General features: G+C 38.7%; 50 protein-coding genes (1 of these 50 cut by a window edge). 24 read left to right on the top strand and 26 right to left on the bottom strand.

Annotated elements, in window-relative coordinates; translation table 11 throughout:
• Positions 1 to 57: 57 nt before the first annotated feature.
• The 4 genes from katG to SK086_RS09690 all read right to left on the bottom strand — a co-directional run bounded on the left by katG (position 58) and on the right by SK086_RS09690 (position 6,474).
• Entirely contained in the window at positions 58 to 2,250 is a 2,193-nt protein-coding gene (gene katG, locus SK086_RS09705; RefSeq protein ID WP_324691271.1) for a catalase/peroxidase HPI, read from the bottom strand.
• A 149-nt stretch (positions 2,251 to 2,399) separates the two neighbouring features.
• Positions 2,400 to 2,771, bottom strand: a complete 372-nt coding sequence (locus SK086_RS09700) for a response regulator (RefSeq protein ID WP_324691270.1) — start codon at positions 2,769 to 2,771, stop codon at positions 2,400 to 2,402.
• A gap of 1 nt (position 2,772) precedes the next feature.
• Positions 2,773 to 5,274 carry an ATP-binding protein gene (locus SK086_RS09695; protein WP_324691269.1) on the bottom strand — a complete coding sequence of 834 codons (2,502 nt, stop codon included), beginning with the start codon at positions 5,272 to 5,274 and terminating at the stop codon, positions 2,773 to 2,775.
• A gap of 12 nt (positions 5,275 to 5,286) precedes the next feature.
• A complete protein-coding gene (locus SK086_RS09690; RefSeq protein WP_324691268.1) occupies positions 5,287 to 6,474 on the bottom strand; it encodes an FIST signal transduction protein in 1,188 nt (395 codons plus the stop codon).
• Between the two features lie 338 nt (positions 6,475 to 6,812).
• Between SK086_RS09690 and SK086_RS09685 the strand changes: the two genes are divergently transcribed.
• Both SK086_RS09685 and SK086_RS09680 read left to right on the top strand, forming a co-directional pair.
• On the top strand, positions 6,813 to 9,377 hold the full coding sequence (locus SK086_RS09685) for a PAS domain S-box protein (protein ID WP_324691267.1): 2,565 nt from the start codon (positions 6,813 to 6,815) through the stop codon (positions 9,375 to 9,377).
• Complete coding sequence (locus SK086_RS09680) at positions 9,367 to 9,762, top strand: response regulator (RefSeq protein ID WP_324691265.1); 396 nt, start codon at positions 9,367 to 9,369, stop codon at positions 9,760 to 9,762. The genes SK086_RS09685 and SK086_RS09680 overlap by 11 nt, the downstream gene beginning before the upstream one ends.
• Positions 9,763 to 9,836: 74 nt before the next feature.
• Here the strand turns inward: SK086_RS09680 and SK086_RS09675 are convergent, their stop codons facing one another.
• Positions 9,837 to 11,813, bottom strand: a complete 1,977-nt coding sequence (locus SK086_RS09675; RefSeq protein WP_324691263.1) for an alpha-ketoacid dehydrogenase subunit alpha/beta — start codon at positions 11,811 to 11,813, stop codon at positions 9,837 to 9,839.
• 186 nt (positions 11,814 to 11,999) lie between these two features.
• Between SK086_RS09675 and SK086_RS09670 the strand changes: the two genes are divergently transcribed.
• The 8 genes from SK086_RS09670 (at position 12,000) to SK086_RS09635 (ending at position 18,171) form a co-directional block, all read left to right on the top strand.
• Complete coding sequence (locus SK086_RS09670) at positions 12,000 to 12,950, top strand: isopenicillin N synthase family dioxygenase (protein ID WP_324691261.1); 951 nt, start codon at positions 12,000 to 12,002, stop codon at positions 12,948 to 12,950.
• Between the two features lie 148 nt (positions 12,951 to 13,098).
• A complete protein-coding gene (locus SK086_RS09665; protein ID WP_324691260.1) occupies positions 13,099 to 13,431 on the top strand; it encodes a translation initiation factor in 333 nt (110 codons plus the stop codon).
• 50 nt (positions 13,432 to 13,481) lie between these two features.
• Positions 13,482 to 14,348 carry a nucleoside phosphorylase gene (locus SK086_RS09660; RefSeq protein WP_324691259.1) on the top strand — a complete coding sequence of 289 codons (867 nt, stop codon included), beginning with the start codon at positions 13,482 to 13,484 and terminating at the stop codon, positions 14,346 to 14,348.
• Between the two features lie 128 nt (positions 14,349 to 14,476).
• Positions 14,477 to 15,019: a GNAT family N-acetyltransferase gene (locus SK086_RS09655; RefSeq protein WP_324691257.1), complete on the top strand. Its 543-nt coding sequence runs from the start codon at positions 14,477 to 14,479 to the stop codon at positions 15,017 to 15,019.
• A 107-nt stretch (positions 15,020 to 15,126) separates the two neighbouring features.
• Positions 15,127 to 15,978: a substrate-binding domain-containing protein gene (locus tag SK086_RS09650; RefSeq protein WP_324691256.1), complete on the top strand. Its 852-nt coding sequence runs from the start codon at positions 15,127 to 15,129 to the stop codon at positions 15,976 to 15,978.
• A 16-nt stretch (positions 15,979 to 15,994) separates the two neighbouring features.
• Positions 15,995 to 16,927 carry a transglutaminase gene (locus SK086_RS09645; protein ID WP_290875762.1) on the top strand — a complete coding sequence of 311 codons (933 nt, stop codon included), beginning with the start codon at positions 15,995 to 15,997 and terminating at the stop codon, positions 16,925 to 16,927.
• A gap of 67 nt (positions 16,928 to 16,994) precedes the next feature.
• Positions 16,995 to 17,564 (top strand): hypothetical protein, encoded by a 570-nt coding sequence (locus tag SK086_RS09640; RefSeq protein ID WP_290875763.1) that lies wholly within the window; start codon positions 16,995 to 16,997, stop codon positions 17,562 to 17,564.
• A 10-nt stretch (positions 17,565 to 17,574) separates the two neighbouring features.
• The gene (locus SK086_RS09635) at positions 17,575 to 18,171 is read left to right on the top strand and encodes a hypothetical protein (protein WP_324691252.1); all 597 of its coding nucleotides are present in this window, start codon (positions 17,575 to 17,577) and stop codon (positions 18,169 to 18,171) included.
• Here SK086_RS09635 and ung read toward each other — a convergent pair whose 3' ends face one another.
• The gene (ung, locus tag SK086_RS09630; RefSeq protein ID WP_324691251.1) at positions 18,172 to 18,837 is read right to left on the bottom strand and encodes a uracil-DNA glycosylase; all 666 of its coding nucleotides are present in this window, start codon (positions 18,835 to 18,837) and stop codon (positions 18,172 to 18,174) included.
• Between the two features lie 83 nt (positions 18,838 to 18,920).
• Between ung and SK086_RS09625 the strand changes: the two genes are divergently transcribed.
• The 3 genes from SK086_RS09625 (at position 18,921) to SK086_RS09615 (ending at position 21,713) form a co-directional block, all read left to right on the top strand.
• Complete coding sequence (locus tag SK086_RS09625; protein ID WP_324691250.1) at positions 18,921 to 21,089, top strand: endonuclease MutS2; 2,169 nt, start codon at positions 18,921 to 18,923, stop codon at positions 21,087 to 21,089.
• Positions 21,090 to 21,091: 2 nt separating this feature from the next.
• Positions 21,092 to 21,514 carry a thiol-disulfide oxidoreductase DCC family protein gene (locus tag SK086_RS09620; protein ID WP_324691249.1) on the top strand — a complete coding sequence of 141 codons (423 nt, stop codon included), beginning with the start codon at positions 21,092 to 21,094 and terminating at the stop codon, positions 21,512 to 21,514.
• A gap of 61 nt (positions 21,515 to 21,575) precedes the next feature.
• Complete coding sequence (locus tag SK086_RS09615; RefSeq protein WP_290875773.1) at positions 21,576 to 21,713, top strand: hypothetical protein; 138 nt, start codon at positions 21,576 to 21,578, stop codon at positions 21,711 to 21,713.
• 37 nt (positions 21,714 to 21,750) lie between these two features.
• On the opposite strand, the gene SK086_RS09610 is transcribed toward SK086_RS09615, so the two are convergent.
• Genes SK086_RS09610 through aroC form a run of 3 tightly spaced genes read right to left on the bottom strand, consistent with a single transcriptional unit; the run spans position 21,751 to position 25,629 of the window.
• Positions 21,751 to 23,250: a T9SS type A sorting domain-containing protein gene (locus SK086_RS09610; RefSeq protein WP_324691247.1), complete on the bottom strand. Its 1,500-nt coding sequence runs from the start codon at positions 23,248 to 23,250 to the stop codon at positions 21,751 to 21,753.
• A 57-nt stretch (positions 23,251 to 23,307) separates the two neighbouring features.
• Positions 23,308 to 24,564 (bottom strand): dicarboxylate/amino acid:cation symporter, encoded by a 1,257-nt coding sequence (locus tag SK086_RS09605; RefSeq protein WP_324691245.1) that lies wholly within the window; start codon positions 24,562 to 24,564, stop codon positions 23,308 to 23,310.
• Positions 24,565 to 25,629, bottom strand: coding sequence for a chorismate synthase (gene aroC / locus SK086_RS09600; RefSeq protein WP_324691243.1), 1,065 nt, complete (start codon positions 25,627 to 25,629; stop codon positions 24,565 to 24,567).
• Positions 25,630 to 25,760: 131 nt separating this feature from the next.
• On the opposite strand from aroC, the gene SK086_RS09595 reads away from it, so the two are divergent.
• Complete coding sequence (locus SK086_RS09595) at positions 25,761 to 26,597, top strand: UDP-2,3-diacylglucosamine diphosphatase (RefSeq protein WP_290875781.1); 837 nt, start codon at positions 25,761 to 25,763, stop codon at positions 26,595 to 26,597.
• A 91-nt stretch (positions 26,598 to 26,688) separates the two neighbouring features.
• A complete protein-coding gene (locus tag SK086_RS09590) occupies positions 26,689 to 27,192 on the top strand; it encodes a hypothetical protein (RefSeq protein ID WP_290875783.1) in 504 nt (167 codons plus the stop codon).
• Positions 27,193 to 27,241: 49 nt separating this feature from the next.
• Here SK086_RS09590 and SK086_RS09585 read toward each other — a convergent pair whose 3' ends face one another.
• From SK086_RS09585 to SK086_RS09535, 11 genes are all read right to left on the bottom strand, one after another.
• Positions 27,242 to 27,667: a protease complex subunit PrcB family protein gene (locus tag SK086_RS09585; protein ID WP_324691241.1), complete on the bottom strand. Its 426-nt coding sequence runs from the start codon at positions 27,665 to 27,667 to the stop codon at positions 27,242 to 27,244.
• Positions 27,655 to 28,797 carry an N-acetyl-alpha-D-glucosaminyl L-malate synthase BshA gene (gene bshA / locus SK086_RS09580; protein ID WP_290875787.1) on the bottom strand — a complete coding sequence of 381 codons (1,143 nt, stop codon included), beginning with the start codon at positions 28,795 to 28,797 and terminating at the stop codon, positions 27,655 to 27,657. The genes SK086_RS09585 and bshA overlap by 13 nt, the downstream gene beginning before the upstream one ends.
• Before the next feature lie 67 nt (positions 28,798 to 28,864).
• Positions 28,865 to 31,867 carry a glycoside hydrolase family 3 N-terminal domain-containing protein gene (locus tag SK086_RS09575; RefSeq protein WP_324691239.1) on the bottom strand — a complete coding sequence of 1,001 codons (3,003 nt, stop codon included), beginning with the start codon at positions 31,865 to 31,867 and terminating at the stop codon, positions 28,865 to 28,867.
• Positions 31,868 to 31,879: 12 nt separating this feature from the next.
• On the bottom strand, positions 31,880 to 32,362 hold the full coding sequence (locus SK086_RS09570) for an ABC transporter ATPase (protein ID WP_290875942.1): 483 nt from the start codon (positions 32,360 to 32,362) through the stop codon (positions 31,880 to 31,882).
• Positions 32,363 to 32,364: 2 nt separating this feature from the next.
• On the bottom strand, positions 32,365 to 33,132 hold the full coding sequence (locus SK086_RS09565) for a phosphatase PAP2 family protein (protein WP_324691236.1): 768 nt from the start codon (positions 33,130 to 33,132) through the stop codon (positions 32,365 to 32,367).
• 3 nt (positions 33,133 to 33,135) lie between these two features.
• Positions 33,136 to 33,927, bottom strand: a complete 792-nt coding sequence (locus tag SK086_RS09560; protein ID WP_290875946.1) for a (Fe-S)-binding protein — start codon at positions 33,925 to 33,927, stop codon at positions 33,136 to 33,138.
• A gap of 72 nt (positions 33,928 to 33,999) precedes the next feature.
• On the bottom strand, positions 34,000 to 34,446 hold the full coding sequence (locus SK086_RS09555; protein ID WP_290875948.1) for an LNS2 domain-containing protein: 447 nt from the start codon (positions 34,444 to 34,446) through the stop codon (positions 34,000 to 34,002).
• Positions 34,447 to 34,524: 78 nt separating this feature from the next.
• Complete coding sequence (locus SK086_RS09550; RefSeq protein ID WP_324691234.1) at positions 34,525 to 35,832, bottom strand: (Fe-S)-binding protein; 1,308 nt, start codon at positions 35,830 to 35,832, stop codon at positions 34,525 to 34,527.
• A gap of 11 nt (positions 35,833 to 35,843) precedes the next feature.
• Entirely contained in the window at positions 35,844 to 36,797 is a 954-nt protein-coding gene (locus SK086_RS09545) for an MlaD family protein (protein WP_290875952.1), read from the bottom strand.
• A 49-nt stretch (positions 36,798 to 36,846) separates the two neighbouring features.
• Entirely contained in the window at positions 36,847 to 38,013 is a 1,167-nt protein-coding gene (locus SK086_RS09540) for an N-acetylmuramoyl-L-alanine amidase family protein (RefSeq protein ID WP_407652324.1), read from the bottom strand.
• 30 nt (positions 38,014 to 38,043) lie between these two features.
• Positions 38,044 to 39,198: an N-acetylmuramoyl-L-alanine amidase gene (locus SK086_RS09535; RefSeq protein ID WP_324691231.1), complete on the bottom strand. Its 1,155-nt coding sequence runs from the start codon at positions 39,196 to 39,198 to the stop codon at positions 38,044 to 38,046.
• Positions 39,199 to 39,332: 134 nt separating this feature from the next.
• Between SK086_RS09535 and SK086_RS09530 the strand changes: the two genes are divergently transcribed.
• Both SK086_RS09530 and SK086_RS09525 read left to right on the top strand, forming a co-directional pair.
• Positions 39,333 to 41,996, top strand: a complete 2,664-nt coding sequence (locus SK086_RS09530; protein WP_324691229.1) for a putative LPS assembly protein LptD — start codon at positions 39,333 to 39,335, stop codon at positions 41,994 to 41,996.
• Positions 41,997 to 42,035: 39 nt separating this feature from the next.
• Positions 42,036 to 42,416 (top strand): RidA family protein, encoded by a 381-nt coding sequence (locus SK086_RS09525; RefSeq protein WP_324691227.1) that lies wholly within the window; start codon positions 42,036 to 42,038, stop codon positions 42,414 to 42,416.
• A 57-nt stretch (positions 42,417 to 42,473) separates the two neighbouring features.
• Here SK086_RS09525 and SK086_RS09520 read toward each other — a convergent pair whose 3' ends face one another.
• The 5 genes from SK086_RS09520 to SK086_RS09500 form a co-directional block, all read right to left on the bottom strand.
• Positions 42,474 to 42,848, bottom strand: coding sequence for a methylglyoxal synthase (locus SK086_RS09520; protein ID WP_290875958.1), 375 nt, complete (start codon positions 42,846 to 42,848; stop codon positions 42,474 to 42,476).
• Positions 42,849 to 42,902: 54 nt separating this feature from the next.
• On the bottom strand, positions 42,903 to 43,754 hold the full coding sequence (locus SK086_RS09515) for a BadF/BadG/BcrA/BcrD ATPase family protein (RefSeq protein WP_290875960.1): 852 nt from the start codon (positions 43,752 to 43,754) through the stop codon (positions 42,903 to 42,905).
• Between the two features lie 143 nt (positions 43,755 to 43,897).
• A complete protein-coding gene (gap, locus tag SK086_RS09510) occupies positions 43,898 to 44,905 on the bottom strand; it encodes a type I glyceraldehyde-3-phosphate dehydrogenase (protein WP_324691225.1) in 1,008 nt (335 codons plus the stop codon).
• A 57-nt stretch (positions 44,906 to 44,962) separates the two neighbouring features.
• Complete coding sequence (pfkA, locus tag SK086_RS09505) at positions 44,963 to 45,949, bottom strand: 6-phosphofructokinase (RefSeq protein ID WP_290872904.1); 987 nt, start codon at positions 45,947 to 45,949, stop codon at positions 44,963 to 44,965.
• Between the two features lie 140 nt (positions 45,950 to 46,089).
• The gene (locus SK086_RS09500) at positions 46,090 to 50,625 is read right to left on the bottom strand and encodes a translocation/assembly module TamB domain-containing protein (protein ID WP_324691223.1); all 4,536 of its coding nucleotides are present in this window, start codon (positions 50,623 to 50,625) and stop codon (positions 46,090 to 46,092) included.
• A gap of 99 nt (positions 50,626 to 50,724) precedes the next feature.
• Here SK086_RS09500 and tsaD point away from each other — a divergent pair, with 99 nt between their 5' ends.
• From tsaD to SK086_RS09465, 7 genes are all read left to right on the top strand, one after another.
• Positions 50,725 to 51,747: a tRNA (adenosine(37)-N6)-threonylcarbamoyltransferase complex transferase subunit TsaD gene (gene tsaD / locus SK086_RS09495; RefSeq protein ID WP_324691222.1), complete on the top strand. Its 1,023-nt coding sequence runs from the start codon at positions 50,725 to 50,727 to the stop codon at positions 51,745 to 51,747.
• Between the two features lie 3 nt (positions 51,748 to 51,750).
• On the top strand, positions 51,751 to 52,458 hold the full coding sequence (locus SK086_RS09490) for a 16S rRNA (uracil(1498)-N(3))-methyltransferase (RefSeq protein ID WP_324691221.1): 708 nt from the start codon (positions 51,751 to 51,753) through the stop codon (positions 52,456 to 52,458).
• A gap of 20 nt (positions 52,459 to 52,478) precedes the next feature.
• On the top strand, positions 52,479 to 53,117 hold the full coding sequence (locus tag SK086_RS09485; protein ID WP_324691219.1) for a DUF4159 domain-containing protein: 639 nt from the start codon (positions 52,479 to 52,481) through the stop codon (positions 53,115 to 53,117).
• 153 nt (positions 53,118 to 53,270) lie between these two features.
• Positions 53,271 to 54,224 (top strand): zinc metalloprotease, encoded by a 954-nt coding sequence (locus tag SK086_RS09480; RefSeq protein ID WP_290872919.1) that lies wholly within the window; start codon positions 53,271 to 53,273, stop codon positions 54,222 to 54,224.
• A gap of 84 nt (positions 54,225 to 54,308) precedes the next feature.
• Positions 54,309 to 55,400 (top strand): AI-2E family transporter, encoded by a 1,092-nt coding sequence (locus SK086_RS09475; RefSeq protein WP_324691218.1) that lies wholly within the window; start codon positions 54,309 to 54,311, stop codon positions 55,398 to 55,400.
• Position 55,401: 1 nt separating this feature from the next.
• Positions 55,402 to 56,574, top strand: a complete 1,173-nt coding sequence (locus SK086_RS09470) for a class I SAM-dependent methyltransferase (RefSeq protein WP_324691216.1) — start codon at positions 55,402 to 55,404, stop codon at positions 56,572 to 56,574.
• A 7-nt stretch (positions 56,575 to 56,581) separates the two neighbouring features.
• Positions 56,582 to 57,151: a hypothetical protein gene (locus SK086_RS09465; protein WP_324691215.1), complete on the top strand. Its 570-nt coding sequence runs from the start codon at positions 56,582 to 56,584 to the stop codon at positions 57,149 to 57,151.
• Here SK086_RS09465 and SK086_RS09460 read toward each other — a convergent pair.
• Positions 57,148 to 57,671 carry the 3' portion of a M15 family metallopeptidase gene (locus SK086_RS09460; protein ID WP_324691213.1) on the bottom strand. Its footprint extends 136 nt past the window's final position, so the window shows 524 of its 660 coding nt (coding positions 137-660); the start codon falls outside the window, past its right edge; it ends in the stop codon at positions 57,148 to 57,150. The genes SK086_RS09465 and SK086_RS09460 overlap by 4 nt on opposite strands.

Below are 57,671 nucleotides of genomic sequence, written 5' to 3'. Positions count from 1 at the left end.
TAACAAAAAAAAGGAGGTCAAATGACCTCCTTTTTCATTACATAACTTTAATCCGTATTATGCTAAATCATAACGGTCGGAATTCATGACTTTAGTCCAAGCCGCTACGAAATCTTTCACAAATTTTTCTTTGTTATCGTCCTGGGCATATACTTCGGCATACGAGCGCAAGATAGAGTTAGAACCAAAAACCAAGTCAACGCGTGTCGCAGTCCAACGGGTTTCACCGGTTTTTCTGTTTACAATGTTATACGAGTTTTTACCGGTTGGTTTCCATGAATAGTTCATATCAGTTAAGTTCACGAAGAAGTCGTTGCTCAACACCCCAACCTTATCGGTAAACACACCGTGTTTAGAACCTCCGTAATTGGTACCTAACACACGCATTCCACCAATTAAGGCTGTCATTTCGTGTGCCGTTAAACGCATCAATTGGGCTTTGTCTAACAACATTTCTTCCGGCTGTACTTTGTAATCGCTTTTCACCCAGTTGCGGAAACCATCGTGTAACGGTTCTAATACGTCAAACGATTCGGCATCGGTCATTTCGGCAGTAGCGTCTCCTCTACCCGGGGCAAAAGGTACTTTGATGTTTACGCCGGCAGCATGAGCCGCTTTTTCTACCGCAGCTGTTCCACCCAACACTATCAAATCGGCTAAGCTTACTTTTTTGCTCAATCCGGCTTGTAATTCGGTTAACTTATCCAATACTTTTTGCAAACGCTCCGGTTCGTTGCCTTGCCAATCTTTTTGAGGCGCTAAACGAATACGAGCACCATTGGCACCACCACGGAAATCAGAACCACGGAAAGTACGAGCACTATCCCAAGCCGTGTTGATTAACTCGGTTGCCGTTAAACCACAATTTAACAATTTGGCTTTTAAGTCTTCGATTTCTGCCTCAGTTAAAGTATAATCTACGGTAGGAACCGGATCTTGCCAAATCAACTCTTCTTGAGGCGCATCAGGGCCTAAGTAACGGCTTCTTGGTCCTAAATCGCGGTGTGTTAGTTTGAACCAAGCTCTGGCAAATACATCTTCGAAATAAGCAGGATCGTTGCGGAATTTCTCTGAAATTTTGCGGTATTCCGGATCCATTTTCAACGCCATATCGGCATCGGTCATGATTGGATTTTTTCTCACACTCGGGTTATGAGCATCAACCGGCTTGTCTTCTTCTTTCATGTTAATCGGTTCCCACTGCCAAGCACCGGCCGGACTCTTTTTCAATTCCCATTCGTGGTTGAATAAGATGTCGAAATACGTGTGGTTCCATTTGTCAGGGTGTGAAGTCCAAGCGCCTTCTAAACCACTGGTTATGGTATCAGGGCCATTGCCATTGCCTTTAGGGTTTAACCAACCAAAACCTTGGGTTTCTACATCGGCTGCTTCCGGTTCAGGTCCTAAAGCGTTAGCATCACCGTTACCGTGGGCTTTTCCTACGGTGTGACCACCGGCAGTTAACGCTACCGTTTCTTCGTCGTTCATGGCCATACGGTCAAAAGTCACTCGCATGTCTTGAGCCGTTTTTAAAGGATCAGGATTTCCGTCAACACCTTGCGGATTCACATAGATTAATCCCATCATTACGGCTGCCAACGGATTTTCTAAATCTCTTTCGCCTGAGTAACGGCTTTTTTCGCCACCGGATACCGCTAACCAAGTATTTTCGGAACCCCAGTAAATGTCTTTTTCAGGGTGCCAAATGTCTTCACGACCACCGGCAAATCCGAAGGTTTTGAAGCCCATAGATTCGTACGCCATATTTCCGGCTAAAATCATCAAATCGGCCCAAGAGATTTTGTTTCCGTATTTCTTCTTGATAGGCCATAACAAACGGCGAGCTTTGTCTAAGTTTCCGTTATCAGGCCAACTGTTTAGCGGCGCAAAACGCAAATTTCCGGTTCCGCTACCACCACGACCGTCGGCTATACGGTAACTTCCGGCACTGTGCCAAGCCATACGAATCATCAATCCGCCATAGTGACCCCAATCGGCCGGCCACCAATCTTGGCTTTCGGTCATCAGTTTTTTCAAATCGGTTTTTAACGCTTCAAAATCCAATTTTTTGAATTCTTCCGCATAATTAAAATCTTCTCCTAATGGATTCGTTTTGGTGTCGTGCTGGTGTAAGATGTCTAAGTTGAGGGCATTAGGCCACCAAAAACTGTTGTTGGGAACATCGGTTCCTTGTTTTACTTGAGCGCCGGAAAAAGGACACTTTCCGCCGCTGATACTGTTGTTTTCCATATTATCAATTGGTTTTAGTTGAAACTCTTTCGGCTAAGTTACAAAGAAACTACCTATGAAAATATTTATATCAATAGAAAAAAACTATTAAAATATACCATAATGGTTATTACAACAACAGTAAGAACAAATCGGATAAAAGTAAGTCTTTAAGCAATCAATTTTTGCAGATTGGAAATATCAAGAGGTTTTTCTAAATATCCTTTTAATATAGGATATTGAGTGGCTTGCTCTTTATCTTTATTATTTAACGATGATGTTAAAATAAAAATATTGAATTGATCACAATTAATGCCTTTGTGTTTTAGAAGGGCATCTAAAAACTCAAAACCATTCATTTCGGGCATGTTAATATCCAATAAGATGATATTCTTTTCTGTGTCGTTGCTATTTTTAAGATAGTCCAAAGCCTTTTTCCCTGAGATAAAATCGGTTACTTCGGCTTCTAAATCATTTTTTATAATTACTTTTTTGTGTACCAAATTAATAATGGGATCATCATCAATAAGTATGTATTTCATGTTACAGGGCATTTATGGGTAGTTTAATTTCAACTTGGGTTCCTATTCCTTTTTTAGATTTTAATGTTATTTTTCCGTTTAGCTTTTCGGTGATTTCTTTGCAGATGTAAAGTCCCAAACCAGATCCCACACTATTGCTGCAACCGCGATAGAACATGTCGAAAACCTTGGGCAGGCTTTCTTTGTCTATCCCTTGACCATTATCGGAAACACTAATGGTTAACATTCTATTCTTTTGGGATAATTTGAATTTTACAAATGACCCTTCCTTATGGCTTTTATATTTTACAGAGTTGCCAATTAAATTTTTGAGCAAAACACTGATTCTGAATTTATCAGTTATTATGTGATCTTCGGTGTTGCTTTCGTAGATTAAATCGATATTAGAATTGCCCGAATACTTGATATCGTCAAATATTTCATACACCATTTCCTTGAGGTTTACCTCTTCTAATTTAACCTCTAGTCTGGAATTTCGGGAATACTCTAAAATATCTTGTATAGAAGAATCCATGCGACTGGCGCTACTGTCCATTAATTTGATGTATTCCTGTAAATCCGGATTTACATCATCATAATCGATTAACGAAATCAATCCTTTGATAGAAAGTAAGGGCGAGCGCAAATCATGTGAAACCCGATAGACAAAATTGTCGAGTTCGGAATTTACCTTTTGCAGCTCAATATTGTTTTTGAGCAAGTCTTTTTGAATTTTATTCAGCTCACTGATATCAACACCCGATAAAATGATGTACTCTAATTTATCTTCATTAAAAAAAGGCAAAACGGTATTCAACAATTCTACTTCCGTACCGTTTTTAATCACCATATCTTCATACTTAACTGCCGCTTTTTCTTTGATGGCATTTTGTATGTGGAAAATAAGTTTGTTGACTGCTGACTGGTTGTTAATGTCATCCAGATAAACATCGTAAACCGACTTAAAGAGATTATCCTGCCAAAACGGATTACATTCCAACATGGCTTCATTAAAATAAATCAACTCACAAGCCTTGTTAAATACGGCAATTTTGTTGGGTAAGTGATTTAGGATACTTTCATAAAATTGTTTTAGCGAAGCTACTTTTTCATCGGCTATTTTTTTATCGGTGATATCGATAGAACTTCCCACCAAGCGAATCACTTCACCTTTGGCGTCTTTTTCCCCAATGGTAAGCGTTCTGAGATAGCGAACCGATTGATCGTTTTGACGAATGATTCTGTAATCTTGAACAATACTGTCGACTTCTGAATTCAACACTTTATTGCGATTGTCAATTACTTGCTTTTTGTCGTCGGGATGGATAGAATTCAACCAAAAAGAGTAAAATCCTTCCTTAATCATAGCTCTTTCAGCACCGTATTGATTGATCAGTATGTTATTCCAAGTAGAATCGTTAATTGATTTGTTCCATTCCCAAATACCGATTTGCGATTTGTCGGAAATCAATTCAAATCTGGAATTCATTCGCAAAATTTCGGCTTTAAACTCGACTTCGTTGGTAATATCTTTGATTACAAAAATGTTGTTGATGTGCCTTTTAAGTTCATCATATACCGGAATAATCTCGATTTGACTGTAATACAACTTGCCGTCCTTGGTGGTATTGAGTAAGGTAAGCTCAATATTGTGCTTGTTTTTGAGGGCTTTGGTGATTTTTTTCTTTTCAGAATAATCCACTATAAAGTTGTCGAATAATTCTCTGGTTTGCTTGCCGTAAACGTCTTCAAATAAATAGCCTGATATTTTTACAAACGATTCATTAACCCATTCAATCACTCCTTTTTCGTTGGTAATAATTACGCCATTTTTGGTTTTAGTCGCAATGAGCGATAGCTTTTTGAGTTCAATTTCGGAACTGGAAATTTTGGCTATTTGGTCTTGTATCTTTTTATGCTGATAGAAATTAGTCAGTATCGAAAGAAACTGTTGGGTGAATAAGCTGAAAATGGTTTCGTGTTTGTCGTGCAATTTTTCATAAAAAGGTGCTTTTTTTTCAGAAACCAGACCGATAAGACAAACCGATATATTTAAAGTGCTGTCGATGGCCGAATGAAATACCGCATCGGAATAGGTTGATAAATAATCCAATAATGCCAAACGTCTGGATGAAATGACCAACGATTTTGATTTCCCGACTATTTCAGCCAGGTTTAACAAATCATTCGTTACTCTTTGCTGTTCCGAATCATTTTTAAAATGCAAACTTTCACTAAAAAACAAGGTGTTTCCCGTAGCATTTTCTACAATCAAAACAGCCGAGGCTTCCACTTCCAAAACATCAATAATACCCTCGACAGACATCGTTAGGAAGTCTTCAAGTTTACTGCTTTTGAGGGCGTGATTACTGAATTTGTTTAAACGTTTGTATAAAACTAACTCGTGGTCTAATTTATCTTGAGCATTAATGAGTTGCTGTTCGATATAGGAGAAGCGAGTAACGCGTAATTGCAATTCTTTGTATTCCCTTAGCAATGAATCAAAATTATTTTTGGTCTTCATTGGGAGCTTTTTTTAATTTCTGTAAATTACATACAATGCTGTGGTATAGTTGTGATAAGTGTTTTTCCCACCTAATCTGGCAAACTCTCCAAAACCATACATACCCAACCAAGGCGGGCAATTGCCTTCATTATAAAACGGTGTTTGCATCTTGTACACCAATTCTTCTTTCAAAATACGATCGGTTAAAAAGCGTCCTCTGGCCAAACAATCGGCATGGAATACCGCAATCGGTTTTTGGTGATTGTTTCTGCTGTAAATATTTTGCACAATACGCTCCATTTCGCTAAAAATAACCTCTTCATCTCTTACAGTTAACCACAAAGCAGTTCCTTCCGGACAAGTGGTAGCGTAATACATATTATCGCCTTCGTGTTTGGTAACGACTCTTAAAATATGATCGTTTCCGTATTCTTTGGCCAATTCTGGGGACAATTTTTCGGCTAAAGCGCCAATCGGAATGGTATTCCCGCAATCCGATTTATCGTTTAAACCCAAACGATTCAAATATTCTGTCCACGCCGGTTTTCCGTTGAGTTCTTTGATAATATGACCTTCAGACTTGGTTACCACCAAAGGTTCACCAATGGCTATAAAACCGTGAGTAGCTTGAGTGTCAACTGTTAAAGTTGGGTCGCAAAATCCTATAGCGTAAGCGCCGTGCTCATAAACAGTGTCGTTAACCGCCTGATAACTCACATAGCCTTTCATGTTATCGGATGAAGTGGCTCCGAATATTGTAACTTCAGGACCGAATACTGCTTCAAAAGCTTTGATACACAAATCGTTGTCAATATCAATCCCGGAGCCCAAAAAATAAATCATATTGATGCCTTGTTTTTGAGCAACTAAAGAATGAGCCAACTCCAATGCTTTTTCATAAGAATTGTGTCCGTACAAATCGTTAGTAGATGCCAACGCATAATCCGAGCCTTTGATCGCCATCATAGCAATATCTTTCATCGATTCGCTCACGCCTTCTCTCCCAACTACGCCGCAACAGGAAGCCGCTACTACATTGGCATGCGGTACCAAACGTTTTGATTCTTGTAAAATATCTTGAAAATCGTGACCAATGGAAGCATGAAATATCAGCAAATCAACCGCATCGTAATTGCCGTCACAGGCAACTTCTAAACATTCGGCAACGCCTCTTTTGGTATTGACAATTCTTGTTGAAGCAGAGGAAAATTGTAGCATAATGAACCGTTTTAAAATGTAAGACTTAGATTTAAGCTATGGGTAAAACCATCCGAGTTCATACAATTTAAAAACAATTACAATTACCATTTTAAACGATTAGACAAAAAGCAACGTTAAGCCATTTAACGGTTGCGAATCATCGACGAACGAAATATGCCTCTTGCAACCCGTTGCAATTAAACAGTTGTTAAAAACAGCCAGGCATCGAAACAAACCTTTTATCTATACATAATTACTCTTTAAAGAAATAAAACAACCGCTTAACCTAAAAATACGCAATGCAAAATTTACGATTTTAAATTTGGTTAAAATTACTAGTCAACTTTTTAGCAAACATGTCAGAAAAAAGCATCATTACTCTTTTACAAGCGGTAAACGCACCGATTATTGCTTACAAAAAAAAGGAGCTGTTTTTTATGAATGACAGTGCTACCAATGTCTTACAATCTATTCCTGTAAAACATCTCAATACTTTCATGTCCGATTTGGAGCTGAATGAACAGCTATTTCCTTTTGTGACCAAAAAATATTGGAATGATAAAAAAGGGAATATTGTTGAATTCGAATTGAACATTTCTCGTTATGAGGCGGAGGAAACCTATTTGTTGGTCGCGTTCAAGCAAAACTTAACCTCAGAGACGCATCCTATTCCGGCGGAGAAATCCGATTTAATTAGAAAGAAATTAGGACTTTTTGAAGTTTTCATCAATCAAATCAAAGAAGGTGTCTTTGTTTTTGATGCAGATGGAAAACTGGTCTACAAAAACGGAGCCGCTGAAAAATTGGTCAAAATTTCTGATGCCGACCTAAAAAAAACGGCTATTTGGGAGATTTTTAAATATTTCCAAAACAGCATTGTTTGGAAAGAAACTTTGCAAAAAGCAGACAAGAAAAAAGACTTTCGCTTCACCGAAAAAATCAAGGGAAAATACTTGCTGATAGAATTTCAAAAAAGAAATTTTGAAGGCGATAACTACTACTTGATGATTTGCAATGACATCACCGAAAAATTCAAGGATAAAATTGCTATTGAAGAAAGAGACTCTCAGATTGACTTCTTTCAAACAAATTTTCCGGTAGCGATGTTTCAGTTTCATGTCCTGAAAAATAAAGTCCACTATTTTAACTATGTGAGCGATTCCTTTCAAGAACTTTTCGGATTCAAAATTTTACCTCATTACAAGTTATGGTTGACCCGATTAAACATTCATCCTGAAGATGTTTCCTCTTTTCTTGAAGCCACGCAACAGTCTATTTTATACAACGAAAAATTTAAGTTTACCGGTCGAATGCTACTAAAAAACAATAGTGTTAAATGGTTTGAAGCCAATGCTGTACCGGTTTTCAAAAACAACAAAATTGTGTTTAACGGAATTATTTGGGACATTTCTCAACAAAAAATAGCCGATTTCGAAATCAAAAAACGCAGAGAATTTAACGACTCCGTATTGTTCAACATCCCGGCGGATATAGCCGTTTTTGATAAAAACCACAACTATCTTTTCATCAATCCTAACGGCATTGCTGATCCGGAACTTCGCAACTGGATGATAGGAAAAAACGATTTTGACTATTGCGCCTTTAAAGGAGTTGACAATACTTTGGCCATTAGAAGAGAAGAATTTTTCCAAGAAGCTAAAAGAACCGGAAAGCAAGTAGAATGGGTTGATGAAGTATCAAAGAACAACAGAACCTATTACATCCTGAGACGCTTTTATCCTTTTTATGTGGAAGACGAATTTGCCTACATGATAGGTTACGGCATTGACATCTCCGATATCAAAAATTTACAAAACATACTTTCTAAAACCGAGAAACAAAATAACCTCATTATGCAATCTTCCATGGAAGGTATTGTTATCATTGATGAGGATTGTACCATATCTTTCTGGAACACCAAAGCCCAAAAAATATTCGGTTGGACCTTGCAAGAAGTAATCGGAAAAAACCTTCCGGAACTCATCCTGTCAGAAGAAAACAGCTGTTTCGAAATTAATGATTTCTTTAAAAAAATTGAAAGCTCGGGTCAATCCAATACCACTCTGGATTTGCTCGCTATCGATCGCAACAAAAAAATATTTCCGATTGAACTGACCATGATTTCTGTTGACGACTTAGATTATAAATCCAAGTATTTTGTTTTCATCCGCGACATCAGCAGCCGAAAAGAAAAAGAATTGCAAATCCAACAACAGAATGAAATCTTGAAAAGACAAAATACCGAGTTAGAGCAATTTAACTACATTGCTTCACATGATTTACAAGAGCCGCTGTTAACTATTATCGGGTACTCGGATTTATTATTGGAAGAATTCAGCAACGATTTGAACGAAGAAGGAAAACTGTTCTTAGACTTTATTCACAATTCGGCCAACAGAATGCGCTTTTTAATTTCAGGCTTATTAGAGTACAATCGGATCAACAAAAACAGTGATACACAATGGCTTGATTTAAATAACACACTGTCTGATGTGATTGATGACTTGTCAGTTAACATCAAAGAATCCAATGCTTTAGTGCATTATGACTCATTGCCTGTAATAGAATGTTACCCTATTTTCATACGATTGTTGTTCCAAAACCTAATTAGTAACGCACTGAAATTCAGAAAAGAAAATACCGGGGCTGAAGTTCATATTCAGGCAAAAGAACACAAAGATTCTTGGCAATTTAGTGTGAAAGATAACGGAATAGGAATAGAAGAAAAATATTTTAACCAAATCTTTCAAATCTTCCGTAGACTTCATACTTCTGAAGAATACAGCGGTTTCGGAATCGGACTCGCGCATTGCAAAAAAATTGTGGACATTCACAATGGAAAAATTTGGATTGAATCAAAGGTGAATGAAGGCACAACATTCTTTTTTACCATCTCAAAAAAACTAATAAATGACAACTAATACAATCATACTTATTGATGACGATTTATCGGTAAACTATTTTCACCGCAGATTGATTACCATCTTAAATTTGACTGATGACATTCATACTTTCTTTAACGGAAAGCAAGCTTTAGAAGGAATAATGACCTTAAATAACGCTTCTGAACCGGGGAAAAAAGCGGTCATTTTTCTCGATTTAAACATGCCATTGGTAAGTGGTTGGGAGTTCTTAGAAGAATTTGAAAAAATGAAACACAAACTCCATTTAGATTGTAATATACATGTCATTTCTGCATCCTTAAACCCCGTAGACAAAGAGAGAGCAGAACAAAATCCGAATGTTGTGAGTTACATCAGCAAACCTTTGTCAAAAGAAACCTTACTACATTGCTTTAATATTTAGCTTGGTTGGTTGCTCACAAACATAAAAAAAGGCACAATTGCTTGTGCCTATTTAAAATACTGCATAATATTGTTTTAATACGCTAAAAGCTCTTGCAAAACAGACTCAAAACGCACTTTAGGTAAGTATTGATCTTCCAGTGCCTTCACAAAAGGAATAGCCGTTTCCAAACTTCCTACTCTTCTAACCGGCGCATCTAAATATTCAAAACAAGTTTCAGTTATCATCGCGGATAAATCGCTTGCCAAACCGCCAAATAAGGTGTCTTCCTGAAGAATAATAACTTTTCCTGTCTTTTTAACCGAGCTAAAAATAGCTTCCGTATCTAAAGGTTGTAAGGTTCTCAAATCAAGCAAATCAGCACTGATGTCTTGGTGCTTGCTTAAAGTTTCCAAAGCCCAATGTACTCCCGCTCCGAAAGAAATAACAGTCACTTGAGTTCCTTCTTTCAATAAGGCTGCTTTACCGAACGGAATGGTATAATAGTTGGCCGGAACATCTTGATAAACGGAACGATACAATTGTTTGTGCTCAAAATACATTACGGGATTCGGGTCGTTGATGGCTGTATTCAACAATCCTTTCGCATCATACGGAAACGCCGGATATACTACTTTCAAGCCCGGTGTTTTGGTAAACCAAGCCTCGTTGGTTTGCGAGTGAAACGGACCGGCTTGTGTACCACCGCCACAAGGCATACGAACTACCACATCCGATTTTTCGCCCCAACGGTAATGCTGTTTGGCCAAAAGATTCACAATAGGATTGAATCCCGTCGAAACGAAATCGGCAAACTGCATTTCCACCACGGCTTTATGACCGTTGATGGATAAACCATTGGCTGCAGAAACCACAGCGCTTTCACAAATTGGCGTATTGCGCACGCGGTCTTTACCAAATTGTGCTACAAAACCATCCGTAATTTTAAAAGCACCGCCATATTCGGCGATATCTTGCCCCATAATCACTAAGTTCTCATGGCGTTCCATAGATTGGCGTAAAGCCGAAGAAATGGCATCAATAACACGAATATTTTCTTTTTCCGCACCAGGCTCAAAGGCTTCAAAATCATAAGGCTCGTAAACGTCGTTAAGCTCTTCTTCCAGATTGGCTTCACATTCCGGTTCGGCCACTGTAATAGCCCAATGTTCATCAATTTCAGTTTTGATATTCGCTTTGAATTCGGCATCCATTTCTTCCGAAAGCACACCAACTGTCATCAAATAATCACGGTAATTGGCAATCGGGTCTTTAATCGCCCACATGTCCATCAATTCCTGCGGCACGTATTTAGTACCGCTGGCTTCCTCGTGACCGCGCATTCTGAAGGTTTTAAACTCCAGCAATACCGGACGCGGATTGGCAACCATAGACGCTTTTAATTCGGCTATTTTAGTGTAAACTTCTAAGATATTGTTTCCGTCAATAATGTGGCTTTCCATACCATAACCTATACCTTTATCAGCCAAGTTTTCACAGCGGTATTGCTCATTTGTTGGAGTCGATAATCCATACCCGTTATTTTCAATCACAAACAAGACCGGCAATTCCCAAACTGCGGCTATATTCAAAGCCTCATGAAAATCGCCCTCAGAAGTAGCGCCTTCTCCGGTAAATACTGCGGTTACTTTACCGTTTTGCTTTAATTTGTTCGCTAAAGCTATACCATCAGCCACACCCATTTGCGGACCAAGATGCGATATCATACCAATGATTTTGAATTCCTGAGTACCAAAGTGAAAACTGCGGTCTCGGCCTTTAGTAAAGCCACTTTTCTTGCCTTGCCATTGCGAGAACAATCGGTGCAACGGAATGTCTCTTCCGGTAAACACACCCAAATTGCGGTGCATCGGCAGTATGTATTCGTCTTGGTCCAAAGCAGCCGTGATTCCTACGGAAATCGCTTCCTGACCTATGCCGGAAAACCATTTGGAGACTTTTCCCTGACGCAAGAGAATCAACATTTTTTCTTCTATCAAACGAGGTTTGAGCAATCTTTTATACAAGTCCAACAATTGGAGATTGGACAACTCTTTTCTATCGAAATTCATTTCAGTTGACTGTAAATTTTGTGCCCCAAAAGTAAGGATTTAATCTTCATTTTCCGAGTCAAAACCCTATTAAATTCAATCGATATTGTTAATAACTTTGCCTTTTTATAAACAAAATTTAGTTACATTTGTAGTTATGATTGGGATTTTCTCAGTCTGAGTTATTAACAAAAATTTTTTAGTAGTATGCAACAAATTCCAAGTGTTGACTTACGTGATTTCCTGTCGGACGATCCGGCACGTAAACAAAAATTTGTAAATGAAATCGGAAAAGCATATGAAGACATCGGCTTCGTAGCACTAAAAGGTCATTTTTTAGATGACAAATTGGTAGAAGACTTGTATGCAGAAGTGCGCAATTTCTTCAACCTGCCATTGGAAACCAAAGCCAAATACGAAATTCCCGGAATTGGCGGACAAAGAGGTTATGTTTCTTTCGGAAAAGAACATGCTAAAGGTCGCTCTGCCGGTGACTTAAAAGAGTTTTGGCACTTCGGACAGTATGTGAGTGAAGGCTCAAAATACGCCAACGAATATCCTGATAACGTAGAAGTAGCAGAGTTGCCACACTTTAACGAAGTGGGTAAAGAAGCCTACAGGATGTTAGAAAAAACCGGTGTTTATGTTTTAAGAGCTTTGGCTTTATACATTGGTTTAGATGAATTTTACTTCGACAATTTCATCAAAGACGGTAACAGTATCTTAAGACCAATCCATTATCCGCCTATTACTGATGAACCTAAAGACGGTGCTGTTCGTGCAGCCGCTCATGGTGACATCAACTTGATTACCTTACTAATGGGTGCACAAGGTAAAGGATTGCAAGTACAAAATCACAATGGAGACTGGATTGACGCTATGGCACAACCGGACGAATTGATGATTAATGTAGGCGATATGTTGTCGCGTCATACCAACAACAAATTAAAATCGACCATTCACCAAGTAGTAAACCCGCCAAGAGAATTGTGGGGAACATCACGCTACTCTATTCCGTTCTTTATGCATCCGGTAAGCGATATGCCTTTGAACTGTTTGGAAAAATGTATCGATGCCGATCACCCGAAAGCCTTCGACGATATCACCGCAGGAGCATACCTGGACGAGCGCTTGGTAGAATTAGGACTCAAAAAGTAAAGGTTAATTCAATACATTTCATTAAAGACATTGAGTTTCCCAACTTGATGTCTTTTTTGATTTTTTACTAAGCAACTGATTAACTTAGTATCGCAAAAAAAGAACTCAGCGTCTCAGGCACTCAGTAACTCAGTAACTTTAAAGAAAAATGGACTTACAAGAGCAACTTAAAAAATTATTCCCCGATCACGAACCTTCCAATGAACCGGAGGAAACAGTAATCGAGAATCATGAGCTTTTCATTCAAAAAGAGCCCATGATTTGCAAATACGAAAAACGCAAAGGCAAAGCCACAACCATCATCGAAGGCTACGAAGGCAGTGACGAGGATTTTAAAATCTTAGCCAAAGAAATCAAAACCAAACTCAGTGTTGGCGGTACGTTTAAAGACGGTGCCATCATCATACAAGGCGATTACCGCGATAAAATTATGAAAATCCTGCAAGACAAAGGATTCAAAACCAAACGCGTAGGCGGATAAACCGGTTTCAAGTTTAAAACTCGAAACCCAAAACTCGAAACTAAAAAAATATGATACAATCTTCAGAATTAATATTAAATCCCGATGGTAGCGTTTACCATCTCAACTTAAAACCGGAATACATTGCTCACGACATCATCTTCGTTGGCGATCAAAACCGCGTAGAAAAAATTACGCAATTTTTTGACAGCATCGAATTTTCGACCCAAAAACGCGAATTCAAAACCCAAACCGGTTATTACAAAGGCAAAAAAATGACGGTGATGTCAACCGGAATCGGTCCGGACAACATCGATATCGTAATGAACGAGCTTGATGCCTTGGTCAACATCGACTTAGCAACGCGTAAACCCAAAGAAAATCTGACTTCACTCAACATCGTCCGCATCGGAACTTCGGGTTCATTACAAGCCGACATTCCATGTGACAGTTTTGTGATGAGTCAGTTCGGATTGGGCTTAGACAATATGCTTCGTTCCTATTTAATCGACGATATTTCGGAAAAAGCCATGGAAGACGCCTTTATCAGTCAGACCAACTGGGACTTGAGAAAAGGTCGTCCTTACGTAATTGCTTGTTCTGAAACGCTTGAAAAAAGAATGGAAAGCGACCAAATATTTAAAGGATTTACCGGAACTGCCGGCGGTTTTTACGGACCACAAGGTCGTGTCTTGCGTTTGGAAATTCAAGATCCGGAACTCAATGCTAAAATGGATAGCTTCGAGTTTGAAGGCATCAAAATGACCAACCTCGAAATGGAAACCGGAGCCATCTATGGTTTGGGCAAACTGTTGGGCCACGAGTGTTTGTCGCTCAACGCCATCATTGCCAACCGCGCCACCGGAAACTTCAGCGAAGATCCGTACAAAGCTGTAGACGCATTAATTGCCTACGCCTTAAATAAATTAGCCGAATAATTTTAGGAGCTTATACCCGCTTTCCGCAGTATCTTTTTTCCCGTCAGTTCCGGTGTCCTAATTCAGGATGTATCGAGACCGGTAAAAAAGGATACTTGCTGCAATCGGGGCTAGGCCATCATCTTACTATGAACTTAATTTTAGAAACCGACCGCTTACTCCTGCGTCCGCTCGAACTCTCCGATGCGGAAGCCATGTTTGCTATGGATAAAAATCCTGAAGTCCACAAATACCTTTGGCAAACACCGGTACAAAAAGTAGAAGAAGTCATCAAAGTGATTAACTACGTTAACGAACAATACAAAAGAAACAACATCGGTCGATTTGCTACTATTCTAAAACAAACCGGAGAATTTATTGGCTGGACCGGAATTAAATTCGTAGACGACCACACAGAAAACGGCAACACCAACTTCTACGATTACGGCTATCGCTTGGCAGAACCATTTTGGGGCAAAGGTTATGCTACCGAAGCTTCTTATGCCTGGTTGGATTACGGTTTCAGAGAAATGCACATCGACAAGATGAACGCTTACACCCATGCCCAAAACGGAGCGTCTAATCATGTATTGCAAAAAGTAGGCATGAAATTCATGGAAGACTATCCTGATAATGACGGCGTAATTTGGAAATGGTGGCAAATGGAGAATCCTGCTATCGCAAATCGATAGAAAAGCCCTTTAGGCTACAGACACGCTTCGCTTTACAGTTTAGAAGCTAACAATTAAAATAAAATTCTATCTAATAATCTAAGAAGTCTAAAAATCTAACCCTCTAAATGAAAACAGTCAGAATAGCCGGCGTACCGGAACATTTCAATTTACCTTGGCATTTATGCATAGACAATGGCGAGTTTGAGGAAGTCGGCATCGATTTGCAATGGACTGATGTGCCCGAAGGTACCGGAAAAATGTGCCAAATGTTGCGCGATAATGAAACCGACATCGCCGTAATTTTAACCGAAGGCATTGTTAAAGACATCGTAGGTGGTAATCCGAGTTCGATTGTTCAGACTTATGTGGAAAGTCCGCTTATCTGGGGAATTCACGTTGCAGCGGAATCCCAATACCAAACTTTATCCGATTTAGAAAACACCAAAGTGGCTATTTCACGCTACGGCTCAGGGTCACACTTAATGGCTTATGTCAACGCACAAAACCAACACTGGAACACCGAAACGTTGCAATTTGAAGTAGTCAATACCATAGACTGCGCTGTGGAAGCTTTAACCCATGGGAAAGCCGATTACTTTATGTGGGAACGTTTCATGACACAGCCATTGGTTGACAAAGGTGTATTTCGACGCGTAGCCGATTGTCCTACGCCATGGCCTTGCTTTGTTATAGCGGTACGCAATGAATTCTTGGAAAGCAATCGCCAAACCATTGCTTTATTGCTGGAAATCATCAACAACACTACTATAGAATTCAAGGAAATCCCGAGTATTGATCGTACTTTAGCGACTAAATACAACCAAAAGTTAGAAGACATTCAAACTTGGTTATCACTTACCAAATGGGCTCAAAAACCCTTAGAAGAAAAAGTGTTAAACAAAATTCAAAATCAATTATTTGACCTCAAAATTATCGAGAAAAAAGGTACTTTTGCTGAAATAGTAAAAGCCGTTTAGCTTTTGCTATGGCAACATGATAAAACCGGGAAATCTTACGTATCAGCAACTTAAAGAAAAGTTCAGGATAAAAAGTCCTTGGGACATGATTATCATTTTTGTCTTGAACATCCTGATTACCATTCCGATTTTTATCATTGCCCACCAAAACTTAGTGGTTTTAGACTGGGCGAACCACTTCGACCGCGTTTTGCTTTTCATTGTCATTTTAGCAGTTATCCAACTCTTATTGAGAGCTTTAAGAAGAGTAACTTTAATCTCGGTGATTCTTTATTTCATCTTGTTACTTTTCGGCACTTTATCAGGGAAATATGGTTTCCAAAGTGTTTTTGAAGATTACCGTTCTATGGTTTATACCATGAGTGAAGATCCCTATCCGCAAGACATCATCATTTCTAAGTTATTGCCATTCCCGAACAAATCGAAAATTTTGGATGCCATAGAATATCAAAATCCGAGAATACGCAATTTTGCCATCATGGCTACCAGCAAACACTTCAGAGACGTAAAAGGCTACTATGATATTCACACCATCATACAATCGTTTGCCGTTTTCAAGGAAATCAATTCGCGTTGGAATTACGTAAGCGATCCCAAAGGACGAGATTATATTGCCAAAGCCACCGAGTCGTTACAATACCTTTCCGGCGACTGCGATGACCATTCGGTTTTCATGGCGGCATGTATCAAATCGATTGGCGGCACTACCCGATTGATCCATACCAAAGGGCATATCTACCCCGAACTTTATATCGGAACCCAAAAAGATTTAGAGCAGATTAATTATGCCATCAAAAAGGTATTGTTCCCCGCAGAAAGTAAAAATCAAACCTTAAATTATCACATAGATGAAAGAGGTGATGTTTGGTTGAACCTTGATTATACCGCCAAATACCCGGGCGGACCGTTTATGAATGAGGAAATTTTAGGGGCTTTAACTTTGGAATAAATCTTTTATAATTTATCTTTAAGCAACAGCATTATTTAGTATATTCGTTTCTGTTAAACTAACCCATATGAAAAAAGTTTTACTGTTGTTACTGTTGCTTTCTACGGTAACTCAAGCGCAAGAAAATGTAGCTATAGACAATAAAAAAAACGAATTCAGAGTAGATGTATTGTCTGCGCTGGTTTGGCAAAAAGCCAGTTTTAGTTATGAGCGCTTTTTTGGCGGAGCCTTTTCAACCGGTTTCAACTTGAATTTCTCGGATAGTGGCAAATTGAACGATGATTTTGAACGTGGCTACCGCAATAATGTTCCGAAATTTGAGTTCAATCCGTATGTGAGATACCAATTATCGAAAGGCAAAACCAGCTTTTATTTTGCAGAAGTATTTGCTTCCTACAATGGCGGCGATTATAAAGAAATCGTTCGTTTAACGGATGAAAATATCAATGGCTATTACTCCACCAAAAAATCGACTTATACCGATTTTGGTTTGGGCGGCGGTTTAGGGTACAAAATGTATATCAAAGAAGCTTTTGCTATCGAATTCTTGGCCGGTTTCGGTTCCAATTTAACCAATCGTGATAAAAGTCCAGATGTAATTTCCAGAGTAGGCTTTAACTTAGGCTATCGATTTTAAAAAATAAGTCATGAAAAAAATACACTATATAGCTTTACTTTTTGTTGGATTGTTATTTTCCAACTGCGACACTAATGATGATGATTTCTACAAAACCATCTATGTAGAAGGCGGGAACAACATAGTAAGGATTGAAACCCAATCCTCATATAATGTTGGCGATTACTTATATGTGAAAGCTGATTTGGCGCGTTATATTCCGGAACCGGGACAAACACAAACCGCTCTTTTGGACATTTATAAAACCACCGGAAATGCTTCACAATTTGTTTTTTCGTATGTGATTGAGCGAAAAATAAACGCTACCGATTGGCAAGTAGTTACCGTAAGTGACAGCCAATTGGATGTTGTTGCCGGTGCAGCTCAAAACGGCGCATATGTTTACGCTATCTGCAATTACAATAGTACCGATGAATACTATCGCTATAATGTTGGCTTTCCGCTGTTGACTGCCGGAAATTATCGTCTTACATTCGGCTACAACAGTTCTTCCACTAACAGTGTAGAGATGGTTTCCTTGAGTGCTCCGAAAGATTTAATCGTAAATATCAATGCGGCTGTTTCAAATTTAGATAACAACGGATATTATTATTTCACCGTTAACTAATCACCAACGAATAGGCTCTTTTCCGAGACTTTCTAAATATTGATTGGTTTTACTGAAATGCTGATTGCCGAACCATAAACCGCGGTTAGCACTTAGTGGTGAAGGATGTCCGGTTTCTAAAACATGGTGATTGTTTCTGTTGATTTTAGCGCCTTTCTTTTTAGCAAATCCGCCCCAAAGTAAAAAAACAACGTTTTCTTTAGCGTCTGATATTTTCTGAATAACCGCATCGGTAAAGGTTTCCCAGCCTTGATTTTGGTGGCTTCCGGCTTCGCTTTCACGAACGGTTAAGGTAGCATTTAGCAACAAAACCCCTTGGTCAGCCCATCGTTCTAAATTACCGCTGATGGGAAACGGAATTTTCAAATCGGATTCAATTTCTTTGAAAATATTTTGAAGCGAAGGCGGAAAGGCAATGCCATCGTTTACCGAAAAACACAAACCATTAGCTTGACCCAAACCGTGATACGGATCTTGCCCGATGATGACTACTTTCACCTTGTCAAACGGACAACCTTCAAAAGCAGCAAAGATTTGACTGCCTTTGGGAAAGCATCTTTTGGTGGCATATTCTTCTTTGACGAAGGTTACTAATCGATCAAAATAAGGTTGGTTAAATTCGCCGGAAAGTTGTTCTTGCCAAGTCGGCTCCATTTTGATTAACATCTCATAAAATTTTACCAAAAATAGCATTTTCTGTTGCAATATGGCTTTTAACCTTTGTAACTTTGAAGCATAGACCTGACAGCATGATAGCGATCACTGAGAAAACATTACAAGATTTAGAATTCAACACGGTACTGCAAACCATATCCGACCGATGCAACACTGAAATCGGCAAACAAAAAGCGCTCGACATTGTTCCCTTCAAAGACAAAGCCACTTTGATGAATGAGCTTTGTCAAACCTCGGAATACCTGTCGTCGTTCACCAATAACAACGCCATTCCCAACCACGGTTTTGAAAACCTTACCCAAGATTTAAAGTTTTTGGCTATTGAGGACAGCTTTTTGGAAGTAAGCAGTTTTCGTAAAATCGCTACGCTGTCTGAAACTGTGAATGTATTGTTATTGTTTCTGAAGAAATTTCACGATTACTATCCGAAATTAAACGAGAAAGCAGTCCAAATTGAATACACCAAATACATCACACAAAAAATTGATGAAGTAGTTGACAAATACGGGGAAATCAAAGACAATGCTTCGCCCGATTTGATTAACATTCGCCGTGATATGAATGTAGTTCGTGGGAAAGTCAACCAAAGTTTCGGCCAAGCACTCAGCCAATACAACAGCTTAGGATATTTGGATGAGATTAAAGAAAGTATCGTTGAAAACCGACGGGTCTTGGCAGTTTTGGCCATGTATAGAAGAAAAGTGAAAGGATCTATTTTAGGCAGTTCCAAAACCGGAAGCATCGCTTACATTGAACCCGAAGCTACGCTGCGCTATTCGAGAGAATTGAACAATTTAGAATACGAAGAAAGAGAGGAAATCACTCGGATTTTAAAGAAACTTTCCAATGAAATCCGCCCTTATGTTGACTTATTAAAACAATACCAAGATTTTCTGAGCGACATCGACGTAGTGGCTGCAAAAGCAAAATATGCGCGTAAAATCAATGCGATATTGCCCAATATTACAGAGGAAAAGCGTTTGTTTTTCCGCGAAGCCTATCATCCGATATTGTTTTTAAACAATTTGGAAAAAAAGGAAAAAACGTTTCCGCAGACCATTGAATTGAAAAACGACAGTAGGATAATAGTGATTTCGGGACCGAATGCCGGTGGTAAAACTATTTCGTTAAAAACAGTCGGCTTACTGCAATTGATGTTACAATGCGGGATTCTGATTCCGGTACACGAACGAAGTGAAACCTTTTTATTTGACAGAATTCTAACGGACATAGGCGACAATCAATCGATTGAAAACCATTTGAGCACTTACAGTTACCGATTGAAAAACATGAATTACTTTTTGAAAAAGTGCAACGCTAAAACTCTGTTCTTGATAGATGAATTCGGAACCGGTTCTGACCCTGAATTGGGTGGCGCTTTGGCAGAAACCTTTTTGGAAGAATTCTACCATCGGGAAGCCTTCGGAATCATTACCACGCATTATTCCAACTTGAAGATATTGGCCAACGAATTGCCTTTTGCTTCCAACGCCAATATGCTCTTTGACGAAAAATCTTTGGAACCTTTGTACAAGTTGATTTTAGGACAAGCCGGAAGTTCTTTCACCTTTGAAGTAGCGCAAAAGAACGGTATCCCGTATGGTTTAATTAATCGAGCCAAGAAGAAAATTGAAGGCGGAAAAGTACGTTTTGACAAAACCATTGCCACGCTGCAAAAAGAGCGTTCCAAACTCGAGAAAACATCGCTAACCTTGAAAGAGGAGGAAATCAAAGCCCGAGAAGAAAGCAAGAAAATGGAAACCATTAATGCTAAGATTCAGGAAAAATTGGAGCGCTATCAAGAACTGTATGATGCCAACCAGCGTCTGATTTATATGGGGCAGAAAGTCGATGATTTATCGGAAAAATACTTTAACAACAAAGACAAAAAAGTGTTGATTGGAGAATTTTTGAAGTTGGTTGAAATCGAAAATTCCAAACGCAAAAAAGCCACAGCCAAAGAGAAAAAGGAAAAGGAGATTATCCAAAAAAAGGTGGTGGAAGAAGTTAAAGTTAAAGTGGAAGAAATTCGGGTCGCCAAAAAAGAAAAGAAGATTAAAGCGCAAAAACTCGAAGCCGAAAAGCCAAAAGTAATTTTAAAAATTGGCGACAGGGTTCGAATGGTTGACGGAAAATCGATTGGTACTATTGATAAAATTGAGAAAAATAAAGCCGTAGTGAATTACGGCATCTTTACTTCTAAAGTCAGTTTAGAAGAATTAGAATTTGTTCAAGCCCATTAAGGATGGAAATTTACGAATTACCCAAAGACAAGAAAATCATACTCTTTGACGGGGTTTGTAATCTTTGCAATGCCTCTGTGCAGTTTGTCATTAAACGTGATACCAAAGATGTATTTCGTTTTGTAGCGGTGCAATCTGATTTGGGTAATAAGATTTTGAATCATATCGGCATCAATCGTGAGCATACCGACAGTATGGTGCTTTATGAACCCGGCAAAGCCTATTTTTACAAAGCAGAAGCAGCATTGAAGATAATAAATGAATTTGGAGGTTTGTACTATCTGCTTAACATCTTGCAAATATTCCCAAAGTTTATTTCGAACTCGGTTTACGATTACATCGCCAAAAATCGTTACCATTGGTATGGCAAACAAGAAAGTTGTATGATGCCAACACCTCAATTAGCCGCCAAATTTCTCGCATGATAATTATCATACCGTATTAGAATTTATCAAAGTAATTTTGATAAACTCTAATTGATAAATCATGACATCACAAAACATTTCCTTGTATTCTTGGGACAACGGTGCCTTTATTATGGTTGGCGTATTTGCCCTGGTCATCATTGGACTGGTTGGCGCCATATTCCTGATGATGAATAGTAAGAACAAAAAAAACGACTAAGTTTCCTTAGTCGTTTTTTTATGATTAAAATGAATAATTATTGTTTGATGAATTTCTTAGTCACTTTTCCTCCGTTAGATTCAATGTTAACGAAGTAAACACCTGAATTTAAATCAGCAACATTTACTTGGTTAATAACACCTCCCTCAAGATTTTTTACTGTTCTTCCGTTTACATCAACTACTGATAATTTAGTAATCTCAGCTGAACTAGAAGATGAAATATTTAAAACATCACTAGTTGGGTTAGGATAAACACTGAATGAGTCTACTAAGAAATCATTAGTTGATAAGTTAGTACTCATCTGGATAGTATCTAAGAACAAGAATGTCTGAGTAGTACCCGGAGTTGAATTATTGAAAACACTGAAGTAATAAATCCCAGCAGCTGGTGCTGTGTAAGTAGCTGTGTGCGTAGTGTAAGCTGCATCGCTGCTATTTGTAAATGTTTGAACTAAAGTAGTTTGACCGGCAGCGCTTTGAGACGCTCCTACAGTCAAATCAAAATTCATTGGTGAAGCTGGAGTAGTTGTAGATTGAGTGTATAATCTTGTTTTGAAAGATACAGTAACTACTTCTCCGGCTTGCAAGCTAACACCTCTAAAATAAGCTCTTGAGTTTGAAACAGCAGTAGTGCTATTAAAAGTATAAACTGCAGTTCCTGCACCTCCATCAGCATAGTTTGGTGGTGTCGTAGTTCCATCAGTAGTGATTAAAGTGAAATTAATGAAACCATCTGTGTAATTTTCTGCAGGGTTTTCAAAATCATTTGAATAAGGTAGCGTTACAGGAAGATATCCGTAGTATGGACCTGACCATGTACTTTGTGTAGCGCCGCAGTTGGCTCTACAATAATATCTAAAGTTAGATGAAGCCGGTAAAGAAGCTAGGTTAACGGTTGAATAAGTTAAAGCACCTGAAGGGGCATCTACTAAAGTTCCGGCACCGGCAGCAGTAGCAAAGTTTGTACTCCAGTCTACTTGATAATTAGCAGGGATAGTTGTAGTTTGATCCCAATATAAATCAGCAGATGTTGTTGAAACATACTCCGGTAAATAAAAAACAGTTGGTCTTGTACAAGTAACAGGAGTAAAAGTAAAAGTAAAATCTAGCGGTAAAGCAGACCATCTACTATCCCATTGAATTAAATAAACAGTACCAGAAGTAACAGGAATGTTTAATAGTTCCGATTTGTAATTAGTATCACTAATATCATCATTCCCAGCAACACAAGTTAAAGTACCAGTACACAAACCCGTTGCAATACTAACTCTCGTATCGTTACTTTTGGCAACTCCATCATTAGCTGCTAAGTTGGAAGAAATTGATATTTCACCATTACTAGGTGCTGTAAATGAATACCAATAGCCTTTTATACCAGTGGCAGAGTTAAAACATGCAACCTTGTATGTACCATTTATGGTACCGGTTGTATACGTACCACTTGTGGTAAGTGCAGTAGCAGTTGCACATGTTGCTTGAGCACTTGCATTCAAAGCACCAGCAACTGTAAAAATTAAAAGTAAAAGTTTTTTCATATAAGTAGTTTTTTAATGGTAACAAATTTAGCAAAGTATTTGAAATATAAAGTACTTTTAACTTTCTTTTTCCCATTTACCTACAACAGAAGTCGCAATAGCATTCCCTAAAACATTGGTGGCACTTCGGAACATATCGCAAAAGTGGTCAATCGGGAGAATTAAAGCGATACCGACTTCCGGAATTTTAAACATTCCACAAGTAGCTGCAACGACAACCAAACTGGCTCTCGGAACACCGGCAATTCCTTTACTGGTAAGCATTAATACCAATAACATCGTCATTTGTGTTCCCGTATCTAAAGGCACACCGTAAGCCTGAGCGATGAAGATGCTGGCAAAAGTCATGTACATCATACTGCCATCCAAATTGAACGAATAACCTAAAGGTAACATGAACGAAACTATTTTGTCTTTGACGCCAAAACGTTCTAATTCCTCTGTTAATTTTGGAAAAACAGCTTCACTGCTTGTAGTACCAAATGCAATTACTAGCGGACTTAATATCCTTTTTAACAAAGTGGTCATATGTCCTTTTAAAAACAAATAGCCTACCAAAAGCAATACAATCCAAAGTGTTCCTATTCCGACTAAAAAGGAGCCAAAAAAGTAAACGTAAGTGGTTATCAATTGCCAAAAATCAATCATCGCCAATACACTGGCAATGGCACCAAAAACTCCGAATGGAGCAAACTTCATTACGTAATTCACCATTTTCAAAATGATATGCGATGTTTTGTCCAAGGCATTAATCACTGGCTTAGCATGTGATCCGATGGATGCAGCGGCCAATCCGAAAAAAATAGAAAAAATAACGATTTGCAATATTTCATTCGTAGCCATAGCCTCGACTACACTTTTCGGAATGATGTGTTCTACAAAGTTTTGCGCAGAAAAGCCTTCTGTTTTTTGAACAATTTCGGTAGCCTTATCAGCATCTAAATCAGGTAATTGTATTTTTTTTCCTGGTTCTAAAATATTGACCCAAAACATTCCTATCAACAAAGAAATAAAGGAAGCCGTAAAAAACCAACCCAAAGCTCTTCCTCCTATTCGCCCAACCGATTTAATATCGCCTAATTTGGCAATACCCACTACCAAAGTGGTAAAAACCAATGGTGCTATAATCATTTGAACCAATCGAATAAAAATGGTAGCCAACAACTTGATATTTTTGCTGAAAGATTCGCGGAAAGTTTCGTCGAAATTCTTAAAAACAAAAACACCCAAAACCGCACCAAGAACTACTGCAATTAAGATTTGAAAAGTAAGATTGGAAAGTAATGATTTTTTCGACGTTTCAGTTGTGTCCATTTATTTTTGATAAGTTTTGTTTAGTAAATAAAAATCGGTCAACACCAGTGCTGCCATTGCTTCCACAATCGGAACTGCTCTTGGCACCACACAAGGATCGTGGCGTCCTTTCCCTTGTAGTTCAACTATAGTATTTTGATTGGTTAAAACTGCTTGTTTTTGCATCAAAGTAGCTACCGGTTTGAAGGCAACTCTGAAATAAATATCCATTCCATTGGAAATGCCACCTTGAATACCTCCGGAAAGGTTGGTTTTGGTCGTTCCGTCTTCGTTAAATAAATCGTTGTGCTCACTGCCTTTCATGCGAGCACCACAAAATCCACTACCATATTCAAATCCTTTTACGGCATTGATGGAAAGCATGGCTTTGCCTAACTCAGCGTGTAATTTATCAAAAACCGGCTCTCCCAATCCAATAGGCACGTTTTGAATTACACAAGTTATAGTGCCGCCAACGGTGTCGCCAGATTTTCTAATTTCTTTAATATGTTCCTCCATTTTGGCTGCAGTAGCCTTATCCGGACAACGAACCGGATTACTTTCTGTTAAAGAGAAATCCAAATCTTGGTAAGGTTTATCGATAAAAATGTCACCCACAGAAGAAACAAAAGCGTTTATTTTTACTGTAGGCAGCACTTGTTTAGCGATAGCACCGGCTACTACTCTACTAGCTGTTTCTCTGGCCGAACTTCTTCCGCCGCCACGGTAATCGCGAATGCCGTATTTTTTTTCATACACATAATCGGCATGACTCGGACGATAATTGTCTTTGATGTGACTGTAATCATCGGATTTTTGATTGGTATTCGGAATGATAAATCCGATAGGCGTTCCGGTGGTTTTACCCTCAAAAATTCCAGATAAAAACTGTACTTCATCCGCTTCCTTACGTTGGGTTACTATGGCGGATTGCCCGGGCTTTCTTCGTTGCATTTCGGCTTGAATAGCTCCAAAATCGAGCGCTAGTCCGGGTGGACAACCTTCAATAATACCGCCTAAAGCTTCTCCGTGAGATTCTCCGAAAGTAGTGATTTTAAAAAGGGTTCCGTAACTGTTCCCGGCCATATCAAATCGATTTTAAACAAATATAGGGCAAAGTTTAAAAGTGCAAAAGTTTATTATTCAAAAGTTAATCCTATGGTAAAGTTAGGCTAACACCTTAATCCTTAATTTGTGAAACCTTAATAAGAAACATTTTGAAAAAAAGAAAACCGGACGTAGTGGTAATTTCCGATGTTCACCTTGGTACTTTTGGCGCTCATGCTCATGAACTTAGCTATTACTTATCTTCAATTAAACCTAAAATTTTGGTGTTAAATGGCGACATCATTGACATTTGGCAGTTCAGGAAGTCGTATTTTCCTAAATCACATTTAAAAGTTATTCAAAAGATTCTTAATCTAGCTTCCAAAGGCACTAAAGTCTACTATATCACGGGCAATCACGATGAATTCCTACGCAAATTCAGTGATACTTCGATTGGTAACTTTAAAGTTTTAGACAAACTTGTATTAGAACTCGACCATAAAAAAGCTTGGATATTCCACGGAGATGTTTTCGATGCTTCTGTACAACACTCCAAATGGGTAGCCAAATTGGGCGGTATTGGCTATGACTATTTAATTCTACTAAACCGATTTATCAATTGGTGTTTGAAAAAAATGGGGAAAGAACCTTATTCATTCTCAAAAAAGATAAAAGCAGGAGTCAAAAAAGCGGTGAAACACATCTCCGATTTTGAGACAACAGCTACCGATTTAGCCATCGAAAAAAATTACGACTACGTGATTTGCGGTCACATACACGAACCTAAAATTATCGAAAAAGAAAACAAAAACGGCTCAACAACGTATCTCAATTCGGGTGATTGGGTAGAAAATTTGACAGCGTTGGAATACCAAAATAAGCGCTGGAAATTATACCGATACGAAGACCACACTGAACTTGAAACAGAGGAAGAAGATTTGTTTGAAATGGAGAGCTATATAGAGCAACAACTTATCGCTTCTATAATTTCTTCAAAGACATCTTAACGATTTTAACAAAAATATAAGAGTGTGTTTGGCAATAAGGCGAGTATTTCTTCGTTTTATAAGTATATTTGTATTAACAAAAAAACACATTATGAAGAAAATCATTTTATCTGCTTTTATGCTAATGGGATTAGCATTCAGCGCACAAGCTCAGGACATTTCAAAAAATGCTTTAGGTTTACGTTTAGGCGACAACGATGGTTTTGGAGGTGAAATTTCATACCAAAGAGGTTTATCAAAAGAAAATCGTTTAGAATTAGACCTTGGTTGGAGAAACAGTGAAAACATCGATGCTTTTAAATTGGTTGGTTTGTACCAATGGGTTTGGAACATTGACGGCGGTTTCAATTGGTATGCCGGAGTTGGTGGTGGTGTAGGAAGTTGGAGTTACGACGGACCCGGAAGTGCAGATCCTGATGGAGGAACATTTTTGTTAGCTGCAGGTGACGTAGGAATTGAGTACAATTTTGACATTCCGTTGCAATTGGCATTAGATTTCAGACCGGAATTGTACTTTGGAGACAACCGTAAAGACTTTGACAATTACGACAGCTTCGGACCAGATATTGCTTTGAGCATTCGTTACCGTTGGTAATTCAATTAAAATACAACAAAAATCCCGATTCAAATAGAATCGGGATTTTTTATTTAATTGTTATGGGTTTCTTAGAATTGATTTTGATAATCGTATAAGGATAGCTAATAGCTTCATCATTGATATCGGCTTCGGTTGCCTTTTGTGTATCTTTGACATAAACCACAATTTCAGTTGGTGTCTCTTCTACTTTCAGCACTTTTACCCTATTGTAACTTTCTTTGGTTGGGCCCGAATTTAAAATGATGAAACTACTTTTTTGGGTGTCCTGCGACTTGATTTTCTTCCTTAAAGTTTCATCACCCAAAAGCATCATGATCTCTTTAGGTTCGGTGAGAATTTCATAGAACTTAATATTGGCACCGCCATCGTTATTAGTAACTAAAACTTCATATAGCGGCAAAGGCTCGTTTGTTTTTGTGGATGAACACGAATACAATGCCAGTACAACCAGCAAGAGAATTATTTTTCGCATTGGGTTTCTTTTATGGCTTCAAGATACAAATTTTCGTAAAGCGGTAATATATTTTTGATGTCAAATTGCTTGGCCACATTCAGTGCATTGGTTCTGAATTCAGCCAGAATAGCATCTTCTTTCAAAATTGTAACGGCATTTTCAGCCATACTGTCTATATCCCCTACAGCACTCAAGTACCCTGAAACACCATCAAAATTCACTTCGGGCAAACCACCGGAATTACTGGAAATAACCGGAACACTCCAAGCCATAGCTTCCAAGGCAGCCAATCCGAAACTCTCGGTTTCCGACGGTAATAAAAACAAATCAGAATAGGACAAAATCTGATCAATCTCGTTACTGTTCCCAAAGAAGATGACTTTATCTTGTATGCCTAAGTCTTCACAAAGTTGTTCCGCCTTGGCTTTTTCGGGACCATCACCAACCATCATCAATTTGGCCGGAATTTGTTGCTGAATCTTGTAGAAAATCTTCACCACATCAGGAATGCGCTTTACCCTTCTGAAATTACTGATATGGGTAACTATTCGCTCTTCTTTTTTAGCCATAACCGAACGTTGACAGGAAATCAAACTTTCGTTTCGAATTTTGTCGAGTTCTATAAAATTAGGAATAACGTGTATGTCTTTTTCAATAGGAAACAAATTGTAGGTATCGTCTTTTAAACTTTGTGATACCGAAGTAACTACATCTGATTTATTGATACTGAAACTCACCGCCGGTTTGTAAAACGGATGATTACCAACCAAAGTAATGTCGGTGCCATGCAGTGTAGTAACCATTGGAATGTTGATCCCTTCGTCTTTCAACATTTGCTTAGCCATATAACCGGCATAGGCATGCGGGATGGCATAATGCACGTGTAATACTTCTATTTTGTACAATTTTACCATATCCACTAACTTGCTGGACAAAGCCAATTCGTAGGGTTGGTAATGAAACAAAGGATATTCAGGTACGTTAACTTCGTGGTAATGCACATTCGGATTCAACAAGGCCAAACGCACCGGTTGTCGGTAGGTAATAAAATGTATTTCGTGACCGCGATGAGCTAATTCGAGTCCGAGTTCGGTGGCTACAACACCACTACCTCCGAAAGTAGGATAACAAACTATGGCTATTTTCATAAACTGTTTTTGCTAGTACGAATGTAGGGAAAATAGCGATGTGAAATGGTAAAAAAGCGTTAAAGAATTAACGCACTATGATAGCATCTTGAATGATTTTCTGAATATCTTCACGGATATTTTCCTTAGAAAGTTTGTTGGGTAAATTCGAATCCGGGTAAGTTCTGTTGGACAAGAAAACATACACTAATTCCGTTTCAGGATCTGCCCAAGCAATAGTTCCGGTAAATCCGGTATGACCAAAACTTGATTTGGAAACACAGCCACAAGTTGGTCCGCCACCACTGAGTTGCGGTTTATCAAAACCTAAGCCTCTGCGATTGCCTTCGGCACAAAAATGACAAGTATTGAATACCTCAAAAGTTTCCGGAGAAAAGTATGAAACACCGCCGTATTGGCCTTTTTGCAAAAACAACTGCATCATTTTAGCCACATCCAAGGCATTGGAAAAAACACCGGCATGACCGGCAACGCCACCTTCCATAGCCGCTTCCATATCGTGTACATAACCTTGAATGGTAGTTTGTCGGAAATAAGTATCTTCTTCCGTTGGGGCAATCACACTTTTATCAAACTTAGTCAGCGGATTATACAAAGTGTTATTCATCCCTAAAGATTGGTAGAAATTCTCGTAAGTGAGTTGGTCTAACGATTTTCCGGTTTTCTTTTCCAAATATTGTTTCAGAATGATGAAGGTAAAATCGCTGTACTTGTATTCTTTTTTATCGAGTAACGGACTGTCGATAATTTGTTTCATGATGCTGTCGTGGTAATCATCTCTCAGGTACAAACTGTCGCATACTCTTTTACTGAATCCGGGAAGGGCGGTTTTACGATAATAGCGCTCCAACGGTTTTTTATCGGCACCAACCGTAGCTTTATAAAACGGAATCCACGCTTGCAATTGTCCGTAATGGGACAACAACGTTTTAAAAGTTATACCCGCTTTATTCGACCCTTGAAAACTCGGCAACATTTCACCTAAAGTAGTTTCAAGATTCACTTTTTTACGATCGTACAACTGCATTACATTGGGTAAAGTCGCCACCATTTTGGTTAAAGAGGCCACGTCGTATAAATCGGTGTTCTTGACCTTTATCTTTCCGTCATAGGTTTGATGTCCAAACGATTTTTGGTAAATGACTTTACCTTTGCGTGCCACTAGAATCTGCATACCGGGCGCCATTTTTCCGTCGATGGCCTTATTAGCTAATTTTTCGATTTGATTGAGTTTTTCCGAACTCATTCCCATATTTTCAGGCGTAGAAAATCCTAAACGATTTAAGTTCTGTGTGGTTAATCCGTGTCCGGCTTTATATTCGTCATTAATCGAAACCGATAACTTTCCTTTGGACTCAATCGCCCCAAAAATCAATTCGGCCGAAACTTCCTGAGCTACTTCAGTATTTTGATAAGAAACGATAACGCCTTCAATAGCTTCAAAGTTCGAGATTTTAGAAAGCGAATACGGTTTAGTGAAACAATCCAAAATCACTTTCTTTTGTTCCGAAATTTTGGCAATCAACTGCAATTCGGCCTCTGTAAATTCATAGGTTTTCCACCAAGTCTTATCCGATTTATGATAACCAATGATAACAGTTTCGAAATTGGCTAATTTGACCAAAAGAGAATCGGTATTTACATCCGACACTTCGGTAACATCGGTGTATTTCTTTAATGTATTGACAAAAGCACTGTTCTGGTCTTCTCCTATTTTAACGTAAGCTATCTTTTGATTTAGATTGCGAATCGGTAAAACAGCCTCATTTTTAACTACCGTTACGGCGTTTTCATAAAGTTCGTACTGCAAAGAAAGATTGGATTTCGGATTCAACTCATTGTACAAATTGATTTCCTCAACAGGTTTGTAATGGTTTAAACCAGCTTTGAATTTGTACCGCAAAATTTTCTTTACCGATTCGGCCAATCGATTTTCAGAAATTGAGCCTTCTTGAAAAGCTGCTCTGATTTTATCAACCGCCAAAGGCACATTTTCGGCAAAAAGCAAGATGTCGTTTCCGGCCATAAAAGCTTCCAAGTCAATATCACCAGGCTTTTTAAAATTACTGGCACCTTTCATATTCAAGGCATCGGTAAAAATCAAGCCTTCAAATCCCATTTCGTTTTTTAACAAATTTGTCACTACGGGCTGCGAAATGGAAGTCGGATAACCTTCACGAGGCTCTAAACTCGGCACATTCAAATGCGCGACCATTACCGAAACCAAACCTTCATCGAACATGCGCTTGTACGGATACAATTCGACTTTTTCAATGTGATCAGCAGTAGCATTAACAACGGGCAATGCATAATGTGAATCGGTTGACGTATCGCCGTGACCCGGAAAATGTTTTCCGGTAGCAAATATGCCTTGCCCTTGAGTACCGTTCATTAAGGCGATGGCGTGTTCGGCTACGCTGACTTTATTTTCTCCAAAAGAACGAAAACCGATAATCGGATTTTTGGGATTGGTATTGATATCTAAAACAGGAGCAAAATTAAAGTGTACGCCCATTCTTTTGCTCTCTTTAGCCATGGCAACGCCCACTTTTTCTACCAACTTCAAATCCTTAATCGCACCTAAAGTCATGTTGAACGGATAGCGAAAAGTAGAATCTAACCGCATACTCATTCCCCATTCGGCATCAATCCCTACAAACAATGGTACCTTGGCTAACGATTGGTATTGGTTGGTTAAACGGGCTTGTCGTTTCGGTCCGCCTTGAAAGAAAATCACACCCCCTATTTTATAGTCGCGTACCAACTTTTTGATTGCATTGGTATGTATAGAATCTTTGTTGGAATAAGCGGCCACCATAAACAACTGTCCGACTTTATCTTCAAAAGTCATTTGGTTGTAAATACTGTCAACCCATTGGTTTTCGGCTAAGGTTTCCGGGAAATAGTTCTTGCGTTCCGATTTTATGTGCGGAATGTATACTTCTTCCTCTTCAGCAATGCCGGCTTTGCTCAGGGTTACAACCGACTTTTTGTCTTTGGTAGTCGAACAATTCGTCACCAAAAACAACAAAGCGCTGAATACTGCTATTCTGAACAAAAACTGCTTCATGAAAAAAGGGAATTAAAAGAAACGACTATGCCAACTTTCGGCAGCGGGAACTTCCCAGCTTTCGTTGAATTCTTCGATGGTATTGACCAAATTATTAAACACAATGGTATTGGCGGTAACCGCTTTTTCTTTGGCCATTCGCTTGAAGTCGATTAAAGATTTGTGTGCGATATGCTCTCCGTTTTTGAAGGTCACATTCATTTTATCCAACAAATCAACTTGGTATTTTTGTTCCAAACTTTGGATAAACGAAACCGAAGCATCGATGGAACAACCGGTAGCTTGTTGCACTTGCTGGTTCACCGCAATAATGATGAAACGGTTGTACTTTAACAAATAAGAAGCTTCTAAACCGGTGCCGTGTGCCGACCAATTTTCGAGGAATGCTTTTAAATCGCTCTCAATTTCAGCCATTTCGTCATCGGAAAATTTGCGATTGGATTGGTAAATCCAAATGCGTGATTCTTCGGGTAAACTTTCAAAAGGTATATACATAATTAAAATCTTGATATCAAACCAACTTGGACTTGCTTTCCGTCGTACATTGGTAAAAAGGTGGTTGCTTTATTTGGCTTTTTACCGTTAAAAAGCTTTGAAACATAGGGATAAAGCCAATATCCGGCTTTGGCGGATAATATCCCTACTCCGGCTCCGGCAACTACATCGGACAACCAATGCCTGTTGTTGTACATTCGGAATACTCCGGTTCCGGTGGCCACAGTATAACCTGCAATGGAATACCAAATTGATTGGTGTTTGTATTCTTGGTTCATCAGTTCGGCACCCATAAACGCGGTGGCAGTATGTCCGGAAGGAAAGGAATTAAAACTGGTTCCGTCGGGTCTTTCTACTGAAGCAGTCATCTTAAATGAGTTTACCGTTAAAGCCATTAAAAGTGTTGCCGTAGAAGAAACAATAAGTCGTTTTTTGAGTGAACTTTTGCTTTCCACACCCATAGCACTTAGAGCATAAACGGAGACTAATGGCGCGTATTGAGTAAAATCGTCTATGGAAACTTTCTCATCGATATGTTCCGCAACTTCAGTACGAACACCCGAATTGAATCCTTTGATTTGACCGCTTTCCAAACCGATAATTCCATAACTGACAAAAACAGCCGGTATGACAACACTTTTGAATTGTAATTTTAAATTGGTTGTGTCTTTTTCAATGACATGTACGATACTATCGTTTGCTTGCTGAGCATTCAAACAACCAACAATGCCAAAACTGACCCAAAGTAAAAAAACAAATTTCAATTTCATGAATTATAAATCTTGTGCATTCGCGATAAGCTCGGCCACGTCCATTACTTTTACGTTGCCTTCTTGTTCTTTGGCTTTTACACCATCGGTCATCATGGTATTGCAAAACGGACAACCCGCTGCAATGATTTCTGCTTTGGTCTCTAAAGCATCTTCCGTTCTTTCCACATTGATGTCTTTGTTCCCATTTTCAGGTTCTTTAAACATTTGGGCGCCACCGGCTCCGCAACACAAACCATTGGCACGAGAGCGTTTCATTTCGACTAACTCAGCATCTAATTTCTGAATCAAATCTCTTGGTGCTTCATACACATTATTGGCGCGTCCCAAATAACACGGATCGTGGAAAGTGATTTTTTTACCTTTAAATTGGCCGCCTTCGATAGTTAATCGACCCGAATCTAAAAGTTGTTTTAAAAATTCGGTATGGTGAACCACTTCATAGGTGCCGCCCAATTCCGGATATTCATTTTTTAAAGTATTAAAACAATGCGGACAAGCGGTAACGATTTTTTTGGCTTCATAAGCATTGAGTACCTCGATATTCATCATGGCTTGCATTTGAAACAAAAATTCGTTTCCGGCGCGTTTGGCCGGATCACCGGTACAGCTTTCTTCAGTTCCTAAAACGGCAAACTCAACGTTCGCGCGATTTAAAATACGCACGAAAGCCTTAGTGATTTTTTTGGCTCTGTCGTCAAAACTTCCGGCACAACCTACCCAAAACAATACTTCGGGTTGCTTGCCTTGAGCCATCATTTCTGCCATAGTCGGCACGTTTAATACTTCTGACATAATCAATATTAGATTTAAGATATCAGATATTAAATATTTTAAAATTTAATGTCTGATATTTGATATTTGATATTACTCGTGGTGCTCGTCGTCGAACACTTGAATGGTTACTTCTTTGTCTACCAAATCGGTGAACTTGCCTCGGTAACGCGTCGCTTTTACCAAATGATTGTCTATCCAATGGTAATTGCCTCCACGCGGTTTTCCGAACAAGATGCCGTGGTATTTGAAACCGTGTTGCTTTAACCAACGCTCGGTATAGTCTCTGTGCGCTTCGGTTCTTGAGGTAAAGAAGAAAATAATATGTCCTTCATCGTACCATTTGTTCAAGGTAACCAAAGCGTCGGGATATACTTCGGCAGTTAGCATTCTTTCCGGTTCTTCGTTTGGAATGTCATCACAGATAGTTCCGTCGATGTCGATTAGATAATTCTTGATACCTTCCGGTAAAATCGGACTTAAATGTTGGCCATTCTCTGTGATGCTTTGTAATTTTTTCTCGATGTCTTCCGCTTTCATTGTGTACTTTTTATAGTTTTTCAAATTCATTCGACAAATTCCCAAGCCTCACAATTATGAGAATTCGTCCTTTTATAGTTAATTTTCGTCTTTCCAGTTCAAGCGATCCATTTGGTTGTATTGCCATGGCGCGCCGTTGTTTTCGATATTGGTCATCATGGCATTCAATGATTGAGGCGCAGCACTTTGCTCCATTACCAAATACCTTCTCATGTCCATAATAATAGATAACGGACTGATATTTACCGGACATTCTTCCACACAAGCGTTGCAGGAAGTACAAGCCCAAAGTTCTTCTGTAGTGATGTAATCGTTTAATAACGACTTACCGTCCGGTACAAATACGCCTTTGTTGGCATCCATATTTTTCCCGACTTCTTCCAAACGATCACGGGTGTCCATCATGATTTTTCGCGGCGATAACTTTTTCCCGGTTTGGTTGGCCGGACAAGAGGAAGTACAGCGTCCGCACTCGGTACAAGTGTAAGCGTTAAGCAATTGCACCCAATTTAAATCTTGTACGTCCGAAGCTCCGAATTTACTTGGCACTGCATTTTCATCCACCGGCTGCGCTGCAAAAGGGTCGGCATTCGGATCCATCATCAACTTGACTTCTTTAGTCACACTCTCTAAATTATCGAATTTACCTTTGGCATTCAAATCAGCAAAATACGTATTCGGGAAAGCCAATAAAATGTGTAAATGTTTGGAATAGTACAAATAGTTCAGGAAAATCAAAATCCCGACTATATGCAACCACCATGCGATTCTTTCAATAATGGTCACGGCTTCTAACGAAAATGTATCCGGCGAAGGCGCTAAAAATTGCGAAATGATATTTCCGGAATTCATATCCTGAAAATGCAAATCGAAGGCGTTCATGATTAAGAATAACGACATCAAAACTACTTCGAAATACAAGATGGTATTGGCATCTTTTTTGGGAGCACCATTTAAATCAGTACTTCTGAATCGGCCTATACTAAGTACATTTCTTCTGATCCAAAAAGCAGTTACAGCTACTAAAACCAAAACTGCTAAAACTTCAAAAGAACCAATCAAAAAGCCGTAAAACGAACCCATTTTTGAAAAAACTCTATGCGTTCCAAACAAACCGTCGATGATGATTTCCAGCACTTCTAAATTGATGATGATAAAACCAACATAAACAATTAAGTGCAAAAAGGCAGCTATCGGTCTTTTTACCATTTTAGATTGGCCTAAAGCAATCATGGTCATATTTTTCCAACGAGCTGAACTGTTGTCAGTACGATTCACGTCGCGACCCAAATTGATATTGCGTTTGAGTTTCTTTACGTTTTGGGAAAAAAAACCAATTCCGGCTATTAGAATTATGGCGAAAAGTATGTTGTCGATGTAAAGCATAAAATAGTGTTTTACTTGGTAATTGTATCGTTAACCGGCGCTTTGTAAGGTTTGTTTTTCTTACCGAAAAGCGAAACATTGATATAGCGGGTTGGGTTCAATCGTAAATCTTGCAAGAGCAATTCCAACTCTTTGGAACTTTTAGCGAAGTTATTATACAGCGCTTCATCTTTGGCTAATTTGCCCAAAGTGCCTTTTCCGGATTGCATATCGGCCATTAGCTTGTCTACGCTGGCCAATGTTTTTTCGAGATTTTTAACGGTTTGAGCGATATTGGCTTTGGCTAAAGAATCGGACATTTTACTCAAATTGGCCGATGTCTTCTCGAAATTAGTCATCGTACTATTGATTTTACCTTTGTTTTCTGCCAGCATTCCGTTTACTGTCGCCGAGGCTTCTTTAAACTCGGCTAAAGTAGCATTCAGATTTTCCAAACTACCTCTAAGGTTTTGCTTGGTTTTTTCGTCTAACACTTGATTGATATTAACCAACATTGTATTGGCATTTTCCAAAACCTTATCCAATTTTTCTTTGATAGGTTTGATTTGGTTGGATACTTCTTCGGTTAGTCCTAATTTGTTAGCCGACTTTAAGAAATCGCCTGAAACGGCAATATCTTGAGTTTCCGTATTGGGTAAGATGGCGATTTGTTTGCCGCCGATAGGTCCCGGAGCATACAATTCGGCCACACTGTTTTTGGGTATTTTATAATCGCCATTGATTTGAAGTTCAACTAATGAAGTCCAGTCATCTTGTAATACAATAGAGTTTACTTTTCCAACTGTCAATCCGTTGATAGTTACCGGAGCAGCAGCAACCAAACCGTCAACATTAGTATAGGTAACGTAGTATTTATTGTAACTGGACAATAAATCTCTACCCTTCAAGAAACTGTATCCCCAAATAAACAATAAAATAGAGGCAATAACTAAAATGGCTGTTTTGATTTCTCTGGTAATTTTCAAAGCTGATTTTTTTGGCAAAGTTAAAATAAAATACTAAAACTCCTTGTTATTATTGTTTTAAAGCTTCTTGCACAGACACTTTTTTACCGTTTTTAAATGCAATCACAAAAGCCGATGTAAACCCTTTGGCTTTGGCTTCTGCTAACAACTTTTTGGCTTCCTCATAGCTCGAAGTTTCGCCATACATATACTTGTATAAAGTGCCTTCATTGGCAACCGAAATATTATTCAACCCTTTGAAATTACTCGGAACAGGCTCTAATTTAGTGCCACTCGCAGACAATTGCACTTTAAAAGTAGCCACACCGTTATTGACTACTAAAGGTTTAGGCTCAACTTTGGGTTCCGCCTTTTTTACCTCTGGTGTTTTAGTATTTTTGGTTACAGCCGGCGAATCAACTGTTTTGATATTTTCTACTTTTTGGGAAGGTCTTACCGAAATATCACCTTCTCCAGTACCGTAAAACTCTTTTTTGTATTTTAGAATGGCATTGGCTATGGCTTCGGCGATGGCTTGTTGACCTTCCTCTGAATCCAATCGATTACCTTCTTCAGGATTAGAGATGAATCCCATTTCAATTAAAACTCTCGGCATGTATGCTTTATGTAAAACCATGAATGGTGCTTGTTTTACGCCGCGACTTTTAGAACCGCCTTTCATGAAAAATTCCTGAACATTGCCGGCCAAAGCAATGCTGCCTTCCATAAACTCTTCTTGTTGCACCACCAAACCGATAAAGGTTTCCGGAGATTTCGGATCAAAACCTTGGTATTTTTGTTTGTAATCCTTCTCCATAGTGATTACCTCATTTTCCTTTTTGGCAGCTTCCAAGTTGGAGGCGTTTTTGGACATACCCATCACATAGGTCTCCGAACCACAAGCGGCAGTATTCTTGTTCGCATTACAATGGATGGACACAAAAATATTGGCATCTGCCCTGTTGGCGATGTTGGCGCGTTCAATCAAATCGATAAACACATCTGTTTTACGGGTATAAACGACTTCTACCGCTGAGTTTTTTTCCAGAATTTTACCTACTTTAAGCACCACAGCCAAAGCGATGTTTTTTTCTATATGTCCGTGATATACGGCACCAAAGTCATGCGCACCGTGACCGGCATCGAGTGCTACTTTAAATTTTTCGCCGGATTGGGCCAGCGTTACATTGGCCATGAATAATAAAATCGTCCCTACAACTGCGCTGAGTCCTTTCATTGGTTTTATCAATTTCAAATAGTATTAGAATTATTTTACGGCTACCGTTTTACCATCTTTAATTACCACAACAAAAGCATCAGAGAAACCGCTTTTTTTTGCTTCTTGACACAACTTTTTGGCTTCGTTCAAATCGGAGGCGCTGCCGTAAAAATACTTGTATAAATTGTTGTCGAAGGTAAATGATATTGCTTTCAAACCTTTAAAATCAGGCGAAGTCACGTCTCTCTTTTTGGAAGAAGCAAAAAGCTGTATTTTGTATTTACCATTTTCGGAAGTCGGCACAACAACCGTATCCGACTGTTTAACTTCCGCTACTTCTTGGGTAATTGCTTTGGTTATTTCTTTGACATCTTCTTTGGCCGGTTTTGGTGGTTTTACAATTGGTTTATCCTCTTCAACTGAAGCATTTTCGCTAAAAAATTCTTTTTTGTAAGCCATAATAGCTTTGGCGATTTGCTCTGCCATTTGATCTTGGCCTTCCTCTGAATTCAAATATTCTCCTTCTTCTTTATTAGATAAAAAACCCAACTCAATTAACACGCCAGGCATGTAAGCCGCATCTAAAACCCAAAGAGGTTGCTGTTTTACACCACGGGTTTTGCGGCTTAAATTATTTGTAAAATTGTCCTGAATGATGGACGCTAAAGTGATACTACTATTGAGATTATCTTCCTGTTTGATTTTCAATCCGGCTAAACTTTCGGGTTTGTGCGGATCGAAACCTTCGTATGTTTTTTTGTAATTGTCCTCAAGCAAAATTACCGAGTTCTCTTTTTTGGCTACTTCCAAGTTCATGTTGCTTCGAGACAATCCCATCACGAAAGTTTCAGTTCCGGCCGGCGTTTGGTTGGTAACCGAGTTACAATGTATAGACACAAACAAATCGGCATTAATTTTATTAGCAACTTTCGGACGGTTTACCAATTCGATAAAAACATCGGTTTGACGGGTGTACACTACCTCAAAATCCTTTTGTTTTTCGAGTAAGTCGCCAACTTTAAGCGTGGTTTTCAGCGCAATTTCCTTTTCTACAAAACCGTGATAAGAATTCCCCGGATCTTTTCCGCCATGACCGGCATCTAAGACCACTGTAAATTTGGTGTTTTTTTTCTGAGCCATCGCTGTGATAACACAAAACGACAGCAGCAATAAAAATATATTTCTGTGGGTAAACAAAAGCATTAAATCTAAAAGTTAATTTTAATTAAAACCGAAAGGTTATAAAATCATTATTTCCTTATTTTTGACCGAAAATATTGTTTAAGTTTGTCCCGTCAAAAATCAAGCCATACTTCTACAAAAATAGCATTAAACCTTTGCAAAGAAAGTTAATTTATATCGTTTTTTTAACAATTTTCCTAACAGTAGGAAAGCACAAAACTTATTCGCAAGATGCTCCTCCAAAAAGTGGAAGCTTTCCGGCTAAAAACCAAACAGATAGCACCAAAGTAGCCTTACCTGAACTGATTAAGGCAATTGATTCCACCAAAAAAGACAGCTTGAAACCCAAAAAAGCTTTATTGGAAGATAAAATCAAAAGGAAAGCGGTAGATTACGAAAAAATCAATCAAAAAAAGAAGCAAATCACGCTATACAATCAAGCTGAAGTATATTATCAAGATATCGAATTGAAATCGGGTATCATTGTAATCGACTATGAAAAAGAGGAAGTATATGCCGGAAGAATAAAAGATTCGACAGGAAAATACACGCAGTTACCGGTTTTTAAACAAGGCAGTAATGTGGTTGAACCGGATTCGATTCGATTTAATTTCAAAACCAAAAAAGCTTTGGTATGGAATTCCAGAACAGACCAAGGCGAATTCAAAGTAAAAGCAGCCATCACCAAAAAAGAAAACGATTCGGTTTACTTTATGAAAGGTGCGCGCTTTACTACTTCTAAAGACATCGAAAATCCGGAATACTATTTTCAAACCAACAAAGTAAAATTAGTGCCCGGTAAAAAAGTGGTGGTTGGTTTTACCAATATGGTCATTGCAGATGTACCAACGCCATTGGCTTTGCCTTTTGCTTTCTTTCCGATGACAGAAAAAGCGCGCTCCGGGATTATTATGCCAACTTACAACGACAGTAACACCAGAGGTTTTTCATTGCAAAACGGAGGTTATTATTTTGCGTTAAGCGATTATTACGATTTAGCGGTTTTGGGCGATTACTACACCAACGGAAGTTATGGTTTTCGCTTTGAGTCTTCATACGGAAAGCGATACAAGTTTAACGGCAATGTGAATGTTCGATTTGAAAACCTCATCAACAGTGAAAGAGGTTATCCTGATTATGCCCGAAGCAACATCTACAACATCCAATGGTCGCATTCTAAAGACAGTAAATCAAATCCGAATTCCCGATTTTCGGCTTCAGTTAACTTAGGAAGTAGTACCTATTTCCGTCAATCGTTGAACCAAATTAACGTAGGTTCAACTTTGAACAATACTTTAAGCTCATCTATTTCGTATTCTAAAACCTTCAATTCTGTCCCGCAAGTGAATTTGTCGTTAACGGCTACACACTCGCAAAATACCAACACAGAGCAAATCAACATGACCTTGCCGACGCTGCAAATGAGTGTCGATCGTTTGTTCCCTTTTGCCCCCAAAGAAGGTATAAAAAAAGGCTTTTTCAAAAACATCAACTTCCAATACAACCTGAGAGGTGAAAACCGAATCAACACGACGGATTCCTTGTTTTTCAAACCCGAAATGTTTAAAAATGCTTTGTTAGGTTTCCAACACAGCATTCCGCTTAGCACCAACTTTAAAGTTTTCAAACATTTCAGTGCTTCCACTTCGGTAAACTACAACGAAGTTTGGTATTTCAAAACCATTCAAAAGGAATTTGATGCGACACAAAACACAATAGTAAATAACGAAGTCCGCGGCTTTGACGCCTTTAGAACGTATTCCTTTTCAGCCGGTATAGGAACAACCATTTACGGTACTTTTAATTTTGGCGATAAGAAAAAAATCCAGGCCATTCGCCACGTGATGAGACCAAACATCTCCTACAGTTACACACCAAGTTTTTCAAAATATTACGACACTTATGATCCGGACGGTAGCGGTACTATGCTGAAACAATACACCCGTTTTGAAGGTGGAATTTTCGGTGCTCCGGGTCAGAATATGTCTAATAACATCGGTTTTACTTTGAGTAATACATTTGAAGCGAAGGTAACCGATAAAGATTCGACCAAAACTGAGCCGAAAAAAATTATGTTGTTGAACAACTTGAACTTTTCCACCAGTTATGACATCACCGCCGATTCATTGCGTTGGGCACCAATGCGCGTTAGTGGTGGAACACAGATTTTGAAACAAAAAATGAACATCAACTTTGCGGCTACTTTGGATCCGTATGCTATCAACAATTCCGGGCAACGCATCAATACTTGGAATATTGACAACGGTGGCAGTTTGTTCCGAATGACCAGTGCCAACCTAACCATAAACTATGCATTTGCAAGTTCCGATGGTGAAGGCGAAAAGAAAAATAAACAAGGCGAAAGAAACGGTGGTCGAGGCGATGATTTATTTGGCACCAACACCGATTTGAGTGACCGAAGGGACAGCCAATTTGACGACAGCGGTGACAATGAAAATGTAGTGTCAGAGTTCTTCAAATACAAACTGCCTTGGGACATGAACTTGGCTTATGCCCTAACCTATTCTAACAACCGCAGGGAACAAAAAATCACCGGAAATTCGTTAATGGTTTCCATGAACACCGATTTAACACCAAAATGGAAAATCGGAGTATCAACCGGTTATGATTTTGTGCAAAAAGGCGTGACTTTTACCCAATTCCGTTTTGAGCGCGACTTGTTAAGTTGGCGCATGGATTTCAATTGGGTACCTTTTGGCGACAATGCGTATTGGGGATTCTTTATCGGAATAAAATCGGGTGTGTTGAGCGATATCAAGTGGGACAAACGTTCGTTACCGGATAGAACCTTAAGGTAAGATTTACGAAGTTTGAAGTACGAAGTTTAAATATATATTATGAAAAAAATAATTTTTACCGATAAAGCACCGGCGCCGATTGGTCCGTATAATCAAGCCGTTTTAATAGACAATACTTTGTATACTTCAGGGCAGATTGCTTTAGACCCAAATACAATGGAATTGGTTTTAGACGATATTGAAACCGAAACCAAACAAGTAATGGAAAACATGAAAGCCGTTTTAGCTGCCGCCGATATGACTTTTGCCGATGTAGTTAAAACAACCATTTTCATTATGAATATGGGCGACTTTGCCCGCATTAACGCAGTTTACGGCAGTTATTTTGACGAAGCTACTGCGCCGGCCAGAGAAACGGTTCAAGTGGCTTGTTTGCCTAAAAATGTGAATGTAGAAATTTCGATGATCGCTGTTAAATAGCTTTCAAAATTCAACTAAATAAAAAAAATCCTTTGTTTAGCACAAAGGATTTTTTTATTACTTAACCTCATCCAATCCCAACAATAATAGCTGAGCGGTGGCTTCGTTAGTAGCCAAAGGAATGTTATGCACATCACAAATCCGGATGAGCATGTTGATGTCGGGTTCGTGCGGATGGCTTGAATTCGGATCTTTGAAGAATAAGACCATTTTGGTTTTGCCTTCGGCTACACGCGCGGCTATTTGCGCATCACCACCTAAAGGTCCGGACAGCATTTTTTTGACTTTAATCCCAACGGCTTCTACTTTACCACCAGTAGTTCCGGTAGCAATAAGTTTGATATTCTCTTTCTCCAGTATGTGCTTGTTTTTATTGATAAACTGCACCATATCAGCCTTTTTGCCGTCGTGTGCTATAATGGCTATTTCCATAGTATAATTTTTAGTAAAAATAAAAAATCCCGACGAATCGGGACTTTAAAATGATTATTTATTCAGAATGTGGTAAGCAATCAAACCGTCAATCGGGCGGCGTAACACATTGCCTAATTGGATACCGTAACTGTTGAGTACTTGCTCCAATTCGTCTTTCAAATAAAATGCAATCGAGCCTACAAAATGCACCGGTACTTTGGTACAATTATCAAACTGCATGATGTAGTTTTCCACAAAATCAGTCATTTCTGCTTTGATGAACTTCTGACAGAACTCGGTGTCTTTGTGTTTGATTAAAAACTTGGCGAAAGTTGCTAAATACGCGTTTGGATTCGGTTCTTTGTACAAATTGGCTTTGATGTAATCCGGATCGACATTGTATTCTTCTTCAAATTCCTTAGCCAAATCGGCCGGCATTTTTCCGAAGTAATACCCGCGAATCAAATGACGTCCGAAACGATTTCCGGAGCAATCATCCATGGCAATATAGCCTAACGATTGTACTTTTTGGTGCAATACTTTACCGTCAAAGTAACTGCAGTTAGAACCCGTTCCTAAAATACAAACAATCGCTTCTTCGTCTTTAGGCGTTGTGGCATAGACTGCCGCATATGTATCTTCGTGTACAGAAACCACCGCATTGGAAAAATAGTTTTCGAATACTTTGGTCAAAAAGTTTTTCATTCTGTCGGTACCGCAACCGGCACCGTAAAAGAACAAATGTGTGGCTTTGTCTTTGTTGTGTTCGATATCGAATTTATCGTCTAAGCGATGGATGATTTCTTCTTCGTTCAGCACTTCCGGATTTAATCCTAAAGATTGGGTTGTAAAAAGCACTTTACCGTTATCGTCTATGGCAATCCAATCGGCTTTGGTAGATCCGCTGTCAACTAGTAATTTCATAATGAATTAAGCATTACGAATTAGGAGTTACGAATTGATATGAGTCTCAAATCATAAAACTTAATTCTCTTTATTATTTCGGTTTGGTTGTTTGTTAGGTATAAAAAATCCCGTCCACAAAACTGCAGACGGGATTTCAGTTATTATAAGTTGGCAATATGTACCGATAAATCGATTAACTTACTGGAATAACCGTATTCGTTATCGTACCAAGAAACCAATTTGAAGAACGTTGAATTCAAACCGATTCCGGCTTTAGCGTCTACAATAGAGGTTCTGGCATCGCCGACAAAATCTTGTGAAACCACATCGTCTTCCGTAAATCCTAAAATACCTTTCATTTCGTTTTCAGAAGCTTTTTTCAATACTGCCATGATGTCTTCGTAGCTGGTTTCTTTGGCTAATTTCACGGTTAAGTCTACCACAGAAACGTCTACAGTTGGTACACGAAAAGACATTCCGGTTAATTTTCCGTTTAACGACGGGATTACTTTTCCAACAGCTTTAGCTGCTCCGGTAGAAGAAGGAATGATATTTACGCTGGCAGCACGTCCGCCTCTCCAATCTTTACGAGAAGGTCCGTCGGCAGTCATTTGAGTTGAAGTAGTGGCGTGAACGGTAGTCATTAATCCTTCTACAATTCCGAAATTATCGTTGATTACTTTGGCCAAAGGTGCCAAACAGTTGGTGGTACATGAAGCATTAGATACTACAGTATCAGTAGCTTTTGCTTCGTGGTGGTTCACACCCATTACAAACATAGGAGCATCGGCAGACGGCGCAGAAATCACTACTTTTTTAGCACCTCCGGCGATGTGCGCTTGAGCTGTTTCCAAAGTGGTGAAAAAGCCGGTACATTCGGCCACTACATCCACATCAACGGAAGCGTCATCCCATTGGATTAATTTCGGATCTCTCTCGGCAGTTACGCGGATGAATTTATCGTTTACATACAACTTTCCGTCTTTTACTTCCACTTTACCGTTGAAACGCCCGTGAACCGAATCGTATTTTAATAAATAAGCCAAATGATCTACATCTAATAAATCGTTGATGGCTACTACTTCTACATTATCTCTGTTAAAAGTTTCTCTGAAAACAATTCTTCCAATTCTTCCGAAACCGTTAATTCCTAATTTTACTTTTGACATTTTATCTGTATTACTGATTAAATTATTATTGTTATTGATTTTTGGTTTTGCTGTTGACTAAGTGGTCATGATGTCGGATACACGCAACAACTCTTTGTCGATTTCCGAATGACCTTTGATGGCTTGTTCTAATGGAGTCAAGGCTACTTTATCGGCAAGCAAGCCAACCATAAAATTGGTTTTCCCTTCTAACAAAGATTCTACTGCTTTTACGCCTAAACGCGACGCTAAAACGCGGTCAAAACACGAAGGCGCGCCACCGCGTTGCATGTGTCCTAAAACGGAAACACGAACGTCGTATTCCGGCAAATTGGCTTCTACATAATCTTTCAATTCAAATACGTTTTTACCAATTTTATCACCTTCGGCAATCACTACGATACTCGATGATTTTCCGGAAGCTTTGCTTTTCTTTAATGAATCTAACAAACGGTCTAATCCTAAATCTTCTTCAGGAATCAGAATTTCTTCTGCCCCGGCACCGATTCCGGCGTTCAAGGCAATGTGACCGGCATCGCGACCCATAACTTCTACAAAAAACAAACGATTGTGGGAACTGGCGGTGTCTCTGATTTTATCGATAACCTCAACAACGGTATTCAAAGCAGTGTCATATCCTAGAGTGTGACTGGTTCCGAAAATGTCGTTATCAATAGTCCCTGGTATACCCATCACCGGAAAATCGAATTCATTATTAAAGACTTCCGCTCCGGTAAAAGAACCGTCACCACCAATAACTACTAAAGCATCTACACCGGCAGTTTTCAAATTTTGATAAGCTTTTTGACGGCCTTCCGGTGTCATAAATTCCTTAGAACGTGCCGATTTTAAAATAGTTCCGCCTTTGTTTACGATATTGTTCACACTACGCGGACCCATTTCTTTAAAATCGCCTTCAATCATACCTTGATAGCCTCGGTAAATACCGATACATTCTACATTGTGGTAGGCACAAGTTCTAACTACTGAACGGATAGCAGCATTCATTCCCGGTGAATCACCTCCGGAAGTTAACACTCCTATCTTTTTTATATTTTTAGACATAATTGATGTATTAAAATGTAAAATTAGCAAAGAGACAGTAGTTTTTTACCCATATTATCAAGATATTAATAATATGACTAAAATTCAATCGTTTTCGTTGATAAGTTTTTAGTTTGTTATGATGAAAAGAAAGTGAAAAGTTAATCTTCGGTAGGAACAGCTTCTTTGTTTGAGGATGGTTCGGGTTTCTTTTTGTCCTTTTCTTCTGCTTTTTTCGATTTCATGTTCATGCCCTCAGGAAACATATCGGAATCGTGGTCGTCGTGGTTGGCTGTTTTGACCCTATCAATTTTTGCCTTTTTGAAGATTCTGTTGATGAGTTCTTTCATCGTATCAAAATCGACTTCATAAGACATACCGATTCCTTGGGTGTATCCAATCCCTTGACCTATATAAGTAATGTCGTTTTCTTTGTTGAAGACTCTCAGATTCAAAGTTCCGTCTTCGTTTACTCTGTATTGCACTTCCACATCGCCTACAATGGCGGTTTCGGTAATGCCGCCAACCGGAACGCCTACTTTTCCGTTAACAGTAATACGGTCGTTGATTTTAGAAGAAACAGTTACTCCGATACGACCATCGGTTTGTTGTCCGGTAGCAGTTCTGTCGGCCACTACATATTCGGGCGCAATAGAAATCTTGTCGTTATCGCCTGAGAAAATATCTTTAAATAAACTACTCGCCTTTTCGTATAAATTATTAGACAATTGGTTTTGGTTTACACCATCCTGACTCAAGAAACTACCGGTAGACAATAGGTACAACGCTTGGGTTTGGCGCTTGTCTTTGTCATCGAGTTGGTATTGAATTTCGGATTTAAGCGAACTACTGACATTGGGGAAATTGATATTGAAATCGGGTTCCGGACTGGCTAAATTTCCTTTCACACCAATGACTACTTCTACGTCAATTTTTTTGTTAAACGACGGATTGTCAATCAAAACTGCCGGATTGGCTGTAGTCACATAAACCGCTTCTAAATTCAGTGTAGCCGCCATCGGATCACCGGCCCAAATGATAGAACCGCCTTTTTTAACTTCAAATTTCTTATCGATTAAACCACCATATTTAAAATTATACGAACCTTCTAAGGCTATAAAATCACCAAACATCTCAAACTTACCCATCGTATTGATACGGAACAATAAAGTTCCGTATCCTTTGCCTTTCATTCCGTGTCCGGAATCGCGGTTCAAAATCACTTCAATATCGGCATCTTTGGTAATCTCAAAATTGAAATCTAATTCGAGACCATTATACTTTTTGTTCAGCGCTAATTTATCCTTATTGTTCTTGTTTTTCTCAGCCGGCGTTTTGAAATGGATAAAACTATTTTCTTCTACAGACTCAGCTTCATTAATCGGAATTTTAACATCGGTACCTTTCGCTGATTCGGCATTAACGGTAATCATTAAACTTTCGGTTGGTCCTTTGATGGTAGCCGAACCATTCATAAATGCCTGACCAAAATAAGCCGCATCTTCGTGGTCTTTGGTGTTCAACGCTAACAATCGATTGGAATTAACAGCCAAATCCAACTGCCAATCGCCAAACTGTTTGTGTTTGATAAAGCCACTCAAACTGCCTTGTGTATCAAATTTGGTATCGGTGATCGTGGTTTCACGTATGATGAATTTGTTTTCGGTTACGTCAACTATGGAATTGTTTACAAATTGGTAATCGGTATTCAAATACGGTATCGTTAGTCCGGCTTCGTTGATAAAGAGTCGACCGTTGTAATCCAAACTATTGATATTTCCGTCAATTCGAGCATTTCCTGAGGCAAATCCGCGAATATTGGTAATTACATCGCCGCCAATTTTACTCAATATCCCCAAATTGAATTTGTCAAAACTCAAATCAACATCCAACAAAGTTTGATCGTCTACAATTTCCAATTTACCGTCGGCTTCAAAGGAATCAAAATTATCATTTTCCAGATTGGAAGTCAGGTAAAACTTCTTGAGCGATTCATCACCTGAAATATCCAAATTCAGTTTACCTAAAGCAATGCCGTTGACAGATAAACTGTCGATTTGCAAGGTTGATGTTGGCTGAAAGACCGTATTGGTTTGTTTGAAGTTGACTTTCCCGTCCAAAATACCGTCGAAACGAAACTTGTCGACGTCGGGTGTGACTTTATTCAAATTGACATCTTTAAAAGACAACTGTAGATCTTTATTGACTTTATCTGCAATCAAGCCTACAAAATTGATGCTTTGATTTTCGTGTGAAAGGATTAAATCTTGGAAAGAGAAATTGGTCAGCTTTTTATCGAAAACAATTTTATTTTCCTTCAAATCATCTTTTTCATTTAGGTACCAAAGATAGTCTTTGAACTGCAACTCCGATTTGGTGAAACCAACCACATTTTTGTTTTCGTTGTTGATGGTATGGTAAAAATTCAGGTTGTAAAAATCCAGTCCTTTTTTACCGCCTTTGAACTCGGTTCTAAACTGCAAAGTATCATTAGCAAAGGTATTAATCATACTGAAATCCCTGATTTTGTAATGCTTCGTTTTGATAGAATCCAATTGAACATAAGCGTTGTACAACGGATTTTGGTTGTCGACTTGCAAAGTGACATTGTCGAAAACATTCTCATAAGCAACGACTTGCTTCGAATTAAAATCAAGGTTGAAGTTTTTACTGTCGGAGCCGATATTTCCTTTTAATTGGGTGTTGGCCGAGAGCGAAATATCGGGATTAAAGATTTCGATTATTTTACTGTTGATGTCGAAATTGAATTTCAGGTATTGTCCCGGTAAAACCTTATTGGGCTTGTAATTGGCATAAAAACTTCCCAACGAGTTTTCCACCATTTTTTGTACCTGATTGAATTTATATTTACCAACCACTGCGCCTTGAATGGCATCGGGCGAATTGACAATGATGGTTCTTTCGCCGTTGGTATCGAAACTCGAATTGACTTCCAATAAATCGACGAAATAAATGTCTTTTTTATTCTGATAAGACGCATTGCTCAACACCAAATTCCCTTTGAGATTGTCAAACGAATTCCCGGTAGCTTTCACTACAATATCGCCTTTGAAAACCGCAATGGAGTCTTTAAGGAAGTTGAGTTTGTCCAGATTGACATAATCGATTTTACTGTGGAAATCATAAATGTTTTCTTTGGCCGATAAATCTACCGTTCCGTTGAAATCCATGTACAAATTAGGATCATTAGCAATCACTTTTCCGGAGAATATAGGTTGCTTGAACTTCCCGTCGACTATGATATTGCTGTAATTGTAGTTGTTGAATTTCAACTTGTAAATATCGCCTACAAAAGAAGTATTGAGGTATTTCTGGGTAAATCCTTGGCCTTCTATATCCAAATCGAGGCTCGCTCGGCCAACGGTTTTGTCGTTAATTAACGTTCCGATGTCAAAATTGTCAAGGATAACATAGCCTTTGTATTGGGCATTGTCGATGTTATCGATATTAGACATTTTTAAACTGGATTCCACTAATCCTAGAGCCGTATTCATAACGAAATCAGCATTGATGTGTTTTTGAGTCACTTCCGCTTCGCCTGTGAATTGAAACTGTCCGAATTTTTGTAAAGACGTTGGCAATTTCTTGCCGAGTATGTTGGGCAATAACTTTGTCAAATTGTTGTAGTTGGAAGATATTTTATCAAAATCACCCTTCATATAAAACGCACCCGGACTGCGCGGAAATAGATTTTTAAAATTGACATCTCCTCGAATAATCGAGTTTTTATCGTCTCTTAAATACAAATTAGTCGCTACAAAATTATTGAGCGTACCTTTGATTTTCGATTTTAAAAAGAAGGTTTTATTCTTTCCTAATTCGGCATAAAAATGACGAATATCGTTAGTAGCGATAGTTGCTTTATCCAAGGCAACGTCAAAAACCACTTTGTTATTGAAGTTGCTGAAGTCTTTGTTTTCTCGGCTGTAACTTAAAATAACCTTGCCTTCTAAATAGGATTCATCGGTTTTGAGTGTTAAATTCTCCAAACTGATGTTTCTCTTAGTATACCCAAAATCGGAAGTCAAATTTTTCACATACAAACCGCGATGATCTTGAAAAGACATTTCAGCAATTTGTGCCGTTACATTCGGTCCTTTGATTTTGAATTGTTTCAGATGCGCATTGAGTTTGGTAAAATCGGCATCTTTCGGAACGGCTCTGTTGTAATCGGTTATGGTAAAATGGGAATTCTTGATGTATACATTTCCTGAAGTCATTAAAAACTTCCCGGAACCCGGCTTGCCATCGTCAAAAGCGGCGACAAACAAATCCAAGTTGGTGTCTTTTTCCTTTTTATAGTTAACGATGTTCAAGGTTAATGCATCAAATCGCAAATCACCGAATCGGAGTTTACCATCGACTAAATTCTTAAAATCTAAAATACTGGTTTTAATCCTGTCGGCGTAAATCAGCGTATCCTTGTGATGGTCTAACACCAAAACGGTTTTGAGCTTAACACCGCCAAAAACGGTAATCGCTACTTCGTCGATGTTGATATTCGTACCAAAATCTTTATTGAGTTTATCCGTAGCGTAATGGGCAATTTTAGTTTGAACCACCGGAAGGGAAAGCGCAAAAGCCAACAATAGCAACAGTAACAGCAACACAGCTAAGGTGCGCAATACAATCTTTCTGACTTTGATGAGCTTGTTATTTTTTTTATTTTTTTCCAAATGGTGTACTGACTTAGGAAAGAAAATTACCTTTGCAAAAAATCAGTACTTTTGATTTTTTGTAGGCTTGTCAAATATAAATCAAAATTTGTGCCTTTTATGCATACCGAAGAAGTTTTTATTCTGGCCATTGAAAGTTCGTGTGATGATACTGCGGCTGCGGTTTTACGCAACAACAAAGTGTTGTCTAACGTGGTAGCCAGACAAAGCATACACGAAGAATACGGCGGTGTGATACCGGAATTGGCTTCACGGGCACACCAACAAAATATCGTTCCTGTCATAGACGTAGCGTTAAGAAAAGCCGGAATTACCAAAGAACAACTCTCAGCCATTGCCTTTACGCAAGGTCCGGGTTTAATGGGTTCATTGTTGGTTGGTGCATCTTTTGCCAAATCATTGGCGATGGCGCTGCACATTCCGCTGATAGCTGTTAACCACATGCAAGCCCATATTTTGGCGCATTTTATAGACGAAGAAGGTTTTGACAAACCCGAATTTCCGTTTTTGGCGTTGACCATTTCGGGCGGACATACTCAAATTGTACAAGTGAACGATTATTTTTCGATGGACATCATAGGCGAAACTACCGACGATGCTGTGGGCGAAGCTTTTGACAAAACCGCTAAAATATTAGGACTTCCCTATCCCGGCGGTCCGTTGATTGACCAATTTGCCAAAGAAGGAAATCCGAAAAAATTCGCTTTTACCAAACCTAAAGTAGACGGCTTAGACTTTAGTTTTTCGGGCTTAAAAACCCAAATTTTGTACTTCATACAGAAAAATGTACAAGCCAACCCTAATTTTGTGGAAGAAAACAAACACGACATTTGCGCTTCAGTTCAAAACATCATTATCGAAATTTTGATGGACAAGTTGAAAATGGCCGTAGCACAAACCGGTATAAAGCAAATCGCTATTGGCGGCGGAGTTTCGGCCAACTCAGGGATTCGAAATACGCTGAAAGCCGCTGAAGGTAAATACGGTTGGAAAACCTACATTCCGAAATTTGAATACACAACCGACAATGCCGCGATGATTGGCATTGTGGGCTATCAAAAATATTTACAAGATCAATTTACCGATTCGACTGTAGTTTCTAAAGCCCGAATTGAATTTTAAGTCATGCAACTATTTTACAATCCCAGTATCAATGAAACCGCCACTTCTTTTGTTTTTGACAAAGAAGAAAGCAAGCACATCGTAAAAGTCTTGCGCAAAAAAGAAGGCGATATTTTGTTTGTCACCAACGGATTGGGATTTTTATTTACCACCGAAATCACTTTGGCTTCCGATAATAAATGCACAGTTAAAATCAACACTTTCGAGCGTCAAGAACCACCAAAATACCGATTGCATTTAGCAGTAGCGCCTACCAAAATGAATGAGCGCTACGAATGGTTTTTGGAAAAAGCTACTGAAATCGGCATTCAGGAAATCACACCCATTATTTGCGAACATTCAGAGCGAAAAGTCATCAAAACCGACAGATTTCAGAAGATTTTGGAAAGTGCCATGAAACAATCATTACACTATTATCTTCCTAAGTTGAATGAACCTGTTAGCTTTAAAGAATTTCTCAAAAAAGAATTCAGCGGACAAAAATTCATTGCCCATTGCGAAGAAACCGATAAAAAATCGCTGAAAAATGAGTTGCAATCGCAAAAAGATGTGGTGATTTTAATTGGACCGGAAGGCGATTTTTCTGTTAAAGAAATCCAATCGGCACTCGAACATCATTTTATTCCGGTATCTTTGGGACAAACGCGATTGCGAACAGAAACAGCAGCGGTAGTGGCTTGTCATAGTGTGGTATTTAAGAATGAAGATTAACGATTTTTGATTTCAGATTTATGAAAAAAATAGGGTTGCTTTTTTTATTGGTCACTTCCATGGGATTCGCTCAGGAAATTGCACTGTTAAAATACAATGGCGGTGGCGATTGGTATGCGAATCCGACCTCTTTACCAAACTTAATCAAGTTTGCCAATCAAACTATTAACACCAATATCAAAGCCAAACCGGCTACGGTTGAACCGGGAAGTCCGGACATTTTTGGCTATCCATTTGTACACATGACCGGTCACGGCAATGTGGTTTTCAGCGATGCCGACATTGTGAATCTGAGAAACTACTTGCTTTCCGGCGGCTTTTTACATGTTGATGACAATTACGGTATGGACCAATACATTCGCCGTGAAATCAAACGCATCTTTCCAAATCAGGACTTGATAGAAATTCCGGGCAATCATGCTATTTTTCAAAAACCCAATGTTTTCGCTTCGGGTTTACCCAAAATCCATGAGCACGACAACAAAAGACCACAGGCTTTCGGGATTTTTGTAGAGAATCGTTTGGTGTTGTTATACACATTCGAATGCGATTTGGGTGACGGTTGGGAAGATCCGGAAGTTCACAACGACCCTAAAGACGTTCGGGAAAAAGCACTAAAAATGGGTGCTAATATTTTAAACTACATTTTCAACAACTAATCTTTTTCTTTCTTTTTTAGCATTTCGATTGTCATTCTTCTTAAAAAAGAGTGGTGTTCATCGATTTGTTGAAAACTTACTTTACATTATTTTTATTTAAAAAAGTAATTCTATAAAATTGCAATAACTATTTAACCAAATAATTATAGAATTATGAAAAAAATCTGTTTATCACTAGCAGGCTTATTGTTGTTGTTTTCTTGTCAAGAAGACGAAAAAAGCAATAACACTGAGGCCAGAGTAGCCAAAAGAACTTGTGTCTCTCATGAAGTTTTAGAAAGACAATTGCAAGAGAACCCTAGCTTGGCTATCAAAATGAATGAAATTGAAGCTTTTACTGAAAACGCTATACAACAAGGTCGTTTGGTAAACGGTAAAATTGAAATTCCGGTTGTTTTCAACGTATTGTACAGAACTGCCGCTGAGAATATTTCAAATGCACAATTACAATCACAGTTAGATGTATTGAACGCTGATTTTAATGCTGCTAACGCCGACTTCAATCAGGTACCGGCTTTGTTTTCCGGAGTTAAAGCCAATGTTGGAATTACGTTTGTCTTAGATCAGGTAATCAGAAAATCAACAACCAAAACCTCTTGGGGAACCAGAGATGCTATGAAGAAATCTAAACAAGGTGGAATCAACCCAACATCTCCAACAACCAAATTAAACTTTTGGGTTTGTACCATTGGCGGTGGTATCTTGGGTTATGCACAATTCCCAGGAGGCGCTTCTGCTACTGATGGTGTTGTCGTTGATTCTAAATATGTAGGGGTAACCAGCAACACCGGAGCCTCATATCCTTATAACTTAGGAAGAACGGCTACTCACGAAGTAGGACACTGGTTGAACTTACGTCACATTTGGGGTGATGCTACTTGCGGTAGCGATTTAGTAGCCGATACACCTACACACAACACAGCCAACTACGGGGTACCAACCTATCCGCACTACAGCACTTGTACCGGAGCGCCGGTTGAAATGACCATGAATTATATGGATTACACCGATGACAGAGGTATGTACATGTTTACTGCCGGTCAAAAATCCAGAATCGATGCTATCTTTATTTCAGGTGGAGCCAGATTCTCTTTCGCGCAGCCATAATTTTAAATTATATAATTGGAAAAACTCGTTTGGTTATTCGTAACCGGACGAGTTTTTTTTTACTTTTAAACCAAATTAAAAATCATGATTACCTCAAAAACTATTGCACTGGGAATTGCTAAAGGTGTCGGCATAATGGTATTGGCCGCCTTAGGCTTATATTTTCTGTATCAAATTCAGGCTGTACTGATTTATTTGGTGGTTGCCTTTATACTCACTTTGATTGGAAATCCGATTCTTGATTTTTTTAAAAGAAGATTAAAATTCAATCATCTTGCTGCTACCATAGCCACTTTAGGCATTTTTTTATTGATGATTTTCGGGATACTGTTGATGTTTGTGCCTTTAATAGCCGACCAGGGCAACAATCTTTCCTTACTCAATACCGCTGAAATTGAAAAAAACTTATTGGAACTACTCAATAAAATTGCGCTGTTTTTAGAAAGCCACAACATCAATTCCGATTCTCTTTTTAAAGAAGCTGATCTCAGTTCTAAATTGAATTTCAGTTTTATTCCTAACCTTTTCAATGCAATAATCAGCACCATAAGCTCTTTTGGGATTGGCGTAGTATCGGTACTTTTTATCACTTTCTTTTTCTTGAAAGATCGGGTGGCATTTATCGTAAGTGCCAAACAACTGATTCCTGATGCGCAAGAAGAAAAGATTTTGAATTCACTGGACAAAATTTACACTTTGCTATCTCGCTACTTTATCGGGCTGTTAATCCAACTCTCCATTGTTTTTCTGTTGTACCTCATTGTGCTTTTAATTTTCGGAGTTCAAAACGCAGTAGTAATTGCTTTTTTATGTGCTGTTTTGAATATCATTCCTTATATCGGACCGCTAATCGCCTCGGTAATTGCGGCTATTTTAACTATGCTTGGAAACTTAGGAAGTGATTTTCAAACTCAAATGCTGCCACTTACCATTTATGTTATGGTAGGATTTTGGATTGTACAATTGATAGACAACAATGTCACCTCGCCGCTTATTTTTTCCAAAAGTGTGAGTTCGCATCCGCTAGAAATTTTTTTAATCGTGTTAATCGTTGGCTATCTTTTTGGTATCATCGGAATGATTATTGCCATTCCGCTCTACACCATACTGAAAGTTTTCGGCAAAGAATTTTATCCCGAAAATAAAATCATCCAATTGCTCACTAAAGATATTTAGCATGGATCATTCCATACTGACGCAGGTTGTCCAGGACTTTATCAACCAAAACATTTCGGCAAACATTACCCAATTGGCCTTGCAAAAAAATCCGTTTCCGGAAACCAATTGGACGCTGATATTACAACAAATTGCCGCCAAACAAAAAGCAATAACCAAATTGCCCAGCTGGTTTAAAACGCCGAATATTTACTATCCGAGTAAGGTTTCTGTGGAACAAACTTCTTCCGAAAAAACAGCCCGTTACAAATCGGATTTGATTTCAGGTAAAAACTTAATCGACCTGAGTGGTGGTTTTGGAGTGGATGATTTTTACTTTGCCCAACGCTTCCTAAATGTAACCCATTGTGAAATTGACATCGATTTATCCAAGATTGTACAGCATAACTTTGAGCAAATGGGCGTTTCCAATATCGAGTGTGTTTCAGGCGACAGCGAAGTTACTTTAACAAATCTGAATAAGTCATTCGATTGGTTATACATTGATCCGTCGCGAAGAAATGAAGCCAAAGGAAAAGTTTTTATGCTGAAGGATTGCTTGCCCAATGTACCCGAGAAACTCGATTTTTATTATCGCTTCACTTCTAACTTGATGATAAAAACCGCACCAATCTTAGACATTACGGCCGGTTTGAGCGAACTGCAAAATGTAAAAGCCATACACATAGTAGCACTCGAAAACGAAGTCAAAGAATTGTTGTGGATTATTGAAAAAAATTGGATAGGTAATCCGAAAATCAGAACGATCAACCTCACTAAAGAGAAAACGGAAACCTTTTCTTTTGAATGGAATTCAGTTGCAGTAGCCGAATATAGCGAACCGAAAACCTATTTGTACGAACCCAATGCCGCCATCATGAAATCGGGCGGCTTTGACTGGATTTCAGCACAATTCAAACTCAAAAAACTCCATCCGCATTCGCATTTATACACTTCTGACACCTTAATTGAGTTTCCCGGAAGAGTATTTGCCATAGACCAAACTGTCCCTTATAACAAAACGGAAATGAAACTATTAGGGAACCAAAAGGCAAACATCACTATTAGAAACTTTCCCGATACGGTGGAAAACATCCGCAAAAAATGGAAAATTAACGACGGAGGAAATTGTTATAGTTTTTTTACCACTGATGTGAATAACCACAAAATAGTTTTACTTTGCAGCAAATTATAACCGAGATATGAAACGATTGTTTTTTGCCATACTACTGCTTTTCAATGTTGCCGCTTTTGCCCAGAAACCTTGCGAAATAGACCAGAATATAGCCGACAGTTTAGGCACTTTTAAATCCACCAAAGCCTATATTGTTTTTGAACGCAGTTTTGCCGGAAACTCAACCGACATCTTTTTTTCACTCACCAGTAACAATGGTGTGTTAGGATTAGAAGCGCAGTTCTTACAGAGAAGCAAAGAATTTATTAAAGCTACTTGTTTCGACAGTAACTCGAAAATTTACCTGCAATTGAGCAATGGTAAAATCGTAACCTTATTGCATGCCGGTGCTGATACTTGCGGTACTTTAGTTGTTGGTGAAGGCAATATTAACAATCGGGTTATGACCGGAAGTTTTGTATTTGCCAGAGAAAACTACGAAGATTTAAGGACATCTCCCGTGACTTTTATGCGGGTAAGATTTGCCGGAGAAACGGTAGATTATCCGTTCAGAACAGAATTAGTTGCGGAAATGGACAAAGTGAAATACGAGCCTGAAAACTATTTCATCCAGAACTTAAAATGCATTGAAAACTAATCTTCACAACGCCATTTTAAATTAGAAACTTCATCGGTTGCACTGTTGTTCAAATTGTAATGCCACCACTCCGAATCGAAAGATTTGAAATTGTATTGCAGCATTATACTTTTTAACAATTGTCGATTGGCTAAAATTTCCGCCGAAAGATCAGTGTAATTGTGTCCGGCCTCAGGACCAAAGAAATCAAAACCGGTACCCATATTTAATTCTACACCCAAGGAATCCACCAAAGTAATATCAACCGCACCGCCTTTATTGTGTATGGACCCTTTCTTCGGATTGGCTACATAAGTGGGATTCGGCACTATTTTCCACATCTTTTTTTGGATGGCTAATGGTCGGTAACAATCGTATAACTTAATTCGATAGCCTTTTTCAATAAACGCTTGGTTGGCTTGCAATAAAGCCTTTATGGTTTTAACCCTGAGAAAACACTCATCGCAAGGATAAACTTGTTCTTTAAGAAAATTATCCGCTGTGGCATATTTCATGTCGAAGACAAAATCACGGCTGTAGT

The organism is Flavobacterium cheonhonense, from assembly GCF_035671315.1.
GTDB lineage: Bacteria > Bacteroidota > Bacteroidia > Flavobacteriales > Flavobacteriaceae > Flavobacterium > Flavobacterium cheonhonense.
Note: the sequence above shows the minus strand (reverse complement) of the source record. Positions and strands in the feature narration are given on the sequence as shown.

Excerpts from the sequence above, each read along its gene's own strand:
- katG (WP_324691271.1), bottom strand. The coding sequence starts at position 2,250 with ATGGAAAACAACAGTATCAGCGGCGGAAAGTGTCCTTTTTCCGGCGCT.
- SK086_RS09700 (WP_324691270.1), bottom strand. The coding sequence starts at position 2,771 with ATGAAATACATACTTATTGATGATGATCCCATTATTAATTTGGTACAC.
- SK086_RS09695 (WP_324691269.1), bottom strand. The coding sequence starts at position 5,274 with ATGAAGACCAAAAATAATTTTGATTCATTGCTAAGGGAATACAAAGAA.
- SK086_RS09690 (WP_324691268.1), bottom strand. The coding sequence starts at position 6,474 with ATGCTACAATTTTCCTCTGCTTCAACAAGAATTGTCAATACCAAAAGA.
- SK086_RS09685 (WP_324691267.1), top strand. The coding sequence starts at position 6,813 with ATGTCAGAAAAAAGCATCATTACTCTTTTACAAGCGGTAAACGCACCG.
- SK086_RS09680 (WP_324691265.1), top strand. The coding sequence starts at position 9,367 with ATGACAACTAATACAATCATACTTATTGATGACGATTTATCGGTAAAC.
- SK086_RS09675 (WP_324691263.1), bottom strand. The coding sequence starts at position 11,813 with ATGAATTTCGATAGAAAAGAGTTGTCCAATCTCCAATTGTTGGACTTG.
- SK086_RS09670 (WP_324691261.1), top strand. The coding sequence starts at position 12,000 with ATGCAACAAATTCCAAGTGTTGACTTACGTGATTTCCTGTCGGACGAT.
- SK086_RS09665 (WP_324691260.1), top strand. The coding sequence starts at position 13,099 with ATGGACTTACAAGAGCAACTTAAAAAATTATTCCCCGATCACGAACCT.
- SK086_RS09660 (WP_324691259.1), top strand. The coding sequence starts at position 13,482 with ATGATACAATCTTCAGAATTAATATTAAATCCCGATGGTAGCGTTTAC.
- SK086_RS09655 (WP_324691257.1), top strand. The coding sequence starts at position 14,477 with ATGAACTTAATTTTAGAAACCGACCGCTTACTCCTGCGTCCGCTCGAA.
- SK086_RS09650 (WP_324691256.1), top strand. The coding sequence starts at position 15,127 with ATGAAAACAGTCAGAATAGCCGGCGTACCGGAACATTTCAATTTACCT.
- SK086_RS09645 (WP_290875762.1), top strand. The coding sequence starts at position 15,995 with ATGATAAAACCGGGAAATCTTACGTATCAGCAACTTAAAGAAAAGTTC.
- SK086_RS09640 (WP_290875763.1), top strand. The coding sequence starts at position 16,995 with ATGAAAAAAGTTTTACTGTTGTTACTGTTGCTTTCTACGGTAACTCAA.
- SK086_RS09635 (WP_324691252.1), top strand. The coding sequence starts at position 17,575 with ATGAAAAAAATACACTATATAGCTTTACTTTTTGTTGGATTGTTATTT.
- ung (WP_324691251.1), bottom strand. The coding sequence starts at position 18,837 with ATGTTAATCAAAATGGAGCCGACTTGGCAAGAACAACTTTCCGGCGAA.
- SK086_RS09625 (WP_324691250.1), top strand. The coding sequence starts at position 18,921 with ATGATAGCGATCACTGAGAAAACATTACAAGATTTAGAATTCAACACG.
- SK086_RS09620 (WP_324691249.1), top strand. The coding sequence starts at position 21,092 with ATGGAAATTTACGAATTACCCAAAGACAAGAAAATCATACTCTTTGAC.
- SK086_RS09615 (WP_290875773.1), top strand. The coding sequence starts at position 21,576 with ATGACATCACAAAACATTTCCTTGTATTCTTGGGACAACGGTGCCTTT.
- SK086_RS09610 (WP_324691247.1), bottom strand. The coding sequence starts at position 23,250 with ATGAAAAAACTTTTACTTTTAATTTTTACAGTTGCTGGTGCTTTGAAT.
- SK086_RS09605 (WP_324691245.1), bottom strand. The coding sequence starts at position 24,564 with ATGGACACAACTGAAACGTCGAAAAAATCATTACTTTCCAATCTTACT.
- aroC (WP_324691243.1), bottom strand. The coding sequence starts at position 25,629 with ATGGCCGGGAACAGTTACGGAACCCTTTTTAAAATCACTACTTTCGGA.
- SK086_RS09590 (WP_290875783.1), top strand. The coding sequence starts at position 26,689 with ATGAAGAAAATCATTTTATCTGCTTTTATGCTAATGGGATTAGCATTC.
- SK086_RS09585 (WP_324691241.1), bottom strand. The coding sequence starts at position 27,667 with ATGCGAAAAATAATTCTCTTGCTGGTTGTACTGGCATTGTATTCGTGT.
- bshA (WP_290875787.1), bottom strand. The coding sequence starts at position 28,797 with ATGAAAATAGCCATAGTTTGTTATCCTACTTTCGGAGGTAGTGGTGTT.
- SK086_RS09575 (WP_324691239.1), bottom strand. The coding sequence starts at position 31,867 with ATGAAGCAGTTTTTGTTCAGAATAGCAGTATTCAGCGCTTTGTTGTTT.
- SK086_RS09570 (WP_290875942.1), bottom strand. The coding sequence starts at position 32,362 with ATGTATATACCTTTTGAAAGTTTACCCGAAGAATCACGCATTTGGATT.
- SK086_RS09565 (WP_324691236.1), bottom strand. The coding sequence starts at position 33,132 with ATGAAATTGAAATTTGTTTTTTTACTTTGGGTCAGTTTTGGCATTGTT.
- SK086_RS09560 (WP_290875946.1), bottom strand. The coding sequence starts at position 33,927 with ATGTCAGAAGTATTAAACGTGCCGACTATGGCAGAAATGATGGCTCAA.
- SK086_RS09555 (WP_290875948.1), bottom strand. The coding sequence starts at position 34,446 with ATGAAAGCGGAAGACATCGAGAAAAAATTACAAAGCATCACAGAGAAT.
- SK086_RS09550 (WP_324691234.1), bottom strand. The coding sequence starts at position 35,832 with ATGCTTTACATCGACAACATACTTTTCGCCATAATTCTAATAGCCGGA.
- SK086_RS09540 (WP_407652324.1), bottom strand. The coding sequence starts at position 38,013 with ATGAAAGGACTCAGCGCAGTTGTAGGGACGATTTTATTATTCATGGCC.
- SK086_RS09535 (WP_324691231.1), bottom strand. The coding sequence starts at position 39,198 with ATGCTTTTGTTTACCCACAGAAATATATTTTTATTGCTGCTGTCGTTT.
- SK086_RS09525 (WP_324691227.1), top strand. The coding sequence starts at position 42,036 with ATGAAAAAAATAATTTTTACCGATAAAGCACCGGCGCCGATTGGTCCG.
- SK086_RS09520 (WP_290875958.1), bottom strand. The coding sequence starts at position 42,848 with ATGGAAATAGCCATTATAGCACACGACGGCAAAAAGGCTGATATGGTG.
- SK086_RS09515 (WP_290875960.1), bottom strand. The coding sequence starts at position 43,754 with ATGAAATTACTAGTTGACAGCGGATCTACCAAAGCCGATTGGATTGCC.
- gap (WP_324691225.1), bottom strand. The coding sequence starts at position 44,905 with ATGTCAAAAGTAAAATTAGGAATTAACGGTTTCGGAAGAATTGGAAGA.
- pfkA (WP_290872904.1), bottom strand. The coding sequence starts at position 45,949 with ATGTCTAAAAATATAAAAAAGATAGGAGTGTTAACTTCCGGAGGTGAT.
- tsaD (WP_324691222.1), top strand. The coding sequence starts at position 50,725 with ATGCATACCGAAGAAGTTTTTATTCTGGCCATTGAAAGTTCGTGTGAT.
- SK086_RS09490 (WP_324691221.1), top strand. The coding sequence starts at position 51,751 with ATGCAACTATTTTACAATCCCAGTATCAATGAAACCGCCACTTCTTTT.
- SK086_RS09485 (WP_324691219.1), top strand. The coding sequence starts at position 52,479 with ATGAAAAAAATAGGGTTGCTTTTTTTATTGGTCACTTCCATGGGATTC.
- SK086_RS09480 (WP_290872919.1), top strand. The coding sequence starts at position 53,271 with ATGAAAAAAATCTGTTTATCACTAGCAGGCTTATTGTTGTTGTTTTCT.
- SK086_RS09475 (WP_324691218.1), top strand. The coding sequence starts at position 54,309 with ATGATTACCTCAAAAACTATTGCACTGGGAATTGCTAAAGGTGTCGGC.
- SK086_RS09470 (WP_324691216.1), top strand. The coding sequence starts at position 55,402 with ATGGATCATTCCATACTGACGCAGGTTGTCCAGGACTTTATCAACCAA.
- SK086_RS09465 (WP_324691215.1), top strand. The coding sequence starts at position 56,582 with ATGAAACGATTGTTTTTTGCCATACTACTGCTTTTCAATGTTGCCGCT.